Source organism: Nosocomiicoccus sp. HMSC09A07, assembly GCF_001808485.1.
Classification (GTDB): Bacteria; Bacillota; Bacilli; order Staphylococcales; family Salinicoccaceae; genus Nosocomiicoccus; species Nosocomiicoccus ampullae_A.
Genome location: NZ_KV793629.1, coordinates 1 through 44,835, shown reverse-complemented (window position 1 = coordinate 44,835; position 44,835 = coordinate 1). Strand labels below are relative to the sequence as shown.

Below are 44,835 nucleotides of genomic sequence, written 5' to 3'. Positions count from 1 at the left end.
TACGTTAACGCAAATGCTCTAATCGTTAAATTAAGGGAGCGTGCTTTAACACAAAAGCGATTTGCGTGAAATAGTTTTTCATCTTTTAACACAAAAGCGATTTGCGTGAAATAGTTCCTTAAAAGCACAATGCGACGAACTTATTCATACTTCGGATTCGTCATTTCTTCGATGAGAATATATAAATGATAATAGATGAATAAAAACGCCGTGCCATATGGGTTTAACACACGATCAAAGTCCGGCATCGGTACGAGTTTTCGCTTCGATGATAAATCGATGAAGTGATGCTTTTCTTCGAGTTCCGCTTTATTATCTTTATTTGTATTTGAAACTAAGACGTAGTCGATAAACTCGTCGTCGAGTTGATCGACGAATGCTTTTACTTCTTCTGTATATTCTTTTGTGATGATTAATAGACGGTCTGGTGTTGTGATATCTTCGATGGAATGGAACGGTTGAATCGATGGGATACGTTCGTCATTGTGTAAAAAATAATCTTCAAAAAATGTGGCTTCGTTAAATGTCTTTAATAATATGTTCCCTTCAGACATCGTTGCTTGAGCGAGTAATCGTGCAGCGATTTCTATTTCTTCTTCTTGATTTTCTATCGTGTTAAACACATTTGTCATTTGTGTATGTAGTATTTTATCCATAGTAACTCCTTTAGTTATATCGTTTAATATATCGTATCATGATGTATTCGTTGAAGAGAGAGAAATACTTATTTATAATGACAGTATATATGTGAAAAGGGGAACATAAAAGAGATGAAATATTTTATTGATACAGCGAATATGAATGAAATAGAAGAAATATATAAATGGGGCGTATTAAGTGGTGTAACGACAAATCCATCACTTGTCGCTAAAGAAAAAGATATATCGTTTCACGATCGTTTAGTTGAGATTTGTGAACTTGTCGATGGGCCTGTGAGCGGTGAAGTTATTTCACTAGAAGCTGAAGGTATGATCGAAGAAGGTCGCGAACTTGCTAAACTACATAAACATATCGTCGTTAAAATTCCGATGTGTGCTGAAGGTATGAAAGCTGTAAAAGTGTTATCTGAAGAAGGCATCAAAACGAACGTGACGTTAATTTTCAATACGGTACAAGCGTTAACAGCAGCGCGTGCTGGTGCGACGTATGTGTCACCGTTTATCGGTCGTTTAGACGACATCGGTTTAGACGGATTACAGCTAATTGAAGATATTCATGATATCTTTTTCATCCACGATATTAACACAGAGATTATCGCCGCTTCGATTCGTAACGAAGGACATGTACACGGTGCTGCATTAAGAGGTGCGGACATCGCAACGATTCCATTTAAAGTGCTTAAAAAGTTAACGGATCATCCTTTAACAGATAAAGGAATCGAGCAATTTTTACAAGACTGGAATAACCAGTAAACCGAAGACACACAGGAGTGGAAGACATGGAACAAGTCATTCAAATAAACGGGGGTCACACACTTTCTGGTGAAGTGTATGTGAGCGGTGCTAAAAACAGTGCCGTCGCACTCATTCCAGCTACATTAATGGCGAGTAGCGGTGAAGTGACGTTAAAAGGACTGCCGGATATTTCTGACGTGAAAACGTTAGTAAGTATACTAGAAGATTTAAATATAAAAACGAAGTTATCAAATCATACACTTACAGTCGATGCGGAAGATGCTGTTAACGTTCCACTAGCAGATGAAAAAGTAGAATTATTACGTGCATCATACTATATGATGGGCGCGATGCTTGGACGCTTTAAAAAAGTAGTCATTGGTCAACCAGGAGGATGCCATTTAGGTCCGAGACCAATCGATCAACATATCAAAGGGTTTGAAGCACTCGGAGCGACAGTTAAAAATGAGCACGGTGCACTGCACATCGAAGCAGAAGAACTCGTCGGTACAAAAATTTTCTTTGATATCGTGAGTGTCGGAGCGACGATTAACGTAATGCTCGCAGCGACGATGGCAAAAGGGCGTACAGTTTTAGAAAACGTTGCGAGAGAACCAGAGATTATCGATGTGGCAACACTGTTAAATAAAATGGGCGCAAACATTCGCGGAGCTGGGACAGAGACGATTCGTATCGAAGGTGTTGGGCATTTAAATGGTGCGGCCCATACGATTATCCCGGACCGAATCGAAGCAGGATCATATATTTCACTCGCTGCCACAATTGGAGATGAAGTGAAAGTTAGAAACGTGATTCCAGAACATTTAGACGCGTTGTTTTCTAAACTAGAAGAAGCGGGTGTTGAACTTGAAATAGACGATGACGACGTCATCGTGAGACGTCCTAAAGCATATAAAGCTATAGAAATTAAAACTCAAGCATATCCAGGATTTGCGACAGATTTACAACAACCGATTACACCATTATTATTTTTAGCTGAAGATACGAGTAAAATTACTGAAACCATTTATCCAGCACGTTTTAGACATATCGACGAACTACGCCGTATGAATGCGCACGTTGAAAATAGAGGCGGTTCTGTCTTTATTCATCCTTCAAAATTAAATGGTGCAGACGTATATGCATCGGATTTACGTGCAGGATTTTGCTTAGTCGTTGCTGGTCTATTGGCAGAGGGGACGACGAGAATTCATAATGTTCACCATATCATGCGCGGGTATTCAAATATTATCAAAAAATTACAGCAACTAGGTGCACATATTGAATTGATAAATAGAGAGTAAAATTACTCTCTATTTTATTTTAAACTGTTTATAATGGTGTGTTATAATTATCTATGATAAAAACCGAGGGGGAAACTATAGATGGAACGTAGTTTATCAATGGAATTAGTAAGAGTCACAGAAGCCGCAGCACTTGAAAGTGCAAAATGGGTCGGTAAAGGGTTAAAAAACGAAGCGGATGACGCTGCAACGACAGCCATGCGCCACGTATTTGATACGATCCCAATGAACGGAACTGTTGTGATTGGAGAAGGCGAAATGGACGAAGCACCGATGTTATATATTGGTGAAGAGTTAGGAACAAAAGAAGGTCCAGATATTGATATCGCAGTAGACCCTCTCGAAGGTACGACAATCGTTGCTGAAGGTGGCTGGAATGCATTAACAGTTATTGCAATCGCAGACCGCGGTAATTTACTGCACGCACCAGACATGTACATGGACAAAATCGCAGTCGGTCCTGAAGCAAAAGGTCACGTCGATTTAGATGCGTCAGTAACAGAAAACGTTAAAGCAGTCGCAAAAGCAAAAAATAAATCAATCGAAGAAGTAACAGTTACATTACTTAAAAGAGATCGTAACCAACACATTATCGATGAAGTGCGTGAATTAGGTGCGCGTATAAAATTCGTTGAAAACGGAGACGTTGCAGCAGCAATTAATACTTGCTTTGACTACACTGGTGTCGATATTTTATTCGGTTCAGGTGGTGCACCAGAAGGTGTAATTGCAGCAGTTGGTATCAAAGCACTTGGCGGAGACTTCCAAGGACGTCTCATGCCTAAAGACGCTGAAGAAGAAGCACGTTGTAAATCGATGGGTGTCGATCCAAAAGAGAAGCTTCTATTAGAAGACTTAGTAAAAGGAGACGACGCAATCTTCGCTGCAACGGCAGTGACAGATGGTGAGTTAATGAAAGGTGTGCAGTTTAAAGGGGACTACGTAAATACGTCTAGCCTTGTCATGCGCGCTAAATCAGGAACAGTTCGTTTCATCGAAGGTAAACACTCAATGAAGAAAAAACCTAAAATGGTCGTTGAAGATAATTAATCGTTATATTTTTAAAGTCTAGGATATTTTATCTTAGACTTTTTTATTCGTTTTAATTTATGAGAATGTTACTGTATAATAATGACTGACTTAATAGGCAACAGTGAATTTTTAAATAGAAGAGAGTGTAACATATGTCAGAAGAAACTGAAAAAGTACATGAAGGCATGAAATATGAAACGTTTGACGCGTTATATAAAAATAATACGACGAAAGATTTAACAGCGAGAGCGAAAAGCTTAAACGTTCAAAACTATAGTAAATTAAACAAAAAAGAACTTGTTTTAGCAATATTAGAAGCTGAGATGGAACAAGATGGTAACTATTACATGGAAGGTATTTTAGATGATATCCAACCGGATGGTTACGGCTTTTTAAGAACGGTAAACTATTCTAAAGGTGAAAAAGACATCTACATTTCTGCGTCACAAATTCGTCGCTTCGAATTAAAAAAAGGTGACAAAGTTACTGGTAAAGTTAGAAAACCAAAAGACAAAGAAAATTATTACGGATTACTACAAGTCGACTTCGTAAACGATAATAACGCTGAAGAAATTAAAAAACGTCCTCACTTCCAAGCGTTAACTCCACTTTATCCTGATACAAAAATTACGTTAGAAACGAATTCAAAAGATTATTCGACGAGAATTATGGATTTAATTACGCCGATTGGATATGGACAGCGTGGTTTAATCGTCGCGCCACCTAAAGCAGGTAAAACATCGATGTTAAAAGAAATTGCTACTGCGATTACTAAAAATTCTCCAGATGCAAAGCTTTTTATTCTCTTAATTGGTGAACGTCCAGAAGAGGTTACGGATATCGAGCGCTCTGTAGAAGAAGCTGAAGTCGTGTACTCGACGTTTGACGAGCATCCACAACATCACGTTAAAGTTGCAGAACTATTACTTGAGCGTTGTAAGCGTCTCGTTGAAATGGGCGAGGACGTAATCGTATTAATGGACTCTATTACGCGACTTGCACGTGCGTATAACTTAGTCGTGCCGCCTTCAGGGCGTACGTTATCTGGTGGACTAGACCCTGCGTCACTATTTAAACCAAAAGCATTTTTTGGTGCAGCGAGAAATATTGAAGCGGGTGGAAGTTTAACGATATTAGCAACCGCACTTGTTGATACGGGTTCAAGAATGGATGATATGATCTACGAAGAGTTTAAAGGTACAGGTAACATGGAGTTACACTTAGATCGTAATTTAGCAGAACGTAGAATTTATCCGGCGATTGATATTAAACGTTCAAGCACGCGCCGTGAAGACTTATTATTAGAACAAAAAGAGCTTGAAGTTTTATGGCAACTTAGAAACTTATTTACAGATAAGCATGACTTTACAGAGCGTTTTATTAAGACGATTAAAGAAACGAAATCAAACGAAGACTTCTTTGAAGTACTACGTAAAAAGATGATTGAATCTAGCAGAACTGGAAAACCGTTTATGTAAATTGTAGTGTTGATTTTTTGAAACCATCCGTGTATAATATTTTAAGTATTAGAAAAGGGAAAACCCGAAATAACTCTGTTCCAGATGGTTCAGGGCAAAGGAGATGTGTTTTATGAAACAAGATATTCATCCAGCATATCACAGAGTAAATGTTATCTGTGGTTCATGTGGTACTGAATTTGAAACAGGCTCAACTTTAGAAGAAGACATTAAAGTAGAAGTGTGCTCTAACTGTCACCCATTCTACACTGGACGTCAACGTTTCGCAGCTGCGGACGGACGCGTAGAGCGCTTCAACAAGAAATTTGGTTTCAAATCTCAAAACAACGAAGAGTAATCGATATAAGAGCTACACAGATACGTTCTGTGTAGCTTTTTTTGTACCGTAAATAACAAGGTAACGTACATAATTTATGATATAATTAACAAGAATCTAGAAGAAAAGGACGAAGGATATGTTTGATCAACTCGATATATTAGAAGATAGATACGAACAACTCAATGAACTGCTCAGTGATCCAGATGTAACTAGTAATCCGGATAAGTTAAGAGAGTATTCAAAAGAGCAAAGTGATTTATCAGAAAAAGTAGAAGTGTATAGAGAATATAAATCACATAAAGAAACGATTGCCGAGTCTAAAGAAATGTTAGAAGAGTCAGACGACCCGGAAATGAATGAATTACTAAAAGAAGAAATCAAAGAATCTGAAGCGTTACTTCCTGAGCTTGAAGAAAAACTTAAGTTTTTACTCATTCCAAAAGACCCGAACGACGACAAAAACGTTGTTATGGAAATTCGCGGGGCAGCAGGTGGAGACGAAGCACAAATTTTTGCTGGAGATTTATTCCGTATGTATTCACGCTATGCAGAAACGCAAGGTTGGAAAATCGATGTCGTCGATAAAAGTGCTTCTGACCAAGGTGGGTTTAAAGAAATTAGCTTCGTAATTAACGGTCACGGTGCGTATTCAAAACTAAAATTTGAAAACGGCGCACACCGTGTTCAGCGTGTCCCTGAAACAGAATCAGGTGGTCGTATTCATACGTCAACAGCAACAGTTGCGGTTTTACCAGAAGTTGAAGAAGTTGAAGTAGAAATTCGTAACGAAGACTTAAAAATCGATACGTACCGCTCAAGTGGTGCAGGTGGTCAGCACGTTAACACGACAGACTCTGCCGTACGTATTACGCACTTACCGACAGGTTTAGTCGTAACGTCACAAGATGAAAAATCACAAATCAAAAACAGAGAAAGCGCAATGAAAGTTATGCGCTCTAGAATTTACGACATGATGCAACAAGAAGCACAAGATGAATACAGTGAAAAGCGTAAACTCGCAGTTGGTACTGGTGACCGTTCAGAACGTATTCGTACGTATAACTATCCGCAAAACCGTGTGACAGATCACCGTATCGGTTTAACGATTAATAAACTCGATCAAATTATCGATGGTAACTTAGATGAAGTACTAGACTCACTCATGATTGAAGACCAAAAATCTCGATTAGAAGAGTTAAACAATGCCGAGTTTTAATATTGCTCTAAAAGAAGCGAAAAAATTATTGTCTGCAGCACGTAAAGAAACGCGCGCTGCAGACATATTATTAGACGATTTATTTTCAATGGATACGCTCAGTCTAATTTTAAACGGTCATAATGAAATGACGGATGATGATTACAAGCGATATATGAACGGTGTACAACGACTGTTAAACGATGAACCTGTTCAATATATTACGAACATACAATATTTTTACGGTAGAAATTTTTACGTGAACAACGATACGTTAATCCCAAGAAATGAAACAGAAGAGCTCGTCATGCACGTATTAAAAAACACCGACTCAGGCGTCGTTGCGGACATTGGGACGGGCACCGGAGCAATTGGTATTACACTCAAATTAGAACGTCCTGAATTAGACGTATACATATCTGACATTTCTAAAGATGCTTTAGAAGTCGCGAAGAAGAATAAAGAAAATCTTGAAGCCGACGTTAAAATTTTAAACGGTGATCTATTTGAACCGTTCATCGAACAGGGGATTAAAGTCGACATACTCGTATCAAATCCACCGTACATTAGTGAAGACGAACTTGAAGATATGTCATTATCTGTAAAGAAATATGAACCAAAGCTCGCGCTCTTCGCTGAAGAACAGGGTCTGTATTTTTATCGTAAAATGATAGAGTCGTTAGACGACATCTTAAATGACGGTGGGAAAGCTTTTTTTGAAATTGGTTGGAAAGAAAAAAAGGACGTGCTTGCGCTTGTTGACACATATTGGCCGAACGCTAAGCGCGAAGTTATTCAAGATATAAATGGTAATGACCGCATTTTATATATAGAGTGGGTGAAGTAATGAATACAAAAGTATGGGAAATCACATCTGAAGACGTTAACGCACCACTTACAGAGGAAACGATTGAAAAGTTGGACGAAATCAAACTAGCATTTGAATACGGAGAAATCATCGCTATTCCAACAGAAACAGTATATGGTCTCGGTGCAAATGCAAAAGATCCAGAAGCGATTATTAAAATTTTCCAAGCGAAAAACCGGCCTGGAGATAATCCATTAATCGTCCATGTACATAGCTACGAGCAAGTTGAATCGTTCACGTCTTATATCGATGATAAAGTAAAAAAACTCATGGATACATTTTGGCCTGGACCGATTTCTTTTATCTTACCTTTAAAAGATGGGGTCATCGCTTCAAATACAGTTGCTGAAATGGATAGTGTCGCAGTAAGAATGCCGTCTCATCCAGTTGCACGAAAGATTTTAGAGTACACAAATATACCTATCGCTGCACCGAGTGCGAATTTAAGCGGCAAACCATCTCCGACAGATGCAGAACACGTGATTCACGACTTAAACGGTAGAATATTTGGTGTAGTCGTATCTGAAAAATCTGAGATTGGACTAGAAAGTACAGTGTTAGACTGCACACAGTTTCCATATAAAGTCGCACGTCCAGGACACATATCAATCGAAGAGTTACAAGACGTATTAAAAGAAGAGATTTTAGAACATAAAGATACGATGGAACGACCGATTTCTCCTGGCATGAAGTACAAACACTACGCACCACGTCAGCCGATGAGTGTCGTTGAAGGCGGCATTAACTCGAACACGAGACTTTGTGTACCTGAAGGTATAAAAAAGAATAAAGTTGGAGTCATCGCGCCAGAAACTGTCCGCCAATACATCGACAAAGACATGCAGTTTACGAGTCTTTGCAGAGACGAAGGAAGTTACCGTGAAGCGGCTAAGAATTTATATGCCGCACTTAGACATATGGACGCGTCGGATGTTGAAATCATCTATATATACGGATTTAAGCAAAATAGTGAAACTGAAGCGCTGATGAACCGTATTTATAAAGCGACAGGCAGTACTATTATTAAAGGGTGATTGCATGATTATATTTGTATGTACAGGTAATACGTGCCGAAGTCCACTTGCAGAAAGTTACGCTAAAACAGTGACGGACAGAGAAGTTGAGTCGAGAGGTTTATTTGTTACGTCCAATCAAGTCAGTCCGTATAGTGAGGAGATTATACAAAGAGAAAATTATTCGCCTTCTACGCTACCAGAGCAGTTGACTCATGAGGACACGCTCGACAATACGCTACTCGTCATGACAAAAAGTCATTATATACAAGTAAAAATGTTAAATGAGGATGCGGATGTTCATCTTTTAAGTGAGTATGTAGGTGAAAGTGGAGACGTCCTCGATCCATTTGGCGGTAATATGGATGATTACACACGTGTGTTTCATCAGATGAAACATTATATCGATAAAATAAACTGGTAATAACGAATGATTTTGAAACTGCATTTTAAGAATGTATAATAATATTTAGGAGATGATTTCAATGAAAGTGATTATCGGTTCAGACCACGGTGGATTCAACTTAAAATCAGCCATCGTACAGCATTTAGAAGATAAAGGAATCGACGTTAAAGACGTTGGACCATTCGATACAGATTCTGTCGATTACCCAGATTATGCAAAACCGGTTGCTGAAGCTGTTCAAAATAGCGAATACGACCGCGGTATTTTAGTATGTGGAACAGGTATCGGAATGAATATCGCAGCGAATAAACATAAAGGTATTCGGGCAGCACTCGTTCACGACACGTTTTCTGCACACGCTACACGAGAGCACAACAATTCAAATATTTTATGTATGGGTGAACGTGTAATCGGAACTGGATTAGCGTTAGATATCGTTGATATTTGGTTAGAAACTGAATTTGAAGGTGGTAGACATGAGCGTAGAATTGAAAAAATTGAACAGTGAGCTTACAACGATCATTCAAGAGTTAGAAGACGCTGATTTTTTCTTTTCAAATGCCTCACTCGTCATCGGATGTTCAACATCTGAAGTACAAGGAGAACATATCGGTGAACATAGTTCGATGGAAGTTGCGGAAGTGATTTTCAAAGCATTCGAACCCGTCGTTGAACGATATGATATGGATGTGTTTTTCCAAGGGTGTGAACATATTAACCGTGCACTGACTACTACTAAAAAAGCAGTCGAAAGAAATCATTTACAATCACAAATTGTAACTGTCGTTCCTGACAGAAGTGCAGGTGGAAGTTTAAGTGAATATGCGTTTAATCATTTAAAGGATAGTGTCGTAGTCGAGCACGTCGATGTCGATTTAGGCATCGATATCGGGCAAACACTAATTGGTATGCATATTAAACACGTACAAGTTCCTGTTCGAGTGAATACGAAAACGCTCGGAGAAGCACAACTTACAATTGCGAAATCTCGTCCGAAATTAATCGGCGGGGAACGCGCGCATTATAACTAAATGAATTAATAAAATTTATATATTAAGGAGAGTTATCAAACATGTCTTACATTAAACAATCAGATGAAGCACTATACGAAGCGATTCAAAAGGAATTCGACCGTCAAAATGAAAATATTGAGCTAATCGCATCAGAAAACTTTGTATCAGAAGCGGTATTAGAAGCTCAAGGAAGCGTGTTAACGAACAAATACGCTGAAGGTTACCCAGGCAAACGTTACTACGGAGGATGTGAGTACGTAGACGTTGCTGAAGATCTAGCACGTGAACGTCTAAAAGAAATCTTCGGTGCAGAACACGCAAACGTACAACCACACTCTGGATCACAAGCGAACATGGCAGTGTACTTCTCGGTGTTAAACCCTGGAGATACGATTTTAGGTATGAACTTATCTGACGGTGGTCACTTAACGCACGGTGCACCGGTAAACTTTAGTGGTAAATTATTTAACATCGTAAGTTACGGTGTATCTAAAGAAGATGAAGCAATTGACTACGATGAGTTACGTGAAATTGCGATTAAAGAACAACCTAAACTTATCATCGCTGGTGGTAGTGCATACGCGTTACAAATCGACTTTAAAAAGTTCAGAGAAATCGCAGATGAAGTCGGTGCGTACTTAATGGTAGACATGGCTCACATTGCTGGTTTAGTTGCAGCTGGTCTACATCCAAACCCAGTTGAGTACGCAGACTTTGTAACTTCAACAACACATAAAACATTACGTGGACCACGTGGTGGAATTATTTTAACTAAAAAAGAACATGCGAGAAAGATCGATTCAAACATCTTCCCTGGTATTCAAGGTGGACCGTTAATGCACGTAATTGCAGCAAAAGCTGTTGCATTTAAAGAAGCATTACAACCTGAATTTAAAGCATACCAAGAGCAAGTGATTAAAAACGCAAAAGTACTTGCAGAAAAATTACAAGAGAACGGTTTAAGAATCGTTTCAGGACGTACTGAAAACCACTTAGTGTTAGTAGATACAAAAGTATTCGGCTTAACAGGTAAACAAGCAGAAGAAGCGTTAGATAAAGTTGGTATTACAACAAATAAAAATACTATCCCATTCGAAACAGAATCACCATTTGTAACGAGTGGTTTACGTATGGGAACACCTGCGATGACAACACGCGGATTTAAAGAAGCGGAAATGGAAGAAGTTGCAGACATTATCATTGAAACATTAACAAAAGAAAAGAACGGAGAAAGCTTAGACGGAATTCACGACAGAGTCGTTCAGTTAACTAGTAAATATCCGTTATATGACCACAAATAGGGAGAGAGACTATGACAAAAGTACGCGTAATGGATCATCCATTAATTCAGCATAAACTCGGATATATCCGAGACAAACACACGTCGACAAAAGAGTTTAGAGAACTCGTCGACGAAGTCGGAATGCTTATGGCATATGAGGTAACGAGAGAATTATCTCTAGAAGACGTTACTGTTGAAACGCCAATCGGTCCGACTACAGCAAAACGTTTAAGCGGGAAAAAGATTTGTCTCGTACCAATTTTACGTGCTGGTTTAGGAATGACTGAAGGAATCCATAAGCTTATTCCATCTGCGCGCGTTGGCCATATCGGTTTATACCGTGACCCAGAAACGCTTGAAGCGGTGGAATACTATGCAAAGTTTCCAAGTGATATTGAGGAAAGAGATATTTTAGTCATTGACCCGATGCTCGCTACAGGTGCAAGTGCTGTTGAAGCAATTACTGCGATTAAAAAACGTGGTGCAACTAAACTGACATTCATCTGTTTAATTGCGGCACCTGAAGGTGTAAAAGCTTTAGAAGAAGCACATCCAGATGTGGATATTTACATCGGTGCATTAGATGACTCACTCGATGAAAATAGTTATATCGTTCCAGGACTTGGAGACGCAGGAGACCGTCTATTCGGAACGAAATAATAAGGGGTAATCGTATGAAAAAGCGAATTATGGTCGTTTTTGGTACTCGACCAGAAGCGATTAAAATGGCTCCACTTGTGAATGCATTAAAAGAGTCAAAGCATCTAGAACCGGTTGTTGTCGTAACCGCACAACACCGCGAAATGTTAGATCAAGTACTCAATGCATTTAACATTACTCCAGACTATGACTTAAATGTGATGAGAGCAGAACAGACGCTCTCTCACATTACAAGTCAAGTATTAAAAGAGATGGAGTCGATTATACAAAAAGAAACTCCTAATATGGTTCTCGTCCACGGTGATACGACGACGACGTTTTCTGCTGCACTGGCAGCTTTTTATCAGAAAGTAAGTATCGGTCATGTCGAAGCAGGTTTACGTACGTATAATAAATTTGCGCCGTACCCTGAAGAGTTAAATCGACAATTGACGACGCGTTTGGCGGATTTGCATTTTGCACCGACTTTACGTGCAAAAGATAATTTACTTAAAGAACAAGTCGATGAAAGTACAATTTTTGTGACGGGTAATACAGTGATAGATGCTTTAAATACAACGGTAGATCCAAATTATAACAGTAAATTATTATCTCAATATAAAGATAAGAGAGTAATTCTACTTACAGCACATCGTAGAGAAAACTTAGGCGAGCCGATGATTCAAATATTTAAAGCGATGAAACATATTGCTGATACACACCGCGACGTTGTGATTGTATACCCTGTTCATAAAAATCCGAAAATACGCGAACTTGCACAACGATATTTAACACACGACCGTATCGAGTTAATTGAACCGTTAGATGTAATGGATTTTCATAACTTTGCTGCGGCAAGTGAAATTATTCTCACAGATTCTGGCGGCATACAAGAAGAAGCACCATCGCTAAATAAACCTGTACTCGTTTTAAGAGATGTCACAGAACGCCCAGAGGGTGTAGAGAGTGGTGTGCTTAAAATTGTTGGGACAGATTTTGAGAAAATCGTCACTGAAACAAATAGACTACTAAATAACCGGGAAATTTATAATGAAATGACTCAGTTAAAAAATCCATATGGAGATGGACAAGCGAGTCATCGAATCGTCGATATTATTTCACATTATTATGGTTTTATATCAGAAAAACCATTAGATTTTATGAACTCATAATATGTTATTAAAATAACAATAAATGCGTTGACACTTAGGCATGTAATAGGTACACTTTATAAGTGTGCAAACAATACATATATGCCTAAATCACACTTGAGGAAAATGTAAAATGACACTTTTTAAAGGATTTATGAACTATTTTGCGAAGGCTTTTATTATCATCTTTGTCATAGAGTTCTTGTCATTATTCTTTTTTGATCGAATAATTGTCCAAAGTTTAATCGTTGGAACAATTATCTCTGTATTTATGGCATTAAGTTGGTATTCCAACTACTATAAAGCATTGCACAGTCAGCAACGAATGACTACAACAGGAACTGTTACGCGTGTAATACTCGTATTATTAGCGTGCATTATCTGGTATAAATTTCAGGCTGAATTAAATATTATTGCGATTACTGTCGGTTTAATGTCGACTTACGTAATTATATTTGTGAATGCAGTAAGACATTTTAGAAAATGAAAGAGGTGAAGAAATGGATCACGGAACTCCGACTTATGAAGTGAACATCGGTGGCATTCCAATCGTTTTTGATTTAGCAACATGCTTTATGATTGTTGTCACGTGTTTAGTCGTGTTTTTCTTAATGTTTTTCCTTACAAGAAACTTAGCGATTAAGCCAACAGGTAAACCTCAACTTTTTGTTGAGTGGCTAATGAACTTTGTTAAGGGCATTATTTCAAGTAACATTGCTTGGCGTGAAGGTGCACGCTTTCACTTCTTTGCGCTTACATTAATTTCATTTATTTTCATGGCAAACTTTATCGGTATACCATTTACCTTTGTTTCGCCGGAGAATAACCTTTGGTGGAAATCACCAACAGCAGATCCAACTGTTACGTTAACACTTGCAGGTCTTATGATTGTCTTAACGCACTACTATGGTGTGAAGATGAAAGGTATCAAAGAATATGCTAAAGACTACGCACGTCCAGTTTGGTTCTTAGTACCAATTAAAATTCTTGAGGAATTTACGTATAACTTAACACTTGGTTTACGTTTATACGGGAACATTTACGCCGGAGAAATCCTATTAACATTACTACTTGGTCTCGTAACGACTGGTGGAGTTTTAGGATTCGTTGGTGGTATCGTACCGATGATGGTATGGCAAGGATTTAAAACATTTATAGGTGCTTTACAAGCATTTATTTTCATCATGTTATCAATGGTATATCTCGCACATAAAATGCAAGATGACCATTAATATAAAAAATAAAAAAATAAACAAACATAATTTAGGAGGAAGTTTTTTATGGCTTTATTAGCAGCAGGTATCGCAGCTGGTCTTGCAGGACTTGGCGGTGCGTTAGGAATTGGTTTAGTTGTTTCAAAAACAGTTGAAGGTGTTGCGCGTCAACCAGAATCTCGTAGTTCATTAATGACAATCATGTTCATCGGTGTTGGGGTAGTTGAGGCGACTCCAATTATCGCGATTGTAATTGCATTCTTATTAATGTTCGCACTATAGATAATTAGAGGCGAAGTCTGTCTAGATTTCGCCGTTTCTTTTGTAACCTTAAGTATTGTGAACTTTCTTGAAAGGAGTGTACATAGTGGAACTATTAATATTAGGCGCTGCACCGTCGTCAATCCCAACGGCTTTTGGTACAGGTCTCGTTTTACTCGGGAGCTTCTTAGTACTACTTTTTGCTCTTTCATATTTCGTATGGGAACCAGTTAAAAAAGTAATGGACGACCGTGAAAAGTTAATTCACGACGACATCGAGAGCGCTGAAATTGCAAAACGAGAAGCAGAAGCGCTTCGTAAAAAGAACGAGGAAATTTTATCTCAAACTCAAGCTGAAGTTAGTGAAATGTTTGAAAAATCTCGTGAAGAAGCGAAAGTACAACAGCAGTCAATTATTGACGAAGCAACAATAAATGCGAAAAGACTTATGTCTGATGCACAAAAAGATATCGAGCAAGAAAAAGAAAAAGCAGTACGTGAAATCAACGACCAAGTCGCTGAATTATCTGTTTTAATTGCTCAAAAAGTGATTGAAAAAGAATTGTCTCCACAAGATCAAAAAGATCTCATTGACAAGTACCTACAGGAAGCAGGGGATAGATAATGAGTTTAGCTAAACAGTATGCAAATGCCCTGTTTGACGTAGTAATTAAACATGACCAACTTGAAGAAGCACGCCTAGATTTAAACGAAGTATCTAAAGTGGTTTCAACAGTTGATGATATTAACGAGTTTTTAATCAACCCGAAAATATCTAAAGAAACAAAATTAACGACGATTCGTGACAGCTTCAAAGGAACGAATGAGTATGTATTTAATATGTTACTCGTACTCACTGAGAAGAAACAATTTTCAATTGTGTCACGTATTCACGAAGAATTTACACATCTGTACAATGAACATTACAATCAAGCGAAAGTTATCGTGGAATCTGTTTACGAATTAGAAGATGAACAAGTAGCTAAAATTGAAGAAATCTTCAAAGCGAAAACAGGTTATGACAAATTGCTGATTGAAAACAAAATAAACGAATCTTTAATCGGTGGATTTAGAGTACTCATTGGTTCTAAAGTTTATGATGAATCAGTTGTACTTCAATTAAGAAAAATTAAAGACCGTTTTAAAACAACGAAAAATATTTAAGGAGTGAAATTTCTATGGCAATCAAGGCTGAAGAAATTAGTGCTCTTCTCAGAAGTCAAATAGAAAACTATGAAGCTGACATGGAAGTCTCAGATGTCGGTACAGTTACTGAAGTCGGTGACGGTATCGCAGTTGCTCATGGTTTAAACGATGCGATGGCAGGAGAGTTACTTGAGTTCTCTAACGGTGTGTTAGGATTAGCTCAAAACCTTGAAGAAGACGAAGTTGGTATCGTTATTCTTGGACCATATTATGATATTAAAGAAGGCGACGAAGTTAAACGTACTGGGAAAATCATGGAAGTACCAGTAGGTGAAGAACTTATCGGTCGTGTTGTAAACCCACTTGGACAACCAATCGACGGTAAAGGTCCAATTAGTACAACAAAAACTCGTCCTGTAGAAAGTCCAGCTACAGGAGTTATGGATCGTAAATCAGTATTCGAACCATTACAAACAGGAATTAAAGCGATTGACGCTTTAGTGCCAATCGGACGTGGTCAACGTGAGTTAATTATCGGTGACCGTCAAACTGGTAAAACGACACTTGCAATCGACACGATTTTAAACCAAAAAAACGAAGATATGATTTGTATCTACGTAGCAATCGGTCAAAAAGAATCTACAGTACGTTCTACTGTTGAAACATTCCGTAAGCACGGTGCATTAGACTACACAATCGTAGTAAGTGCAGGTGCATCTGACCCAGCTCCATTATTATACATCGCGCCATACGCGGGTGTATCTATGGGTGAGGAGTTCATGTTCAACGGTAAACACGTATTAATCGTATACGATGACTTAACAAAACAAGCACAGGCTTATCGTGAAATGTCATTACTATTACGTCGTCCACCAGGCCGTGAAGCCTTCCCAGGGGACGTATTCTACCTACACAGTCGTTTACTTGAGCGTGCAGCGAAATTAAATGACGATTTAGGTGGCGGTTCGATCACTGCGTTACCATTCGTTGAAACGCAAGCAGGAGACATCTCTGCATTCGTACCGACAAACGTAATCTCGATTACAGACGGTCAGATTTTCTTACAGTCTGACTTATTCTTCTCTGGTGTGCGTCCAGCGATCAACGCGGGGCTTTCAGTATCTCGTGTAGGTGGTTCAGCACAAATTAAAGCGATGAAGAAAGTTGCGGGTACACTTCGTTTAGACTTAGCTGCTTACCGTGAGTTAGAAGCATTCGCTCAGTTCGGTTCTGATTTAGATAAAGCAACAGCTGCTAAATTAGAGCGTGGTAAACGTACAGTTGAAGTACTTAAGCAAGGTGAAAACCAACCACTACCTGTCGAAGAGCAAGTAGTAATTCTCTACGCATTAGTAAACGGTTATTTAGATGATGTTGCAGTACAAGATATTACAAGATTCGAAAGTGAATTCTTAGAGTGGCTAAGTGCAAACAACAAAGAATTATTAAACGGTATCCGTGAAACATCAGAGCTTCCAGATCACGAAGCATTCGATGCAGCAATTAACGGATTCAAAAAGTTATTTAACAGCAGTAAATAATAAATAACACTATTTATATAAAGGATGGTGAAATCATGGCTTCATTAAGGGAGATAAAAGGTCGTATTAACTCAACTGAAAAGATGAGTCAGTTAACGAGTGCGATGAACATGGTCGCGAACTCAAAACTCGGTCGTTCAGAACAAAACACTAAAAACTTCCGTCCGTATATGGACCGAATGGAAGAAACAATCCAAGCAATTGGAGCAGGTGGAAACAACGTTCACCCGATGCTAACTGCACGTCCTGTTAAGCGTGTTGGCTATATCGTAATCTCAAGTGATACAGGTAAAGCAGGTCCATACAACGCAAACGTTATTAAAGCAATAACAACTGAAATCAATGAACGCCATAACGGTAACCAAGACGAAATTTCACTTATGGTTCTCGGTAAAATGGGATACGACGTACTTAGATTACGTGGCTATAAGATAGATGACTACCGTCTAGGGTTACCAGATCAGCCATCATTTTCGGATGTGAAAAAAATAGCGGCGGCAGCAATTCGTCAATATGAAGATGAAGAAATCGATGAGCTTCATATTATCTATAACGAATTCATCTCTATCCTCGAGCAAAAAGTAACTGTAAGACAGTTACTTCCAATGTCAGAAGATGATATAGAAACGAAAAACGAGTACACTCATCTCGCTTCTTATGAATTCGAACCAGATAAAGAAACGATTTTAAAAGAATTATTACCACAATACGCTGAAGCTATTATTTACGGTGCTTTACTTGAAGCAAAAACAAGTGAGCATGCTGCTCGTATGACAGCGATGAAAGCTGCTACGGACAACGCAAACGAATTGATTGGTGAGTTAACATTGTCTTACAACAGACTAAGACAAGCAGCGATTACACAAGAAATTACAGAAATTGTAAGTGGTGCACAAGCACAAGAATAATAATTTATAGGAGGAACTCAAATGGCTTTAGGACACGTGGTCCAAGTTATGGGACCTGTTGTAGATGTGCGTTTTGAAGAAGGTCAATTACCTGAGTTAATGAACGCACTTACAATAGATCATAAAGGTGAAACTGAAGAAGATTCAATTGCACTTACTTTAGAAGTTGCGCTTCACCGTGGAGACAACACAGTAAGAACAATTGCGATGAGTTCTACAGATGGTATTCAGCGTGGTATGGAAGTAGTAAACACTGGTCAACCTATTTCAGTACCTGTAGGTAATGCCACTTTAGGACGTGTATTCAACGTTTTAGGTGAAACGATTGACCTAAAAGGTCAGATTCCTGAATCTGAACTCAGAAACCCAATTCACCGAGACGCTCCAGAATTTGAGGATCTGTCAGTAGCGACAGAGATTTTAGAAACTGGTATTAAAGTAGTAGACTTATTAGCACCTTACACTAAAGGTGGTAAAATCGGGTTATTCGGTGGTGCCGGAGTAGGTAAAACTGTATTAATCCAAGAATTAATTCATAACATCGCTCAAGAGCACGGTGGTATTTCGGTATTCGCTGGTGTTGGTGAGCGTACGCGTGAAGGAAACGACTTATACTTTGAAATGTCTGACTCAGGCGTAATCGATAAAACAGCGATGGTATTCGGACAAATGAACGAGCCACCTGGTGCACGTATGCGTGTTGCATTAACAGGATTAACGATGGCTGAATACTTCCGTGATGTGGAAGGTCAAGACGTATTACTATTCATCGACAACATCTTCCGTTTCACACAAGCAGGTTCAGAGGTATCAGCACTTCTTGGACGTATTCCATCTGCCGTTGGTTACCAACCGACACTTTCAACTGAGATGGGTCAGCTTCAAGAACGTATTACATCAACGAACAAAGGATCAGTAACGTCAATTCAAGCGGTATTCGTACCGGCCGATGACTATACTGACCCAGCGCCAGCTCAAACGTTCGCACACTTAGACGCGACGACAAACTTAGAGCGTAAAATTTCAGAGATGGGTATTTACCCAGCGGTAGACCCACTTGCATCAACGTCACGTGCGTTATCTCCAGCAGTTGTTGGTGAAGAGCACTACAACGTTGCACGTGAAGTTCAAGCAACTTTACAAAAATATAGTGAATTACAAGACATCATTGCAATCTTAGGTATGGATGAGTTATCAGAAGAAGATAAGGAAGTCGTAGCACGTGCACGTCGTATCCAGTTCTTCTTAAGTCAAAACTTCCACGTTGCAGAACAATTCACAGGTCAAAAAGGTTCGTACGTACCAGTTGAACAAACTGTTGAAGACTTCAAAGCAATCTTAGCAGGTAAATACGACCACGTACCAGAAGACGCGTTCAGACTTGTTGGTGATATGACACAAGTTCTTGAAAAAGCGCGTGAGATGGGTGCAGAAGTTTAATAACAGGAGGTTAGTTATATGAGTACAATTGCATTAGATGTAGTTACTCCTAACGGTTCTGTTTTTACTGATGATAACTGCGAAATTGTCATCTTGGAATCAACGCAAGGTGAACTTGGGGTCATGGCAGGTCACGTCCCAACAGTGACACCTTTAAAGATTGGTAGTGTAAAAGCTAAAATCGATGGTCAATTCGAATATTTAGCAATTACTGATGGATTTGCAGAAATCCGTGGCGACAAAGTTACAGTATTAACTCAAGCTGCAGAATTCGCGGATGATATCGATACTGATCGTGCACTAGCTGCACGTAAGAGAGCAGAAGAGCTTCTAAAACGTGCGCATGAAGAAGAAATCGATGAAGTGCGTGCAGAACTTGCATTCCAAAGAGCAATTAACCGTTTGAATATTGCACAATTTAAATAAACAAAAAGTCTAAGGGAAACCTTAGACTTTTTTTAAGGGGTTTTTAAATGTTTTTATCTCAAATCGCATTGATGAAAATTATATTACATATCGCATGTTCTATTTTTGCATTTTATATTTTAGACTGTTTAAAAGTAGATATGATCTTTAAAAAAGGTCATACTGCTAAAATAAGAATGTTTTACATATTGCTCGCGATTCTTCTAGGGACGAGTATGTCGAATTTTATCATTGATATTTTTGTAGAAACACAAAACCTACAACTACTATTTAGCTAAATACTTTACACTATAAATAGAAGTCTATAGAATTAAATTAATGAGAAATATGTGGAGTGAGAATATGGATAGAATTATTGTTAAGGGTGGACGAAAGCTCGCTGGAAGTGTAAAAATAGAAGGCGCTAAAAACGCAGTTCTGCCTATTTTAGCTGCGTCTCTCTTAGCATCAGAAGGAGAATCGGTAATTACTAATGTTCCAAAATTATCAGATTGTAAAACATTAGTTGAACTACTTCGTATTTTAAATGCAGATGTTAAAATCGAAAGAGATAAAGTATACGTAGACGCAAGTTCAGATTTATCGGTATCAGCACCTTATGAATTAGTGAGCAAAATGAGAGCTTCTATGCTCGTTATGGGACCACTACTTGGTCGTTACGGTAAATGTGAAGTTGCGATGCCCGGCGGCTGTGCAATTGGTAGCCGTCCGATTGAACAACATTTAAAAGGTTTTGAAAAAATGGGTGCCACGTTTACAACGTTAGATGGTTTCATTGAAGGTAGAGTAGATGGACGTCTTAAAGGTGCTAAAATACATCTAGATTTTCCAAGTGTCGGTGCCACACAAAACTTAATGATGGGTGCAGCACTTGCCGATGGTATCACTCATATTGAAAATGCTGCAATGGAACCAGAGATTGTCGATTTACAAAACTATATTAACCGTATGGGTGGTAAAGTAACTGGAGCAGGAACTGGACATATTAAAATTACAGGTGTCGATCAGTTATACGGCACAAAGCATCAAGTCATTCCTGACCGTATTGAAGCAGGCACATTTATGATTGCTGCAGCGATAACGAGAAGTGATATTTTAATTCAAAATATCGTCATTGAGCACTTAAGTGCAGTCGTATCTAAATTAGAAGAAATTGGTGTTCAAATTATTGAAGATGGGGATAATGTCCGTGTAAATGCATCGGAACCGTTAAAGCCAACAGACATTAAAACATTACCACATCCCGGATTCCCGACAGATATGCAAAGTCAGATGATGGCATTACTATTAACGATTGAAGGTACGAGTATCGTTACTGAAACTATTTTTGAAAATCGCTTCATGCACGTCAGAGAATTTAATACGATGAATGCAGATATTTCACTGCAAGATAATCATGCTGTAATCCACGGTGGTAAAGAACTTCATGGTGCTCGTGTAAAAGCGACAGATCTACGTGCAGCAGCTGCTCTTATATTAGCAGGACTTGTTGCTGAAGGAGAAACGACGGTTACAGAGCTTCGTCATTTAGACAGAGGATATGTAGATTTTCATAAAAAATTAAAAGCTCTCGGGGCAGATATCGAGCGCGTTACAGAAGCTGAACTCGAACACGTTTAATTTAGAGGTGAGTTATGAAAGAGACATCTAAAATTGTACATCGAAAAATTCCGATGATTGTACGTATACTACTCTATTTATACATCGCAATTTTACTCGTCGTCATCGGTCTAATGATTGGATATGGTATATTAGGGAACCCGTTTGAAGTGTTTAGAATTGAAACGTGGCAGCATATAAAAGATCTAATGAGAGGATAAAGATATGTTAACTTATGACCAAATTAAAGCGATTATTCCGCATCGCCCACCATTTTTATTAATCGATCGTATCGTTGAAATTACCCCAGGTGAAAAATGTGTCGGTATTAAACAAGTGTCTGGAAACGAACCATTCTTCCAAGGACACTTCCCTAAATACGCAGTGATGCCTGGAGTGTTAATCGTAGAAGCACTCGCACAAACTGGTGCAGTTGCTTTATTACAAGAAGAACAATTTAAAGGGAAACTTGCATTTTTTGCAGGTATCGATAAGTGTCGCTTTAAACACCAAGTGACACCTGGAGATACTTTAGAATTAACAGTAGAAATTACACGTGTTAAAGGGCCGATTGGTAAAGGTAAAGCTGTTGCCAAAGTCGGAGACAAAGTAGCATGTCAATGTGAAATTACATTTGCAATCGGAGATCCAGCTGAGTAAAGCTGGATCTTTTTATTTATACTAACTTTGATGAAAAAACGACGTATTTTAAAAAACTGTACGAAATTAAGACTTAAAATTTAAAAATTACAGAGGATCACTCTATAAATTTAAAAAATTGAGATTTGTTGAAAATAATATTTGGTTGTATATTGTGTTTAAGAAAGGAGACACATACATTTCTAGTTCAAATATGAATGGACTAATTCTCTCAAACTTGTCTGATAAAGCTGTAAACTAAATTTTTTAAGATTCTTTTCATACTCACACACTCACTCGCCTTAAGATTTCTACGCTGCGTAAGAGAAATCTTAAGGCGTTTTTTATGTTATCTGACAACGTTAATGATAGACATCTGATTGTAATGTTTTTGTAAAAATAAAGTAAAAGCTTTATATAGCTGTAACCTATGAAATGCTTTAATTTGTTAGTATTGTATCTAGTTGAAAAAAGAGACAATATTTTGGGGGCATATATATAATGAAACGTACAATTTTTGCATTAGGATCAGTTGCGATATTAGCGAGTGGTATGGGACTTTCAACGCATGCTAAGGCAGATGAACCAACTGCAAAATCAAACGAAATAGTTGCTGAAATCGCACAAGAATATAAATCATCAGTTCAATCATTTACAGCTGAGAAAAAAGTAGAAAAAGAAATTGCACTTAAAGAAGAACTAAAAGCAAGCGAATTAAAAGCTGAGAAAAAAGCTAAGAAGAAAGCTAAAGACAAAGCAAAAGAAGAAAAAAGCGTTGAAGTAGCATATGAAGATACTAAAACGAATGAAACGAATGAAACAAACTATAACAACGAACAAGAAGAGACATATGAAGAAACATATGATGATACATATGACAATTCTAACGCGCATGCATCAGCACCAGTTCAACAAGCGTCTAACGATGGTTTAAACTGGGCAGGACTTGCAGCGTGTGAATCTGGTGGAAATCCAAACATTGTAGATGCATCAGGAACATATCACGGCCTATATCAATTTGACGCTGGTACATGGCAAGCAATGGGTGGAACAGGTGTTGCATCACAAGCTTCTGCTGAAGAACAAACGATGCGTGCACAAATGTTATACGCTCAACGTGGTGCACAACCTTGGCCAACATGTGGTGCTTACTTATAATTACTTGACCGATTAAGATTATTCTTAATCGGTTTTTTATTTTAAATAAAAACGCTATCAAAAGACGTCAAAAAGTTGTAGTCTTATATATAGAACAAAGTAATGGAGGAATTTAACGATGAACGGTTTATGGCAAACAGAAGAGAGCCGTGTAGAGTTATTAAAAACACTCGTTAAACATGATTCAATCACGCATTCAACAGGAGAGAAAAGTTTTCCAGACTTAGTAAAGAGTGAATTACTCAAACTCGATTATTTTAATACACATAGTGATCACATATATTTTGCGCATACTGAAGATGACCGACGTGCTGTCCTTGCACATTACGCTGGTAATGAAAATAATGATACAGTCGTTTTAATTAGTCACTTCGACACAGTCGGTATCGATGACTTTGGAGAGTATAAACAACATGCATTTAATATGGATAAAATAACAGATATTTTTAAATCTGATCATACGTACTTAAATGATGATGCCGTATCTGATATTAAAACAGGACACTATTATTTTGGTCGTGGTAGTATGGATATGAAACCAGGTCTTATGCTCCATATGTCTTTAATCGAAAAAGCAGCGCTTGAAAACTGGGACGTAAACTTATTACTCGTTACAGTGCCTGATGAAGAAGTAGGATCTAAAGGAATGTTAGCAGCAGTTAAAAAAATCAATGAAATACGAAAAGAAAAAGATTTAAATATCGTACTTCACTTAAATAGTGAGCCGACATTCCAACAAGCACCTGGTAACAATACGCACTACGTATATACTGGAACGATTGGAAAGTTAATGCCTGCAGTGTACGTTTACGGTAAAGAAACGCACGTCGGTAACGCGATGAACGGTTTAAGCTCGAATTACATAATGAGCTTCATCAATAAAAATATGGAATACAACAAATCGTTTATAGAGCGCTATGAGGGTGAAGAAACACCGTTACCTGTTTCGTTGATGATGCGTGATTTAAAGGCGCACTACGACGTTCAAACGCCGTTTAGAACGGTCAGTTTATATAATTTATTTATATTTAAACAAAATGCGAGTGAGATATTTAATACGTTCAACACGATTGTCAAAGAGTCGGTGGATGAGGTAAATGAAGTTATTCAAACGTTTGACGATGGTATTTATAAAGAAGAAAAAGTAAATGTAAACGTCTGTACGTATGAAGAGTTACTTCAACAAGCAATCGATAAATTTGGGGAAGATAAAGTCAGTGAACTACTAGAAAGTATTTCAAACAATCAAGACGATCATTTACAATGTATCGAAGCAATCGACAAAATTATGATGTTACTGCGTCATTTAGGACCAACAGTCGTCACGTTTTTCACTCCACCTTATTATCCAGCAACTAACAGTTCAGAAGATACACTCGTTCAAAATATCGTCGAAACGATAAAAGAAACGAGTAAACTATTGAATCGTAACGTTGAACAAGTACATTTCTTTAACGGTATTTGTGACTTAAGTTATGTGAAATACGCGACGAGCTATGAAAGTGATAGAGTATTTAGCTTAAACACTCCGACGTTTAATAAGACGTATATGATACCTTTTGAAGATATTAAAGAAATATCAGCACCGGTATTAAACTGCGGTCCAATCGGTAAAGATGCGCATAAAGTTACAGAGAGATTATTAAAGCCGAGTGCGTTTAAAGAGTTACCTGTCGTATTAGAGACAGTGATTAAACAATATTTTGTAAAGTAAAGGAGGAGCTACAATGACATTACCAATTGTGCTCACTGTGTCGAGCTATGATCCAACAGGAGGGTCTGGCGTGAATGCAGATTTAAAGGCGTTTCAAAATTTAGGTGTATACGGAATGTCTGCAATTACAAGTTTAACGGCACAAAACTCGAGTGGTATTAAAGATGTATTAGAAATACCAGATGATTTTTTAGAAGAGCAGCTTAAAAGTATATTTGATGACACAATTCCATTTGCAATGAAATCCGGAATGATCACGAGCATACCGATGATTGAAATGCTCACGAAATACGTCAAACAGTATCATATACCATTCGTCGTCGATCCGTACATTTTTACACGCGACGGACAGCGTATTATTTCAGAAGAGACGACGAGTGTGTTAAAACAACAATTACTTCATCATGCTGCAGTCGTGACACCGAACATCAACGAAGCAAAATCGTTAACAGGTATTGATATTGAGACTGAAAAAGATATCGAAACAGCAGCGAAAATCTTTTTAAGAGAAATCGGTGTAAAAGCAGTAATTATTAACGATAGTAATATGACTGGTGAAGCGTGTGATTATTTATATACGAAGACGACGTCGTTAAAACTCACTGAAGCAATCGTTCAGACAAAAAATAAGCGTGGAAGTGGCAGTACGTTTTCTGCAGTTATCACGGCAGAGATTGCAAAAGGGAATAGTTTAGAAGACGCGTTTAGAAAAGCGAAGCGATACGTCACTGCTGGTTTAAAAAACAGTCTAGATATCGGTAAAAAGAATGGTCCACTGAATCATTTTATCGACATTACATCATTCGTTTAAGCAAAAAGACGTTAACAATTATAAAACAAAATATTACATTTTCATTAGGGATTAAACTAATTGCATTACTACTCGTGATTCCAGGATGGTTAACTTTATGGATTGCGATATTCTCTGATATCGGAGCGACTTTAATCGTTACTCTGAATAGTATGCGATTAATGAAAAAAAGAAGATTAAATATTTCTGAGTAGATTCAAATATATCGCCTATTTTCCTCATGTTTTATCTGTAAATGTGGTTGTAAGTATGGTACAATCACTCTTGTATATAAAATTAGAGGTGAAATTATGGCTAAAAAATGGCTGTTACCGTTAACGATGGGCCTCGTCTTGTTTTTAGCAGGGTGTGACTACTCGAAGCCTGAAAACAGAGATGGTTTTTTCTTTAATACATTTGTTCAACCAATGGACAACTTACTTCATTGGCTTGGAGATCACTTAAACCATAACTATGGTCTTGCGATTATCGTATTAACGTTAATCGTGCGCTTAATCATCTTCCCATTCATGATGAAAACATATAAAAATCAAATGTTGATGCGTGAGAAGATGAAGATTGTTAAACCAGAAATGGAAGATATTCAGCGCCGTATGAAAGTTGCGACGACGCAAGAAGAAAAAATGGCTGTTCAACAAGAGATGATGGCGTTATATAAGAAACACGATATTAACCCATTAAATGTTGGATGTCTACCAATCTTAATTCAAATGCCAATCGTTATGGCGTTATTCTTCGCTTTAAAATATCCATCAGAAGGTGGTATTACTAAATATCCAGAATTCTTATGGATGGACTTAACAGAGCGCAGTATTATTATGATTGCGATCGCGGTACTCGTATACGCGGTTCAAGCATACGTATCTATGATGTTCTTACCAGAAGAACAACAAAAGCAAATGCGATTATTTATGTTTATTTCGCCACTGATGATTCTGTGGATTTCGGTGATTTCACCATCTGCCTTACCATTATACTGGGCAGTCGGTGGTGCGTTCTTAATCCTTCAAACGATTATCGGTAACTTATATTACCGTAAAAAGGTCGATGAAGAAATGGCGCCGATTTTAGCAGCACACGAAAAAGAACTTGCAGAAAAAGAAAGAAAATCACAAGGTGCAAAAGTATTACCGAATAAAAACAAAAAGAAGAAATAACAAAACTCCGTTTAGCTATAGCTAAACGGAGCTTTTTTTATAGTATCGGTGCAATTAAATTTGCGATTGCTTCTTTAAATTTAATCCACTTACTTCTAGATTGATAGACTTCCGGTGAAAGTATGCGTGAATGTAGCGTATCTTTTTCAAATTGAAGTCTATTTTTTATCGCTTCTTTTTCATCGAATATAAACGCGTTGACTTCGAAGTTTAGTGCGTAACTTCTGTTATCCATATTACATGATCCAATCGATACGACTTCGTCATCGATTATCATTACTTTTTGATGTAGGAAACCACGCTCATAAATGTAGACGTTTGCTCCTATCATCGCAAGCTCTCCAACGTTATGATACGTCCCCCAGTATACGAATGGATGGTCAGGAAATGGTGGGATCATAATGTTAACTTCGACGCCTGACAGGAGTGCGATTTTAATCGCTTCTCTCATCGATTGGTCAGGTATAAAGTACGGTGACTGAATGTATATAGACTTTTTAGCTGAGTAGATCATTTTTAAGTAACCGTATTTAATTTGCTCCCATTCTTCATCTGGACCACTTGCTGCGATTTGCATCGTCGTATCACCAACGACTGGAATTTCTGGGAAGTAACGTGGATGGTGTTTTAAATTGTCACGCGTTGCGTGAGAGTTCCAGTCAAGCATAAAACGTAGTTGTAGAGATTTTACAGCGTTTCCTTGAACTCGAATATGCGTGTCTCTCCAGTAGCCAAATTTTTTACTCAAACCGATATATTCTTCTCCGACATTTGTACCTCCCGTATATGCAATTTTACCGTCTATAACAATGTTTTTACGGTGATTACGGTTATTCATACGAGGGTTTATAAGAGAGAGACGACTTGGGAAGAATGCTTCAACTTTTCCGCCGTAATCACGTAACTCTTTAAAGTTTCTAAGTTTTAAAGTACGTGAGCCCATGTCGTCATATAAAATTTTAACGTCAACCCCTTCTTTTTGCTTTTTAAGTAGGGCGTCGTAAATTCTTTGGCCAAGTGAATCTAATCTAAAAATATAAAATTGAAAGTGAATATGGTCTTTTGCATTTTCTATATCATGTATCATCTGATCAAAAAACTCTGTCGTTTCATAAAATGTCTCTACTTTGTTATTAGACGTTATGAATGACTGATTATTGTTTAATAACATATGGATCAGTTTACGATGTTTTTTAGCTTCTTCTGACGGAAGTGTTAGCTTGTCCATCTTAATATCTTCGAGTTGCTCTGTAACGAGTGATTCAAGACCAATTTTATCTTCTTCGGATATTTTAAAAATTTCTTTATTGTATATCGTACGACCGAATAAGACATATAAAATAAATCCGATAATTGGTATGAAGAAGAGGACAAATAGCCATGCCCAAACACTTTGAGCACTTTTACGCTCCCAAAAGATCATACCAATTGCGAGTACGAAGTTAATGAGTAAGATGATAAATGTAAAAATCGTTGCATACGAAAGTGATGAGAAAAAATCAGCAACGGATTGAGATATATTCATTAATGTACTGAAATAATACAATTTTAAAAATCCTCTCATAATTTTTTAATGTATTCGTGACAAATATGTAAAAAGTTTTTTGAATAACTATAGTAATATTACCACAGTGTCTGTATAATTATAATTAACTCGATAGGAAGGGAGATCATTATGAAACAAAATGACACATCCAAACTAAAAGATGCGGTTCGAGTATTGAAAGAACTTGGCATCAAAGTATCTGTTGCCCCTTCAAGATTAGAAATTATGAATCGTATTTCGAAAGTAGAACAGTTAAGATTAAACGAGAATAATATTTAAAAACGCAAACAGCTCACTGAGCTGCTTGCGTTTTTATTTGTTAAATCGAGCTTCTTTTTTACCAGATGATTCATAAAAATAAATACTAAGTACAATACCAATTCCGACCATGTTTGCCCATAAACCACTACCACCGTAACTTAAAAATGGTAACGGTAATCCAGTGATCGGTACGAGTTGAATCGTCATTCCGATATTTTGGAATATATGGAAAAACAGTAACGATAAAAATCCGATTATAAAGTATCCACCGAAACTGTCGTGTGTTAACAGTGAAATTCTAAACAGTCGTAGTAATAATGAGAGTAATACGATGACTACAAAAGTCGTTCCAATAAAACCGAACTCTTCACCGACGATTGTAAATATAAAGTCCGTGTGGTTTTCAGGAATATAAATTATACCGTCCTTATAGCCACGACCTGTAATTCCACCTGATCCGATTGAAATGAGTGAGTTCATCAGTTGGAAACCACTGTCAGAAATGTATTTTTCTGGTTGTAGCCAAGAGTAAATTCTATCGAATTGATACGCGTGTACTCCGAGTTTATCGATTAAATCTGGTCGATATAAAATACCGAGTATCAGTGACACACCGACTGTCGTAACGACAAATACGACGGGTAAAATAAGCCACCAACTAATCCCAGATATGAGGACCATTCCAAAGAATATCGCAACCATGACGAGTGTCGTTCCTAAGTCGTTTTGTAATAGTACTAACAACATTGGTAATGCGGAAACAACTGCCATTTTACCGAGTAATTTAACGTCTAATGATAAGTCGTCTTCAATCTTATATTTGTTATGTTGGCTGATGACGTATGCAAGTGCCATAATATATATGATTTTCATAAATTCAGAAGGCTGAACACTAAAAAAACCGAACTGATACCAACTTTTTGCACCGTTAATAATTGGAGTAATACTTTCAAATGGAGAAAAGTGTAGAAACACTAAACTCAAAATACCAAAAGCATATATACCCCATATATAATCTTTATAAAAATGGAACGGAATGAGCATTAAAATAAATGCAATTAAAAATCCAAATAAGTAAAATAATAGTTGTCGTTGAGCGAAATTTGTTGAATACTGTTCGCTCGTCATCGCACTGCTAATAATGAGTATGCTGATCGCTGCGAGCATAATAAGTATAAAAATAAGTGTCCAATCAATACGAGCTAATATATTTAAATTTTGACGGGAATACTTTTTTTGATTCAATAGCTTCACCTAAATCTGTGGTAATCTAATATGTAGGACTTATGTCCATCTAATAATTATAACAGTATTTTATTAAAATTATAGGAATGAATATCATGATATCATTAACAATTAAAAAAATCTCCGAACTATGCGGAGGCAAGCTAAACGATCAAGCAAAAGAAATTGAAAATACAAAGATTCACGGAGTTTCAATCGATACGAGAACGATTGAAACAAATAATATGTTTGCACCGTTTGTCGGTGAAAATGTCGATGGACATGATTTTATATTGAATGCGATTGAATCAGGGGCATGTGTTTCTTTATCAGAAAAAGAAGATGTTGATGCACCGCTAATTATAGTAAAGGACGTTCAAAAAGCACTTGGTGACATCGCAAGAGGATATTTAAATACGTTAAATACAAAAGTCGTTGCGATTACAGGGTCTAACGGTAAGACGACGACAAAAGATATGGTCGAATGTGTATTAGCACCTCATTTTAACGTTCAAAAAACAATTGGAAACTACAACAATGAAATTGGAATGCCACTGACGATTTTTAATACGAAAGACGATACGGATATTTTGATATTAGAAATGGGAATGGATAATCTTGGTGACATCCATTATCTATCATCCATTGCTCGTCCTGACATTGCGATTTTAACGAACGTTGGAGAATCTCACATAGAAAAGTTAGGGTCTAAAGAAAACATCGCAAAAGGGAAGTATGAAATTGTCGATGATTTAAAAGAGGACGGGTTATTTATCTATTCCAATGACTATGTCGAACTCGAAAATCTTGTTAAAAAAGATACACCTTATGAACAGGTTACAGTCGGTTTAACTGATAAAAATGACCTCGTTGTGACAAACGTTAAAGAAGATAAAAACGGTGTGAGTTTTACACTAAATGGATTTGACTATTCAATTCCGTCACTTGGTAAGCATAACGCCGTTAACGCGAGCTTTGCGATCGCTCTTAGCAAGCATTTTAATATTAGTGAATCGGATGTAAAGAAAAGTTTAGAACAGTTAACGATCACAAATATGCGTATGGAGCAACATATCGATGAGACTGGCGCTTTAATTATTAATGATGCGTATAACGCAAGCCCTTCATCGATGAAAAGTGCAATTGATACAGTACGTCATTTAGATTATAAAAACAAAGTGCTCGTTTTAGGAGATATATTAGAGCTCGGTAGATACAGCGCTCAACTTCATGAATCGGTTGGAGCATATATAAATGAGGATAACAACTTTACACATATCTTCACTTATGGTGAACATGCGAAAACGACTCATGATACGATTCAAAAAGAAAATACACAACATTTCGAGTCGATAGAACAGTTAAAGAATAGTTTAAATTCGTTAAAAGATGAAAATACGGTCATACTATTAAAAGCATCTCGTGGTATGAAACTCGAAAGACTGATCAGTGAATAGTTGTTGTACAATGATCGTGAAAATGATAGCATTAAGTAGTTATGCATTATGAGATAATAGTTAAGAGTCAAAGGAGACTATACATTTGAAATTTTTTGAAGCACTAGGTGTAAGTGATGAAACAATACTTGCACTTGAAGAAATGGGGTTTGAAACTCCAACTCCGATTCAAGAGGAGAGTATTCCTTTCGCATTAGAAGGAAGAGACATATTAGGACAAGCACAAACAGGTACAGGAAAAACAGGAGCGTTTGGTATTCCACTCGTTGAAACAATCCAGCGTGGACAAGGAACGCAAGCGTTAATTTTAGCGCCGACAAGAGAACTTGCGATGCAAGTGAGCGAGCAACTTAAACATTTTTCTAAATATAAAAAGTTAAAAGTATCTGTTATTTTCGGAGGCGTATCAATCGAACGCCAAATTTCAGAGGTAAAAAGACACCCTGAAATTATCGTCGGGACTCCAGGACGAGTCATCGACCATATTAAACGTCGTACGTTAAAACTAAAACACATCACTAAATTCGTATTAGACGAAGCGGATGAAATGATGAACATGGGCTTTATCGACGATGTTAAGTTTATAATGGACCGTCTGCCTGAGGGGAATCGTCAAACGTTACTATTCAGTGCAACGATGCCAAAAGCAATTCAAGAACTCGTCACACGTTTCATGGATGAACCGAAAATCGTAAAAACGATGAACCAAAATCAATCAGATCCACAAATTGAAGAGTATTATACGATTGTGAAAGAGTTAGAAAAACTAGACGTATTCGTCGATTTTTTAGACGTTCATCGCCCGAAACTTGCGATCGTATTCGGTCGTACGAAACGTCGTGTAGACGAACTGACGAGTGCATTAATTGCTAAAGGATATTTAGCAGAAGGCCTTCACGGAGATATTACTCAGTCAAAACGACTCGAAGTATTAAAGAAGTTTAAAAATGACGCACTACAAATTTTAGTTGCAACAGACGTTGCTGCACGTGGGCTCGACATTACAGGTGTTACACACGTGTATAATTTTGATATTCCTCAAGACGCTGAAAGTTACACGCACCGTATCGGCCGTACAGGACGTGCTGGTGAAAGTGGTGTCGCGTTAACATTTGTTAACCCAATCGAAATGGGTTACTTACGTCTAATTGAGGAGACGAAAGGTAAACCGATTCGTCCGCTACGTCCACCATTTAAAGAAGAAGTAAAAGCGGCGCAAGCAGAAGTCATGATCGATAAAGTAAGAAAATACGAAGGAAAAGAAATCGACGAAGAAGTATACGAATTATCGAGAAAATTAGTCGAAACGTTCGATCCTTTAGATATTATTACTGCTTTTGTGAGCGAATATGTCAACGAAAAAGAAGACGATGCGATTCAATTATCATTTGAAAAGCCTCTACCAAGACGTGCAACAGCAAAACAGTCTGGTGGAAAACGTCGAGACTATAATCGCGGTAAAAAAGGTGATAGAAACAACCGTCGTAAACCTCAAAAACGCGACAACCGTGACAGATCGAATCATAAGAAGACATTTAAACAATTTATGAAGTAGTTTAGAGCGCCGTCTGGCGCTTTTTTTAATTTATATTAAAAAATAACTCATGTATAATAGATTAAAAAAGGAGTGTGCGCATGGAATCTGTCGATAAAAATCTACGTCCGTATATGCAACTTAGAGCAGTGCTCGATGGATTAGTTATCTTTTTACTTCCGACGATATATATCTTCGTGTCTTATATATTAGATTTTTATTTTAAATTATCAGTGATTATCTATGCCGTATTAATTGTACTCTATATCGTATTTCGTGTTTTATTACGTCCGATTTTATATACGAGAATTACAAAAATCGGTGTATATGACGATTATTTAATCGTTAAAAAAGGTTTTTTCTTTATAGAAACGGCATTGTATCCGATTGAACGTGTACAAATCGTTGAATTAGAAAAAGGATTTATTGCAAGACGATTTAATCTCGCGAAAATAAAATTAACAAACGCTGCATATACCGTTCGTTTACCAGAAATTGAAACGGTTCGGGCCGAGCAACTAAAAGATACGATTATCACGCGTTTAAAAGAGGTGGATAGTGATGTCTAACGTTCATAAATTACATCCTGTATCTTATCTTTTAACTATAATCGATGTATTTAAAAGATATTGGTACGTATTCGTACTTACTATATACAACCTCGGAACGAGTAAATTACAAGAAGGTGCACTAACAGATAACGCTTTTGGAATCATCTTAATGATCATCAGTATATTTTTAATTTTTACCGGTATCATTGAAAAGTGGACAGTACGTTACTGGTTTGAAGCAGACAAGATCATTTATAAATCTGGGCTGTTCGTTAAGAATGAACGTGAGTTAAGTATCGATCGTATTCAAAGTATCGATATTACTCAGCCAATACTCGCCCGACTATTTAACGTTGCAGTTGTAAACATTAAAAGTCCAGCTGAAAGTATTTCCCTACCTGGTGTGAAATACGATATGGCAGAGTCGATTCGAACGTATGTGTATCAGCAAAAAGAAGATAAAGACTCTACTCAAGTACATGAGGAAATCGACAATGAATCATATGAAACTAACAAGAGTACAGATTTTAAATTAAATGAAGCAGAAGTCGTCTACGAAATTTCGCCAAAAGAAATGCTATTGCTTATCGCAACGAGTGGAGGACTAGGAATGTTTTTAACAGCTGTCGCTGGGGGACTCGGGTACTTCGGATTTGATACGATTATTGTAAATGCGATTGAATCTCTCCAAGCACACGCAAGTACGTTATTTGTTCCGATTCTGATTGCGATAGGAATTGTCATTTTATTTATTGGAATAATTATCGGTGGCATCATCATATTTGTCAGATATTACGGTTACCAAATTAAAAAGCATAACGATGACTTTATTATTCAGTACGGTTTACTCGAAAGAAAAACAATTACGATTAATAAGAAACGCATTCAAAATATTTCTGTAAGAGAAGACGGATTATTTGAGCGTCTGTTTAAAATTCATGCGTTATATGTCGGAATTACGAGCAATGACTTTTCTGATGAAGACGTTGGAGACGTTGTGCTGACACCTGTTATGAGACAAAGAGAGAGTTATAAGTTTTTAAATGAACATTTTAGTGAGTATAATATCGAACGACCTGAACCGAGTGTTCCAATTAGGGCATATAGGAGATATTTCCAAGTGTCGCTCTTGGTCCCTTTTATGGTCATTTCAATCACGAGTGGTATTCTTTATTACTATGATCAAATGATTGCATTATATATCGCACTTCTAGTCGGTGTATTTATAATAGTTTTAACTGTTATCAGCGGCATATATTCAGCTAAAAATAGCGGTGTTCGTATTGAAAATGGAGATTTAAATATGTTAACGACATCTTCATTTAAACGCAGTCACTATATTTTTAAACGCAGTAAAATTATCGACTGCGCGATTCGCCAAACGATATTTACAGAGCATGCAAACCTCGGAACTATTGAAGTGAAAACAGCGTCTGGTCTTATACCTACAACGGTTGACGTAAAACATTTAGAGTATAAAGAAGCAAATGAAATATTCGACTATGTAAGAAAGGGAGTTCAGAATGGAGAAAGTATCTAGAAAAGCGATTAACTACTGGAGAATTCAAGCTGTATTCGGACTTTCAATCGCACTCGTCGTTATTATAATTTGTGGTGTTCTAGCATATTTCTTTGACTTTCTACACATTCCAGCGATGATTGTCGGAGGAATTGCAGGACTTTTTCTTTTATATGAACTGATCTATAGAATGTGGGTTTACCCAAGTTTATTTTATAAGTATTTTGAATTTAAATTTACAGATGAAGTACTCATCGTTAACGATGGTATATTTAACCGTAAGCACACGGTAATTCCACTTTTTAGAATCCAAAATGTAGACGTGACAGAAGGTACAATCATGAGTAAATTCGGCTTAAAAGGAATTAGTATATCGACAGCGGGTGGTGGCACGTATATCCCTGAATTAGAAAAGGAGCGTGCCGATGAAATTCGTACGATGATTCGAAGTATCGTAAAAGATAACCGAAAAAGAGAAATAGCAATTCTTAAAGAGGATGAAGTACATGATTAATGGTCTCGGCACAGATATTATCGAAATTGAACGTATTCAATCAGTTAATAAAGACGACCGTTTGGCACGTCGTATTTTAAGTGATGAAGAACTCGCAAAGTATATGTCAATTAAAAATACCGAGAGAAAGCTTGAGTATTTAGCCGGGCGCTTTGCAGGGAAAGAAGCATACGCAAAGGCACTTGGAACAGGAATTGGCGCTTTAAACTTTAAACATATTGAGATTTTAAACGACGATGACGGAAAACCGTATATAGTAAATACAAATTCACTGATTTCAATATCCCACTCTAAACAATACGCGACAGCGACTGTCATTATAATGAGTGATAATTAAGGAGAGTATAATTATGGAAGATAGATTTTATCGAGATGCATACGTTGAAGTCGATTTAGACCGAATATACCGTAACTATTTAGAAGTTCAGCGACTACACGAAGATAAGACATTTATTGCTGTTGTGAAATCTAATGCATACGGACATGGCGCCGTAAGAGTAAGTCAATTTTTAGAAGAAAATGGGGTAGACTTTTTTGCGGTTGGAACACTCGATGAAGCGATTGAACTAAGAATGCACGGTATAAAATCTAAAATACTCATTCTTGGAATCATCAATCCAGAACATATAAATAAAGCAATCCAGCATCGCATCGCACTTACAGCTCCAAATTTAGAGTGGCTTGAAGCGGCATTAAAACATAATACCGGTGAATATGACAAAAACGTATGGATTCATATTAAAGTGAATAGCCATATGAATCGCTACGGTACAGATGATGTTGAAGAAATTAAAGAGATGATTGAAAAAATAGAAGCATCCGATCACTTCGTATACGAAGGTATTTTTTCTCATCTTGCACTTGCTGCATCGACGTCGTACGGTGCGCAAAAAGAAATTGACAAATTTAAAACAATTGTTGAATCAGTAAAACGCCCACAATTTGTGCACGTATTAAATTCAGCGGGTTCATTACTGTTTGACGGTGAATTTACAAATGCAGTTCGAGTAGGGATTTCATTATATGGCTATTACCCAAGTTTAATGGTCAAAGAGAAATCGCAAATTCCACTTAATCCTGCGTTACGACTTATTACACAAGTTGTCGATACGCACGAATTAAAGAAAAACGATTTTGTCGGTTACGATGAGACGTTTATCGTCGATAGCGATACTAAAATCGCGACGATACCGATAGGTTACGGCGACGGCTTATTAAGAAAACATACAGGATATACTGTAAAAGTGAACGGCAACAATCATCCGTTTGTCGGACGTATTTGTATGGACGCTGCGATGATTGAAGTCGATGCTAAAGTTGGCGATGAAGTCATCGTTATTGATAACCATTACGATAGCCCACAATCACTTGAGCGCTTTAGTGAACATGTTGGTACAATACCATATGAATCGACAAACTTATTCTCAAGACGACTGCCACGTGTTTACAAACAGTCTGAACAATACGATGTTTCTAACGAAATCTTAAAATAATTCAGAGAATGTTACTTATTATGTTAAAATATAACTAATCGCATAGAGAATATAGGGAGAGGATTATAGTGAGTTCATGTATGTTAGACAAATCAATTAAAGAGTCTATGAAAGATGGATATTTAGAGATGTCTGAACTTAACTTAATAATCGCTAGAGAAGGTTTTCATCTTGAATGTGAGGTAGAACGTATCTACTCCCAAAAACTTCAAAATGAACAAAATAAAAACAATAACAAAAAAGATGGTGAGTAGATGAAACGTGGAGAAGTATACCTAGCTGATCTTTCTCCAGTTCAAGGCTCTGAACAGGGCGGTAAACGCCCTGTTGTTATTATTCAAAATGATACGGGGAACAAGTTTTCACCGACGTTAATCGTCGCTGCGATTACTGGAAAAATTGATAAAGCAAAAATACCGACACACGTCGAAGTGAACGCTGAAAAGTATAAGTTTAAGACTAACTCGGTAATACTGCTAGAGCAAATTCGAACGATAGATAAGACTAGGTTACAAGAAAAACTTACATATTTAGATGATGAGAAAATGAAAGAAGTGGACAAGGCGATTCAAATCAGCCTTGGACTAGACGATGATTCAAACAAAAAGCAAAAGAAAAAACATCGTAAATCGAAGTAAGCATTACATACATATTAATGAATAGGAGGAGCACGATTGACCTACATTGATAAACTTGCAAAAGAATACGAAACGATACTACAACTATTCATTTATGAGAATGCAGTGGATGAAGCAATCGCACGATGCCAAACGTTCAGTCAAAATGTTATTGAAATAGACACTTCTCCTGAAGAAATTGTATCTTTACATATTCAAATGCTCAATCATTTACATATTAACGACGGTGAAGAAATAAAAAAGTCGTTAGAAATTCTTGAGGAAGTCATGATATCATTCGGATTTACGTACCGTGATTATCGAGCGATGCTCGATCAAATTAATCATCATGACCAAGAATTAGAAGTCGCTGCAAGTGTTCAGCGTACGATGTTAAAGTCAGAAATTCCAATTATCGATAACTCACAACTCGGTGCAATTAGTGTTGCTGCAGGAAAAGTAAACGGAGACTACTTTAACATATTAAAACAATATGACGATAAAGTAGGTATCGCAGTTGCAGACGTCATCGGTTCAGGTATCCCTGCATCTATTGCGATGGCGATGTTAAAGTTCTCTTTAGAACTCTCACATTTAACGTATAGCCCTCACCGTGTGTTAGAGAAAATTAATGACTTAGTAGAAAAAAACATCAATAAAAATATGTTTATTACGATGTTTTATGCCGTTTATGATTATAAAAACTTTGAACTTACATACGCTAGTGCTGGTCACGAGCCCGCATTAATATATCGATATGAAGACGACATCTTTGAAACACTCGATACGAGAGATCTTGTCCTCGGTGTGATGCAAGGCGTTTCCTATAAAGAAAGTACAGTTTCACTTAATGATAAAGATATGATTTTCATTTACACTGATGGGGTTTCAGAATTAAGAAAGCACGACGGTACTTTTATAGATATGGAAGACGTTAAAAATATGATTCGCGATAATCGCGACGAACATCCGCAAGATATCGTCCGAAATCTATATCAGCAACTCACTCGTATGCAAGATCAGACTCGAAAAGATGATTTAACGTGTATTTTAATTAAGACGCTACATTAACGTTTATTAAAAAATCAATACGGGTATTGTATTACTATATATTTGTCTGAAATGGAGTAGGATTACTGTTATGAATATTAAGATTGAAGTCAAAGAGGCACAAGAAGTATTTTATGTGAAAGTTGGAGGAGAACTCGACATTTATACAGTGCCGGAATTAAAGAAAGTATTTAACCCGATCGTCTCAGAAGGCTCTCATAACTTACACGTCGATTTAAGTGACCTTACATATATGGATTCAACAGGACTTGGTCTTTTTGTTGGAACACTCAAAGATTTAAATCAGTATAATAATGAGTTAAGAATTTCAGGTGCAAACGATCGTGTTATGAAACTATTTGAAATAACAGGACTAAGCGACTTGATTCAAATCACGCAATCGGGAGCGAATGTAGATGAGTAAAAATTATGAATATATAGAAATGAAAATACCTGCAAAACCAAAATACGTAGGGCTCGTTCGCCTAACGTTATCTGGTATTTTAAATAGTGCTGGCGCGACATACGAAGAAATTGAAGATACGAAGATTGCTGTTAGCGAAGCGGTAACGAACGCAGTGAAACATGCATATTCTGATAGTGATAATGAAATTACAATCGGATTTGCGGTATCAGCGGGTCGTGTTGAAATTATCGTTCAAGATTCTGGAAAAAGTTTTGACTATGAAACGGTAAAAAAAGAACTTGGACCGTACAAAGAGTCTGATTCCGTAAGCTTTTTAAGAGAAGGAGGACTTGGGCTTTTCCTAATTGAGACACTAATGGATGATGTGAACGTTAGACGTACACAAGGTGTGACAATTAGTATGGTGAAGTACATTGGTGAAGGTCAGGTGCAAAAAGATGGAGCAATCACAAACTAGAAAAGAACTTTCACGTGATGAAATTAATCGCTTAATTACTGAATATCAAGAAACTGGAAGCGATGAAGCACAAACGCGTTTAGTTTATCACTATGAAAAACTCATCGAGTCACTCGCATATCGATATTCAAAAGGGCAATCACATCACGAAGACCTTGTACAAGTCGGTATGATTGGATTGCTCGGTGCAATTAAACGATTCGATTTATCTTTTGAGCGTAAATTTGAAGCATTTCTAGTACCGACAGTTCTCGGTGAAATCAAACGTTATTTAAGAGATAAAACGTGGAGTGTTCATGTCCCGAGGCGTATTAAAGAGCTTGGTCCAAAAATCAAACGTTCTACAGATGAGTTAACGAATGAGCTAGAGCGATCACCATCTGTTAAAGAAATCGCAGAATATATCGGTGCAACAGAAGAAGAAGTACTCGAAGCGATGGAGATGGGACAAAGCTACAATGCGTTAAGTGTGGATCACTCGATTGACGCAGATAACGAAGGTTCATCTGTGACGTTACTCGACGTAATGGGTGAGGAAGATGATAATTATGCTCAAACCGAGGAACGTTTACTTATAGAAAAGTTATTACCGATTTTATCTGAAAGAGAACAACAGATTATACGATATACATTTTTAGAATCTTTAAGTCAAAAAGAGACTGGAGAAAAAATCGGTTTAAGCCAAATGCATGTATCAAGATTACAACGTGCAGCACTTAAAAAGTTGAGAGATTCTGTTAAAAATACAGATATAGATATTTAAGCCTAATCATAATGATTAGGTTTTATTGTTTAGGAGGACATTATGAACGAAATATTAGTTAAAGAGTTATCGAGTAAATTAAAAATTAAATCAGAGTATGTATTAAACGTACTCAATATGTTAGAAGAAAATGCGACGGTGCCTTTTATCGCACGTTATAGAAAAGAACAAACGGGCGGACTTGATGAAGTTTCAATTAAGCAAATTTCTGATGAGTATAACTATCTAGAAGAATTAGAAAAAAGAAAAGAAGATGTCATTCGCTTAATCGACGAACAAGGGCTACTTACTGAAGATTTAAAAAATCAAATATTACGTCAAACATCTCAAGCACGTGTTGAAGATTTATATCGTCCGTTTAGACAGAAGAAGAAAACACGCGCAACAGAAGCAAAGCGTAAAGGATTAGAGCCGCTCGCTGAAATGATTTATAAACAAGATGTTGACGCTAAAGATATTTATAAAGAGGCAGAACAATATATTAACGAAGAAATCAAAACTATAGAAGACGCAGTTGCAGGTGCAAAAGATATAATTGCAGAAATAATTTCGGATAACCCACAACACCGTATGTACATATTAAGCGTCATTCAAAATCACTCAGAAATTACATCGACTGAGAAAAAGGAACACGATGACAAAACGCAAATTTTTGAAATGTATTATGACTATAGTGAACGCGTAAAAACAATACCATCGCACCGTATACTTGCAATGAATCGTGGAGAGAAAGAAGATGTGTTACGCATCGGTTTCCAACATGATGACGATAAAATTACGAGTTATTTATACCGTCAAGAATTAAAAGAAAAAAGTAAAACAAAGCAATTGATAGAAGAAACGATCGACGATAGTTTAAAACGTTTAATTTTACCAAGTTTAGAACGAGAAATACGTAATGAGTTAACGAAAAAAGGGGAAACGCATGCGGTAAATATTTTCGAAGAAAACCTAAAGAGTTTACTTCTACAACCACCACTTAAAAATCATACGATTTTAGGTGTCGACCCAGCGTTTCGAACAGGGTGTAAGCTCGCAGTTATCGATTCAAACGGTAAGTTCTTAGAGAAGAATGTTATTTATCCTCACAGCTCTAAAAACACGGATAAAAGCGAAGCGATTTTTAAAGAGATAATTGAAGAAAATAAAGTCACATTAATTGCGATTGGTAACGGAACAGCATCGAGAGAGACTGAAGAATTCGTTGCAAACTTTTTAAAGAAATATAAAATAGAAGTGCCGTTTATTATCGTAAATGAAGCGGGTGCTTCTGTGTATTCAGCGTCGGACGTAGCACGTGAAGAATTCCCAGATTTTGAAGTAGAAGAGAGAAGTGCGGTATCGATTGCCCGTCGTATTCAAGATCCACTTGCTGAACTCGTAAAAATTGACCCGAAATCATTAGGAATCGGACAGTATCAACACGATATTAACCAAAAATTCTTAAATGAGTCATTAGATTTTGTCGTTGAAACAGCAGTAAACCAAGTGGGTGTAGATGTAAACACTGCGTCTTACAAATTACTAGAACACGTTTCAGGATTAAATAAAACAATTTCAAAAAACATTGTAGAGTATAGAGAGACTGAAGGGATTACAAAACGATCAGACCTTAAAAAAGTAAAAAGACTAGGACCGAAAACATTTGAGCAAGCTGTCGGATTTTTAAGAATTGTCGGTGGAGAAGAGCCACTCGACCAAACGCCAATTCACCCGGAGCAATATAAAAACACATATGCATTACTAAAATCGGTTGGTGCATCGATAGATGAGCTCGGTGAAGAGAGTATTAAGGAAAAGTTAAATACACTCGATAAACGTAAATATAGTGAAGAAAATGATATCGGACTTCCGACATTAAACGATATTATCGATAGTTTAATTGCGCCTTTAAGAGACATCCGAGATAAGTACGATACACCGATTTTAAAAAGCGACGTGTTAGAACTTTCGGATTTAAAAGAAGGTATGAAGCTATCTGGAACAGTAAGGAACGTTACAGACTTCGGAGCATTCGTTGATATCGGAGTCGGTCAAGATGGTCTTGTCCATATTTCACAACTAGCCAATCGATATGTAAAACACCCGCTCGACGTTGTGAGTAGTGGAGATATCGTTGAAGTCTCTGTTTTATCAGTAGATGAAAAGAAAAATAGAATATCATTAACGATGAAAAAGTAATTAAAAAAGAGTGAAGCATTTGCTTCACTCTTTAGTTATTTATATTAGTCTTTTTTTACTTGTACTGGTTTACCTTCGAATGGGTGATCTCCATTTACTAGGTCAACATCGTTGATGTCGATGCCGAGTGCCTCTGCGACACCTTTACCGTACTCTTCGTCTGCTTGGTAACAGTTGAAGATGTGACGTTTTTTAATGTGCTCTTCAACGCCTGCCATTTCAATTGCAGTGTTTTTGAAGATCGTTTGTTTACCTTCTTCAGATTGAAGACGGAATAATTTACCTGGTTGCTCGTAGTAGTTATCGTCGTCTTCACGGAAGTCGTACTCATATACTTGACCGAGCTCTAAGTTTAATTCAGGTTGTTTTGCATCTTTTTGTGAATTGTGTGCACCGTAACTATTTGGATAATAGTTGATATGTGAGCCTAAGTTGCCGTCAACTCTCATCGCACCGTCACGGCTGAATGGACATACGTTTGTCGCACCTTTTGGTGAGTTTACTGGAATTTGGTGGTGGTTTACACCTAAGCGGTAACGCTGAGTATCTCCATATGAGAATAAACGACCTTGTAACATTTTGTCTGGTGAGAATCCAAGACCAGGAACGATGTTAGTTGGTGCAAACGCTGCTTGTTCTACTTCTGCGAAGTAGTTCTCAGGGTTTTTATTTAACTCAAACTCACCAACTTCGATTAATGGGAATTCACCTTTATACCATACTTTTGTTAAATCGAACGGGTTATGGTAATGATTTCTTGCTTCTTCTTCAGTCATTACTTGGATGAACATTTTCCATTTAGGGAAGTCTCCATCTTCAATCGCGTTGTATAGGTCACGTTGTGAAGATTCACGGTCTTTACCGACAACATCTACTGCTTCTTCAGCAGTGTAGTTACGAATACCTTGTTGTGTTCTAAAGTGGAATTTCACCCATACACGTTCGTTATCTTCGTTAATCATCGCGTAAGTGTGTGAACCGAATCCATGCATATGACGGAAGTCTGACGGGATACCACGGTCAGTCATAAGAATTGTTACTTGGTGTAACGCTTCAGGTAATGACGTCCAGAAATCCCACTGAGAATTCGGGTTATTCACGTTTGTACGTGGATCACGTTTAACAACGTGGTTTAAGCTTGGGAATAACTTAGGATCACGGAAGAAGAATACAGGTGTGTTGTTACCAACTAAGTCCCAGTTACCTTCTTCAGTGTAGAACTTAAGTGCAAATCCACGAATATCACGTTCAGCGTCAGCTGCACCGCGTTCACCAGCTACAGTTGAGAAACGAGCGAACATTTCTGTTTTCTTACCAACTTCTGAGAAAATCTTTGCTTTCGTATATTTAGTAATATCATTTGTTACTGTGAATGTACCGTAAGCACCAGATCCTTTAGCGTGCATACGACGCTCTGGAATTACTTCGCGGTCGAAGTGTGCCATCATATCTAAGAAATAAGGATCTTGCATAACGATTGGACCACGTGGGCCAACAGTCATTGTGTTCTCACGGTCACCTACAGGGTTACCGAATAGAGTCGTTAACTTTTGTTCTTCAGGGTTATAGTGTTTTGACATAATTAACCTCCAAAATTAAATTAGAATAATTCTAAATAAAGTATAGCACATTAAATTTTGACTTGCAAATTCGACAGAATAATAATTCCCTCATTATATAGAAGTAAAACATACATTATTTAAAAGAAGATATTTAGTATGGATGTTGATAAAAATAAAAAGTATTGAGAAATCTAAATAATCGTATTGACAGAGAAATGTAAAGAGAATATAATAGATATCGTTATCTTAATAAGCGGTTGTGGCGGAATCGGCAGACGCGCTAGGTTGAGGGCCTAGTGGGAGTTTATCCCGTGGAGGTTCAAGTCCTCTCAGCCGCATATACATTTTTGTTTGCATTAAGTTAAACGATTGTGTATAATAATTAGGCGTCAACTTAACAACTAGTTGCGCAGATAAAATAAAATAAAAAACTTTAACTTTTCTATTGACTTAGTTTTTCAACTCTGTATAATAGTAAGAGTTGAAACGAAAACGCGGGTGTAGTTTAGTGGTAAAACCTCAGACTTCCAATCTGATGTCGGGAGTTCGATTCTCCTCACCCGCTCCATTA

General features: G+C 37.3%; 50 protein-coding genes, 2 tRNA genes and 1 pseudogene. 49 read left to right on the top strand and 4 right to left on the bottom strand.

What is annotated here, in order from left to right:
• Window positions 1-140 precede the first annotated feature (140 nt).
• Complete coding sequence (locus HMPREF3177_RS02980) at window positions 141-656, bottom strand: DUF2529 family protein (protein ID WP_070457048.1); 516 nt, start codon at window positions 654-656, stop codon at window positions 141-143.
• Window positions 657-770: 114 nt separating this feature from the next.
• Between HMPREF3177_RS02980 and fsa the strand changes: the two genes are divergently transcribed.
• The 32 genes and pseudogenes from fsa (at window position 771) to yidC (ending at window position 27,108) form a co-directional block, all read left to right on the top strand.
• Window positions 771-1,412, top strand: a complete 642-nt coding sequence (fsa, locus tag HMPREF3177_RS02975; RefSeq protein ID WP_068128575.1) for a fructose-6-phosphate aldolase — start codon at window positions 771-773, stop codon at window positions 1,410-1,412.
• A 26-nt stretch (window positions 1,413-1,438) separates the two neighbouring features.
• A complete protein-coding gene (locus HMPREF3177_RS02970; protein ID WP_070457047.1) occupies window positions 1,439-2,698 on the top strand; it encodes a UDP-N-acetylglucosamine 1-carboxyvinyltransferase in 1,260 nt (419 codons plus the stop codon).
• Window positions 2,699-2,779: 81 nt separating this feature from the next.
• The gene (glpX, locus tag HMPREF3177_RS02965; RefSeq protein WP_040928312.1) at window positions 2,780-3,748 is read left to right on the top strand and encodes a class II fructose-bisphosphatase; all 969 of its coding nucleotides are present in this window, start codon (window positions 2,780-2,782) and stop codon (window positions 3,746-3,748) included.
• Between the two features lie 167 nt (window positions 3,749-3,915).
• Window positions 3,916-5,208 carry a transcription termination factor Rho gene (gene rho, locus HMPREF3177_RS02960; protein ID WP_068128769.1) on the top strand — a complete coding sequence of 431 codons (1,293 nt, stop codon included), beginning with the start codon at window positions 3,916-3,918 and terminating at the stop codon, window positions 5,206-5,208.
• A gap of 112 nt (window positions 5,209-5,320) precedes the next feature.
• Window positions 5,321-5,545: a 50S ribosomal protein L31 gene (rpmE, locus tag HMPREF3177_RS02955; protein WP_040928311.1), complete on the top strand. Its 225-nt coding sequence runs from the start codon at window positions 5,321-5,323 to the stop codon at window positions 5,543-5,545.
• Window positions 5,546-5,663: 118 nt separating this feature from the next.
• Window positions 5,664-6,743, top strand: coding sequence for a peptide chain release factor 1 (gene prfA / locus HMPREF3177_RS02950; RefSeq protein WP_068128570.1), 1,080 nt, complete (start codon window positions 5,664-5,666; stop codon window positions 6,741-6,743).
• On the top strand, window positions 6,730-7,569 hold the full coding sequence (prmC, locus tag HMPREF3177_RS02945; protein WP_070457046.1) for a peptide chain release factor N(5)-glutamine methyltransferase: 840 nt from the start codon (window positions 6,730-6,732) through the stop codon (window positions 7,567-7,569). Before prfA ends, prmC begins: the two co-directional genes overlap by 14 nt.
• Window positions 7,569-8,624 (top strand): L-threonylcarbamoyladenylate synthase, encoded by a 1,056-nt coding sequence (locus HMPREF3177_RS02940; RefSeq protein WP_070457043.1) that lies wholly within the window; start codon window positions 7,569-7,571, stop codon window positions 8,622-8,624. The genes prmC and HMPREF3177_RS02940 overlap by 1 nt, the downstream gene beginning before the upstream one ends.
• Before the next feature lie 4 nt (window positions 8,625-8,628).
• The gene (locus HMPREF3177_RS02935) at window positions 8,629-9,027 is read left to right on the top strand and encodes an arsenate reductase/protein-tyrosine-phosphatase family protein (RefSeq protein WP_070457041.1); all 399 of its coding nucleotides are present in this window, start codon (window positions 8,629-8,631) and stop codon (window positions 9,025-9,027) included.
• Between the two features lie 61 nt (window positions 9,028-9,088).
• Window positions 9,089-9,517 carry a ribose 5-phosphate isomerase B gene (rpiB, locus tag HMPREF3177_RS02930; RefSeq protein WP_068128563.1) on the top strand — a complete coding sequence of 143 codons (429 nt, stop codon included), beginning with the start codon at window positions 9,089-9,091 and terminating at the stop codon, window positions 9,515-9,517.
• Window positions 9,486-10,040: a TIGR01440 family protein gene (locus tag HMPREF3177_RS02925; RefSeq protein WP_070457039.1), complete on the top strand. Its 555-nt coding sequence runs from the start codon at window positions 9,486-9,488 to the stop codon at window positions 10,038-10,040. The genes rpiB and HMPREF3177_RS02925 overlap by 32 nt, the downstream gene beginning before the upstream one ends.
• A gap of 41 nt (window positions 10,041-10,081) precedes the next feature.
• Window positions 10,082-11,323, top strand: a complete 1,242-nt coding sequence (gene glyA, locus HMPREF3177_RS02920; protein ID WP_040928304.1) for a serine hydroxymethyltransferase — start codon at window positions 10,082-10,084, stop codon at window positions 11,321-11,323.
• 11 nt (window positions 11,324-11,334) lie between these two features.
• The gene (gene upp, locus HMPREF3177_RS02915; RefSeq protein WP_068128559.1) at window positions 11,335-11,964 is read left to right on the top strand and encodes a uracil phosphoribosyltransferase; all 630 of its coding nucleotides are present in this window, start codon (window positions 11,335-11,337) and stop codon (window positions 11,962-11,964) included.
• A gap of 14 nt (window positions 11,965-11,978) precedes the next feature.
• Window positions 11,979-13,115 (top strand): non-hydrolyzing UDP-N-acetylglucosamine 2-epimerase, encoded by a 1,137-nt coding sequence (wecB, locus tag HMPREF3177_RS02910; RefSeq protein WP_068128557.1) that lies wholly within the window; start codon window positions 11,979-11,981, stop codon window positions 13,113-13,115.
• 112 nt (window positions 13,116-13,227) lie between these two features.
• A complete protein-coding gene (locus tag HMPREF3177_RS02905; RefSeq protein WP_070457038.1) occupies window positions 13,228-13,581 on the top strand; it encodes an ATP synthase subunit I in 354 nt (117 codons plus the stop codon).
• A gap of 13 nt (window positions 13,582-13,594) precedes the next feature.
• Window positions 13,595-14,326 carry a F0F1 ATP synthase subunit A gene (gene atpB / locus HMPREF3177_RS02900; protein WP_040928300.1) on the top strand — a complete coding sequence of 244 codons (732 nt, stop codon included), beginning with the start codon at window positions 13,595-13,597 and terminating at the stop codon, window positions 14,324-14,326.
• Window positions 14,327-14,374: 48 nt separating this feature from the next.
• Window positions 14,375-14,590: a F0F1 ATP synthase subunit C gene (gene atpE / locus HMPREF3177_RS02895; RefSeq protein WP_040928299.1), complete on the top strand. Its 216-nt coding sequence runs from the start codon at window positions 14,375-14,377 to the stop codon at window positions 14,588-14,590.
• Window positions 14,591-14,675: 85 nt separating this feature from the next.
• Window positions 14,676-15,194 carry a F0F1 ATP synthase subunit B gene (locus HMPREF3177_RS02890; RefSeq protein ID WP_052327239.1) on the top strand — a complete coding sequence of 173 codons (519 nt, stop codon included), beginning with the start codon at window positions 14,676-14,678 and terminating at the stop codon, window positions 15,192-15,194.
• The gene (gene atpH, locus HMPREF3177_RS02885) at window positions 15,194-15,733 is read left to right on the top strand and encodes an ATP synthase F1 subunit delta (RefSeq protein ID WP_068128554.1); all 540 of its coding nucleotides are present in this window, start codon (window positions 15,194-15,196) and stop codon (window positions 15,731-15,733) included. The genes HMPREF3177_RS02890 and atpH overlap by 1 nt, the downstream gene beginning before the upstream one ends.
• Before the next feature lie 14 nt (window positions 15,734-15,747).
• Window positions 15,748-17,256, top strand: coding sequence for a F0F1 ATP synthase subunit alpha (gene atpA / locus HMPREF3177_RS02880; protein ID WP_068128552.1), 1,509 nt, complete (start codon window positions 15,748-15,750; stop codon window positions 17,254-17,256).
• A gap of 35 nt (window positions 17,257-17,291) precedes the next feature.
• On the top strand, window positions 17,292-18,164 hold the full coding sequence (gene atpG / locus HMPREF3177_RS02875; protein ID WP_070457035.1) for an ATP synthase F1 subunit gamma: 873 nt from the start codon (window positions 17,292-17,294) through the stop codon (window positions 18,162-18,164).
• 21 nt (window positions 18,165-18,185) lie between these two features.
• Window positions 18,186-19,604 (top strand): F0F1 ATP synthase subunit beta, encoded by a 1,419-nt coding sequence (gene atpD / locus HMPREF3177_RS02870; RefSeq protein WP_068128550.1) that lies wholly within the window; start codon window positions 18,186-18,188, stop codon window positions 19,602-19,604.
• A gap of 18 nt (window positions 19,605-19,622) precedes the next feature.
• Window positions 19,623-20,030, top strand: a complete 408-nt coding sequence (locus tag HMPREF3177_RS02865) for a F0F1 ATP synthase subunit epsilon (RefSeq protein WP_068128549.1) — start codon at window positions 19,623-19,625, stop codon at window positions 20,028-20,030.
• Window positions 20,031-20,101: 71 nt separating this feature from the next.
• A complete protein-coding gene (locus tag HMPREF3177_RS02860; protein WP_246827371.1) occupies window positions 20,102-20,308 on the top strand; it encodes a DUF1146 domain-containing protein in 207 nt (68 codons plus the stop codon).
• Between the two features lie 64 nt (window positions 20,309-20,372).
• Window positions 20,373-21,650, top strand: a complete 1,278-nt coding sequence (murA, locus tag HMPREF3177_RS02855; protein ID WP_070457033.1) for a UDP-N-acetylglucosamine 1-carboxyvinyltransferase — start codon at window positions 20,373-20,375, stop codon at window positions 21,648-21,650.
• Between the two features lie 14 nt (window positions 21,651-21,664).
• The gene (locus HMPREF3177_RS02850; protein WP_040928291.1) at window positions 21,665-21,850 is read left to right on the top strand and encodes a DNA-directed RNA polymerase subunit beta; all 186 of its coding nucleotides are present in this window, start codon (window positions 21,665-21,667) and stop codon (window positions 21,848-21,850) included.
• Window positions 21,851-21,854: 4 nt separating this feature from the next.
• Window positions 21,855-22,289 (top strand): 3-hydroxyacyl-ACP dehydratase FabZ, encoded by a 435-nt coding sequence (fabZ, locus tag HMPREF3177_RS02845; protein ID WP_070457031.1) that lies wholly within the window; start codon window positions 21,855-21,857, stop codon window positions 22,287-22,289.
• Between the two features lie 480 nt (window positions 22,290-22,769).
• Window positions 22,770-23,426, top strand: coding sequence for a transglycosylase family protein (locus HMPREF3177_RS08690; RefSeq protein WP_070457029.1), 657 nt, complete (start codon window positions 22,770-22,772; stop codon window positions 23,424-23,426).
• Between the two features lie 118 nt (window positions 23,427-23,544).
• Window positions 23,545-25,140 carry a M20/M25/M40 family metallo-hydrolase gene (locus tag HMPREF3177_RS02835; RefSeq protein WP_070457027.1) on the top strand — a complete coding sequence of 532 codons (1,596 nt, stop codon included), beginning with the start codon at window positions 23,545-23,547 and terminating at the stop codon, window positions 25,138-25,140.
• 13 nt (window positions 25,141-25,153) lie between these two features.
• Complete coding sequence (gene thiD, locus HMPREF3177_RS02830; RefSeq protein ID WP_070457025.1) at window positions 25,154-25,951, top strand: bifunctional hydroxymethylpyrimidine kinase/phosphomethylpyrimidine kinase; 798 nt, start codon at window positions 25,154-25,156, stop codon at window positions 25,949-25,951.
• Window positions 25,936-26,145, top strand: a pseudogene (locus HMPREF3177_RS08390) (hypothetical protein); the annotation flags it as partial. The gene thiD and the pseudogene HMPREF3177_RS08390, both read left to right, overlap by 16 nt.
• A 96-nt stretch (window positions 26,146-26,241) precedes the next feature.
• The gene (yidC, locus tag HMPREF3177_RS02825; protein ID WP_070457023.1) at window positions 26,242-27,108 is read left to right on the top strand and encodes a membrane protein insertase YidC; all 867 of its coding nucleotides are present in this window, start codon (window positions 26,242-26,244) and stop codon (window positions 27,106-27,108) included.
• 37 nt (window positions 27,109-27,145) lie between these two features.
• On the opposite strand, the gene cls is transcribed toward yidC, so the two are convergent.
• Window positions 27,146-28,633, bottom strand: coding sequence for a cardiolipin synthase (gene cls / locus HMPREF3177_RS02820; protein WP_070457020.1), 1,488 nt, complete (start codon window positions 28,631-28,633; stop codon window positions 27,146-27,148).
• Window positions 28,634-28,783: 150 nt separating this feature from the next.
• Between cls and HMPREF3177_RS08480 the strand changes: the two genes are divergently transcribed.
• On the top strand, window positions 28,784-28,933 hold the full coding sequence (locus tag HMPREF3177_RS08480) for an Lmo0850 family protein (protein ID WP_168161304.1): 150 nt from the start codon (window positions 28,784-28,786) through the stop codon (window positions 28,931-28,933).
• Window positions 28,934-28,966: 33 nt separating this feature from the next.
• On the opposite strand, the gene HMPREF3177_RS02815 is transcribed toward HMPREF3177_RS08480, so the two are convergent.
• On the bottom strand, window positions 28,967-30,169 hold the full coding sequence (locus HMPREF3177_RS02815) for an FtsW/RodA/SpoVE family cell cycle protein (RefSeq protein ID WP_070457017.1): 1,203 nt from the start codon (window positions 30,167-30,169) through the stop codon (window positions 28,967-28,969).
• Between the two features lie 77 nt (window positions 30,170-30,246).
• Here HMPREF3177_RS02815 and murF point away from each other — a divergent pair, with 77 nt between their 5' ends.
• From murF to HMPREF3177_RS02745, 14 genes are all read left to right on the top strand, one after another.
• The gene (gene murF, locus HMPREF3177_RS02810) at window positions 30,247-31,596 is read left to right on the top strand and encodes a UDP-N-acetylmuramoyl-tripeptide--D-alanyl-D-alanine ligase (protein ID WP_246827369.1); all 1,350 of its coding nucleotides are present in this window, start codon (window positions 30,247-30,249) and stop codon (window positions 31,594-31,596) included.
• Window positions 31,597-31,681: 85 nt separating this feature from the next.
• Entirely contained in the window at window positions 31,682-33,151 is a 1,470-nt protein-coding gene (locus HMPREF3177_RS02805) for a DEAD/DEAH box helicase (protein WP_070457013.1), read from the top strand.
• 80 nt (window positions 33,152-33,231) lie between these two features.
• Complete coding sequence (locus HMPREF3177_RS02800) at window positions 33,232-33,699, top strand: PH domain-containing protein (protein ID WP_070457011.1); 468 nt, start codon at window positions 33,232-33,234, stop codon at window positions 33,697-33,699.
• Complete coding sequence (locus HMPREF3177_RS02795; RefSeq protein WP_070457008.1) at window positions 33,692-35,221, top strand: PH domain-containing protein; 1,530 nt, start codon at window positions 33,692-33,694, stop codon at window positions 35,219-35,221. The genes HMPREF3177_RS02800 and HMPREF3177_RS02795 overlap by 8 nt, the downstream gene beginning before the upstream one ends.
• A complete protein-coding gene (locus HMPREF3177_RS02790; RefSeq protein ID WP_070457006.1) occupies window positions 35,205-35,714 on the top strand; it encodes a PH domain-containing protein in 510 nt (169 codons plus the stop codon). Before HMPREF3177_RS02795 ends, HMPREF3177_RS02790 begins: the two co-directional genes overlap by 17 nt.
• The gene (gene acpS / locus HMPREF3177_RS02785; protein WP_306452471.1) at window positions 35,698-36,051 is read left to right on the top strand and encodes a holo-ACP synthase; all 354 of its coding nucleotides are present in this window, start codon (window positions 35,698-35,700) and stop codon (window positions 36,049-36,051) included. The genes HMPREF3177_RS02790 and acpS overlap by 17 nt, the downstream gene beginning before the upstream one ends.
• Before the next feature lie 13 nt (window positions 36,052-36,064).
• On the top strand, window positions 36,065-37,207 hold the full coding sequence (gene alr / locus HMPREF3177_RS02780; protein ID WP_070457005.1) for an alanine racemase: 1,143 nt from the start codon (window positions 36,065-36,067) through the stop codon (window positions 37,205-37,207).
• 68 nt (window positions 37,208-37,275) lie between these two features.
• The gene (locus tag HMPREF3177_RS08620) at window positions 37,276-37,461 is read left to right on the top strand and encodes a hypothetical protein (RefSeq protein WP_070457002.1); all 186 of its coding nucleotides are present in this window, start codon (window positions 37,276-37,278) and stop codon (window positions 37,459-37,461) included.
• Window positions 37,462-37,845 carry a type II toxin-antitoxin system PemK/MazF family toxin gene (locus HMPREF3177_RS02770; protein ID WP_068128513.1) on the top strand — a complete coding sequence of 128 codons (384 nt, stop codon included), beginning with the start codon at window positions 37,462-37,464 and terminating at the stop codon, window positions 37,843-37,845.
• A gap of 36 nt (window positions 37,846-37,881) precedes the next feature.
• Entirely contained in the window at window positions 37,882-38,895 is a 1,014-nt protein-coding gene (locus tag HMPREF3177_RS02765) for a SpoIIE family protein phosphatase (RefSeq protein WP_083286838.1), read from the top strand.
• Between the two features lie 70 nt (window positions 38,896-38,965).
• Window positions 38,966-39,298 (top strand): STAS domain-containing protein, encoded by a 333-nt coding sequence (locus HMPREF3177_RS02760; RefSeq protein WP_070456999.1) that lies wholly within the window; start codon window positions 38,966-38,968, stop codon window positions 39,296-39,298.
• Window positions 39,291-39,758, top strand: coding sequence for an anti-sigma B factor RsbW (gene rsbW, locus HMPREF3177_RS02755; RefSeq protein WP_040928274.1), 468 nt, complete (start codon window positions 39,291-39,293; stop codon window positions 39,756-39,758). The genes HMPREF3177_RS02760 and rsbW overlap by 8 nt, the downstream gene beginning before the upstream one ends.
• A complete protein-coding gene (gene sigB / locus HMPREF3177_RS02750; protein ID WP_040928273.1) occupies window positions 39,739-40,521 on the top strand; it encodes an RNA polymerase sigma factor SigB in 783 nt (260 codons plus the stop codon). The genes rsbW and sigB overlap by 20 nt, the downstream gene beginning before the upstream one ends.
• Before the next feature lie 42 nt (window positions 40,522-40,563).
• Window positions 40,564-42,702 carry a Tex family protein gene (locus tag HMPREF3177_RS02745; protein WP_070456997.1) on the top strand — a complete coding sequence of 713 codons (2,139 nt, stop codon included), beginning with the start codon at window positions 40,564-40,566 and terminating at the stop codon, window positions 42,700-42,702.
• A 44-nt stretch (window positions 42,703-42,746) separates the two neighbouring features.
• Here HMPREF3177_RS02745 and HMPREF3177_RS02740 read toward each other — a convergent pair whose 3' ends face one another.
• Complete coding sequence (locus tag HMPREF3177_RS02740) at window positions 42,747-44,282, bottom strand: catalase (protein ID WP_068128505.1); 1,536 nt, start codon at window positions 44,280-44,282, stop codon at window positions 42,747-42,749.
• Between the two features lie 235 nt (window positions 44,283-44,517).
• Here HMPREF3177_RS02740 and HMPREF3177_RS02735 point away from each other — a divergent pair.
• A tRNA-Leu gene (locus HMPREF3177_RS02735) sits at window positions 44,518-44,602 on the top strand.
• Between the two features lie 156 nt (window positions 44,603-44,758).
• Window positions 44,759-44,832 (top strand) — tRNA-Gly (locus HMPREF3177_RS02730).
• The last annotated feature ends 3 nt before the right edge of the window (window positions 44,833-44,835 follow it).

What these genes read in the sequence shown, in the direction of transcription:
- HMPREF3177_RS02980 (WP_070457048.1), bottom strand. Translation starts at nt 656, where the DNA reads ATGGATAAAATACTACATACACAAATGACAAATGTGTTTAACACGATA.
- fsa (WP_068128575.1), top strand. Translation starts at nt 771, where the DNA reads ATGAAATATTTTATTGATACAGCGAATATGAATGAAATAGAAGAAATA.
- HMPREF3177_RS02970 (WP_070457047.1), top strand. Translation starts at nt 1,439, where the DNA reads ATGGAACAAGTCATTCAAATAAACGGGGGTCACACACTTTCTGGTGAA.
- glpX (WP_040928312.1), top strand. Translation starts at nt 2,780, where the DNA reads ATGGAACGTAGTTTATCAATGGAATTAGTAAGAGTCACAGAAGCCGCA.
- rho (WP_068128769.1), top strand. Translation starts at nt 3,916, where the DNA reads ATGAAATATGAAACGTTTGACGCGTTATATAAAAATAATACGACGAAA.
- rpmE (WP_040928311.1), top strand. Translation starts at nt 5,321, where the DNA reads ATGAAACAAGATATTCATCCAGCATATCACAGAGTAAATGTTATCTGT.
- prfA (WP_068128570.1), top strand. Translation starts at nt 5,664, where the DNA reads ATGTTTGATCAACTCGATATATTAGAAGATAGATACGAACAACTCAAT.
- prmC (WP_070457046.1), top strand. Translation starts at nt 6,730, where the DNA reads ATGCCGAGTTTTAATATTGCTCTAAAAGAAGCGAAAAAATTATTGTCT.
- HMPREF3177_RS02940 (WP_070457043.1), top strand. Translation starts at nt 7,569, where the DNA reads ATGAATACAAAAGTATGGGAAATCACATCTGAAGACGTTAACGCACCA.
- HMPREF3177_RS02935 (WP_070457041.1), top strand. Translation starts at nt 8,629, where the DNA reads ATGATTATATTTGTATGTACAGGTAATACGTGCCGAAGTCCACTTGCA.
- rpiB (WP_068128563.1), top strand. Translation starts at nt 9,089, where the DNA reads ATGAAAGTGATTATCGGTTCAGACCACGGTGGATTCAACTTAAAATCA.
- HMPREF3177_RS02925 (WP_070457039.1), top strand. Translation starts at nt 9,486, where the DNA reads ATGAGCGTAGAATTGAAAAAATTGAACAGTGAGCTTACAACGATCATT.
- glyA (WP_040928304.1), top strand. Translation starts at nt 10,082, where the DNA reads ATGTCTTACATTAAACAATCAGATGAAGCACTATACGAAGCGATTCAA.
- upp (WP_068128559.1), top strand. Translation starts at nt 11,335, where the DNA reads ATGACAAAAGTACGCGTAATGGATCATCCATTAATTCAGCATAAACTC.
- wecB (WP_068128557.1), top strand. Translation starts at nt 11,979, where the DNA reads ATGAAAAAGCGAATTATGGTCGTTTTTGGTACTCGACCAGAAGCGATT.
- HMPREF3177_RS02905 (WP_070457038.1), top strand. Translation starts at nt 13,228, where the DNA reads ATGACACTTTTTAAAGGATTTATGAACTATTTTGCGAAGGCTTTTATT.
- atpB (WP_040928300.1), top strand. Translation starts at nt 13,595, where the DNA reads ATGGATCACGGAACTCCGACTTATGAAGTGAACATCGGTGGCATTCCA.
- atpE (WP_040928299.1), top strand. Translation starts at nt 14,375, where the DNA reads ATGGCTTTATTAGCAGCAGGTATCGCAGCTGGTCTTGCAGGACTTGGC.
- atpH (WP_068128554.1), top strand. Translation starts at nt 15,194, where the DNA reads ATGAGTTTAGCTAAACAGTATGCAAATGCCCTGTTTGACGTAGTAATT.
- atpA (WP_068128552.1), top strand. Translation starts at nt 15,748, where the DNA reads ATGGCAATCAAGGCTGAAGAAATTAGTGCTCTTCTCAGAAGTCAAATA.
- atpG (WP_070457035.1), top strand. Translation starts at nt 17,292, where the DNA reads ATGGCTTCATTAAGGGAGATAAAAGGTCGTATTAACTCAACTGAAAAG.
- atpD (WP_068128550.1), top strand. Translation starts at nt 18,186, where the DNA reads ATGGCTTTAGGACACGTGGTCCAAGTTATGGGACCTGTTGTAGATGTG.
- HMPREF3177_RS02865 (WP_068128549.1), top strand. Translation starts at nt 19,623, where the DNA reads ATGAGTACAATTGCATTAGATGTAGTTACTCCTAACGGTTCTGTTTTT.
- HMPREF3177_RS02860 (WP_246827371.1), top strand. Translation starts at nt 20,102, where the DNA reads ATGAAAATTATATTACATATCGCATGTTCTATTTTTGCATTTTATATT.
- murA (WP_070457033.1), top strand. Translation starts at nt 20,373, where the DNA reads ATGGATAGAATTATTGTTAAGGGTGGACGAAAGCTCGCTGGAAGTGTA.
- HMPREF3177_RS02850 (WP_040928291.1), top strand. Translation starts at nt 21,665, where the DNA reads ATGAAAGAGACATCTAAAATTGTACATCGAAAAATTCCGATGATTGTA.
- fabZ (WP_070457031.1), top strand. Translation starts at nt 21,855, where the DNA reads ATGTTAACTTATGACCAAATTAAAGCGATTATTCCGCATCGCCCACCA.
- HMPREF3177_RS08690 (WP_070457029.1), top strand. Translation starts at nt 22,770, where the DNA reads ATGAAACGTACAATTTTTGCATTAGGATCAGTTGCGATATTAGCGAGT.
- HMPREF3177_RS02835 (WP_070457027.1), top strand. Translation starts at nt 23,545, where the DNA reads ATGAACGGTTTATGGCAAACAGAAGAGAGCCGTGTAGAGTTATTAAAA.
- thiD (WP_070457025.1), top strand. Translation starts at nt 25,154, where the DNA reads ATGACATTACCAATTGTGCTCACTGTGTCGAGCTATGATCCAACAGGA.
- yidC (WP_070457023.1), top strand. Translation starts at nt 26,242, where the DNA reads ATGGCTAAAAAATGGCTGTTACCGTTAACGATGGGCCTCGTCTTGTTT.
- cls (WP_070457020.1), bottom strand. Translation starts at nt 28,633, where the DNA reads ATGAATATATCTCAATCCGTTGCTGATTTTTTCTCATCACTTTCGTAT.
- HMPREF3177_RS08480 (WP_168161304.1), top strand. Translation starts at nt 28,784, where the DNA reads ATGAAACAAAATGACACATCCAAACTAAAAGATGCGGTTCGAGTATTG.
- murF (WP_246827369.1), top strand. Translation starts at nt 30,247, where the DNA reads ATGAATATCATGATATCATTAACAATTAAAAAAATCTCCGAACTATGC.
- HMPREF3177_RS02800 (WP_070457011.1), top strand. Translation starts at nt 33,232, where the DNA reads ATGGAATCTGTCGATAAAAATCTACGTCCGTATATGCAACTTAGAGCA.
- HMPREF3177_RS02795 (WP_070457008.1), top strand. Translation starts at nt 33,692, where the DNA reads ATGTCTAACGTTCATAAATTACATCCTGTATCTTATCTTTTAACTATA.
- HMPREF3177_RS02790 (WP_070457006.1), top strand. Translation starts at nt 35,205, where the DNA reads ATGGAGAAAGTATCTAGAAAAGCGATTAACTACTGGAGAATTCAAGCT.
- acpS (WP_306452471.1), top strand. Translation starts at nt 35,698, where the DNA reads ATGAAGTACATGATTAATGGTCTCGGCACAGATATTATCGAAATTGAA.
- alr (WP_070457005.1), top strand. Translation starts at nt 36,065, where the DNA reads ATGGAAGATAGATTTTATCGAGATGCATACGTTGAAGTCGATTTAGAC.
- HMPREF3177_RS02770 (WP_068128513.1), top strand. Translation starts at nt 37,462, where the DNA reads ATGAAACGTGGAGAAGTATACCTAGCTGATCTTTCTCCAGTTCAAGGC.
- HMPREF3177_RS02760 (WP_070456999.1), top strand. Translation starts at nt 38,966, where the DNA reads ATGAATATTAAGATTGAAGTCAAAGAGGCACAAGAAGTATTTTATGTG.
- rsbW (WP_040928274.1), top strand. Translation starts at nt 39,291, where the DNA reads ATGAGTAAAAATTATGAATATATAGAAATGAAAATACCTGCAAAACCA.
- sigB (WP_040928273.1), top strand. Translation starts at nt 39,739, where the DNA reads ATGGAGCAATCACAAACTAGAAAAGAACTTTCACGTGATGAAATTAAT.
- HMPREF3177_RS02745 (WP_070456997.1), top strand. Translation starts at nt 40,564, where the DNA reads ATGAACGAAATATTAGTTAAAGAGTTATCGAGTAAATTAAAAATTAAA.
- HMPREF3177_RS02740 (WP_068128505.1), bottom strand. Translation starts at nt 44,282, where the DNA reads ATGTCAAAACACTATAACCCTGAAGAACAAAAGTTAACGACTCTATTC.